General features: G+C 50.0%; 39 protein-coding genes and 3 tRNA genes. 32 read left to right on the top strand and 10 right to left on the bottom strand.

The window, feature by feature from the left end; translation table 11 throughout:
- Positions 1 to 169 precede the first annotated feature (169 nt).
- Positions 170 to 4228 (top strand): pilus assembly protein, encoded by a 4059-nt coding sequence (locus VK958_RS09840; RefSeq protein WP_325241009.1) that lies wholly within the window; start codon positions 170 to 172, stop codon positions 4226 to 4228.
- A 366-nt stretch (positions 4229 to 4594) separates the two neighbouring features.
- On the opposite strand, the gene VK958_RS09835 is transcribed toward VK958_RS09840, so the two are convergent.
- On the bottom strand, positions 4595 to 4750 hold the full coding sequence (locus tag VK958_RS09835) for a hypothetical protein (RefSeq protein WP_200934447.1): 156 nt from the start codon (positions 4748 to 4750) through the stop codon (positions 4595 to 4597).
- A 259-nt stretch (positions 4751 to 5009) separates the two neighbouring features.
- On the opposite strand from VK958_RS09835, the gene VK958_RS09830 reads away from it, so the two are divergent.
- Positions 5010 to 5423: a hypothetical protein gene (locus tag VK958_RS09830; RefSeq protein ID WP_325241008.1), complete on the top strand. Its 414-nt coding sequence runs from the start codon at positions 5010 to 5012 to the stop codon at positions 5421 to 5423.
- On the opposite strand, the gene VK958_RS09825 is transcribed toward VK958_RS09830, so the two are convergent.
- From VK958_RS09825 to VK958_RS09815, 3 genes are read right to left on the bottom strand one after another with little or no spacing between them, the layout of a single operon-like run.
- Positions 5424 to 5927 (bottom strand): DUF1993 domain-containing protein, encoded by a 504-nt coding sequence (locus VK958_RS09825; protein WP_325241007.1) that lies wholly within the window; start codon positions 5925 to 5927, stop codon positions 5424 to 5426.
- Between the two features lie 11 nt (positions 5928 to 5938).
- Positions 5939 to 7438 (bottom strand): YifB family Mg chelatase-like AAA ATPase, encoded by a 1500-nt coding sequence (locus VK958_RS09820; protein WP_325241006.1) that lies wholly within the window; start codon positions 7436 to 7438, stop codon positions 5939 to 5941.
- A 37-nt stretch (positions 7439 to 7475) separates the two neighbouring features.
- On the bottom strand, positions 7476 to 7730 hold the full coding sequence (locus VK958_RS09815) for an accessory factor UbiK family protein (RefSeq protein WP_325241005.1): 255 nt from the start codon (positions 7728 to 7730) through the stop codon (positions 7476 to 7478).
- Between the two features lie 256 nt (positions 7731 to 7986).
- Here VK958_RS09815 and VK958_RS09810 point away from each other — a divergent pair, with 256 nt between their 5' ends.
- From VK958_RS09810 to VK958_RS09785, 6 genes are all read left to right on the top strand, one after another.
- Positions 7987 to 8955, top strand: coding sequence for a TorF family putative porin (locus VK958_RS09810; RefSeq protein ID WP_325241004.1), 969 nt, complete (start codon positions 7987 to 7989; stop codon positions 8953 to 8955).
- A gap of 75 nt (positions 8956 to 9030) precedes the next feature.
- Positions 9031 to 9369, top strand: a complete 339-nt coding sequence (glnK, locus tag VK958_RS09805) for a P-II family nitrogen regulator (protein ID WP_018986930.1) — start codon at positions 9031 to 9033, stop codon at positions 9367 to 9369.
- Between the two features lie 15 nt (positions 9370 to 9384).
- Positions 9385 to 10791: an ammonium transporter gene (locus VK958_RS09800; protein ID WP_325241003.1), complete on the top strand. Its 1407-nt coding sequence runs from the start codon at positions 9385 to 9387 to the stop codon at positions 10789 to 10791.
- Between the two features lie 128 nt (positions 10792 to 10919).
- Complete coding sequence (locus VK958_RS09795; protein WP_325241002.1) at positions 10920 to 12596, top strand: peptidase domain-containing ABC transporter; 1677 nt, start codon at positions 10920 to 10922, stop codon at positions 12594 to 12596.
- Positions 12586 to 13896 carry an HlyD family secretion protein gene (locus tag VK958_RS09790; RefSeq protein WP_325241001.1) on the top strand — a complete coding sequence of 437 codons (1311 nt, stop codon included), beginning with the start codon at positions 12586 to 12588 and terminating at the stop codon, positions 13894 to 13896. The genes VK958_RS09795 and VK958_RS09790 overlap by 11 nt, the downstream gene beginning before the upstream one ends.
- Positions 13893 to 15617 (top strand): TolC family protein, encoded by a 1725-nt coding sequence (locus tag VK958_RS09785; protein ID WP_325241000.1) that lies wholly within the window; start codon positions 13893 to 13895, stop codon positions 15615 to 15617. Before VK958_RS09790 ends, VK958_RS09785 begins: the two co-directional genes overlap by 4 nt.
- A gap of 1 nt (position 15618) precedes the next feature.
- On the opposite strand, the gene VK958_RS09780 is transcribed toward VK958_RS09785, so the two are convergent.
- Positions 15619 to 16275 carry a hypothetical protein gene (locus VK958_RS09780; RefSeq protein WP_325240999.1) on the bottom strand — a complete coding sequence of 219 codons (657 nt, stop codon included), beginning with the start codon at positions 16273 to 16275 and terminating at the stop codon, positions 15619 to 15621.
- Positions 16276 to 16292: 17 nt separating this feature from the next.
- A complete protein-coding gene (locus VK958_RS09775; protein ID WP_325240998.1) occupies positions 16293 to 18716 on the bottom strand; it encodes a penicillin-binding protein 1A in 2424 nt (807 codons plus the stop codon).
- Between the two features lie 207 nt (positions 18717 to 18923).
- Here VK958_RS09775 and VK958_RS09770 point away from each other — a divergent pair, with 207 nt between their 5' ends.
- From VK958_RS09770 to VK958_RS09735, 8 genes are all read left to right on the top strand, one after another.
- Complete coding sequence (locus tag VK958_RS09770) at positions 18924 to 19997, top strand: pilus assembly protein PilM (protein ID WP_325240997.1); 1074 nt, start codon at positions 18924 to 18926, stop codon at positions 19995 to 19997.
- Positions 19994 to 20587: a PilN domain-containing protein gene (locus VK958_RS09765; RefSeq protein ID WP_325240996.1), complete on the top strand. Its 594-nt coding sequence runs from the start codon at positions 19994 to 19996 to the stop codon at positions 20585 to 20587. Before VK958_RS09770 ends, VK958_RS09765 begins: the two co-directional genes overlap by 4 nt.
- Before the next feature lie 8 nt (positions 20588 to 20595).
- Positions 20596 to 21243: a type IV pilus inner membrane component PilO gene (locus tag VK958_RS09760; RefSeq protein WP_325240995.1), complete on the top strand. Its 648-nt coding sequence runs from the start codon at positions 20596 to 20598 to the stop codon at positions 21241 to 21243.
- Positions 21240 to 21770, top strand: a complete 531-nt coding sequence (locus VK958_RS09755; RefSeq protein ID WP_325240994.1) for a pilus assembly protein PilP — start codon at positions 21240 to 21242, stop codon at positions 21768 to 21770. The genes VK958_RS09760 and VK958_RS09755 overlap by 4 nt, the downstream gene beginning before the upstream one ends.
- On the top strand, positions 21770 to 23995 hold the full coding sequence (locus tag VK958_RS09750; RefSeq protein WP_414683876.1) for a type IV pilus secretin PilQ: 2226 nt from the start codon (positions 21770 to 21772) through the stop codon (positions 23993 to 23995). Before VK958_RS09755 ends, VK958_RS09750 begins: the two co-directional genes overlap by 1 nt.
- 242 nt (positions 23996 to 24237) lie before the next feature.
- Positions 24238 to 24780 (top strand): shikimate kinase, encoded by a 543-nt coding sequence (locus VK958_RS09745; RefSeq protein ID WP_325240993.1) that lies wholly within the window; start codon positions 24238 to 24240, stop codon positions 24778 to 24780.
- Complete coding sequence (gene aroB / locus VK958_RS09740; protein WP_325240992.1) at positions 24768 to 25847, top strand: 3-dehydroquinate synthase; 1080 nt, start codon at positions 24768 to 24770, stop codon at positions 25845 to 25847. Before VK958_RS09745 ends, aroB begins: the two co-directional genes overlap by 13 nt.
- Positions 25848 to 25868: 21 nt before the next feature.
- Positions 25869 to 26990, top strand: coding sequence for a deoxyguanosinetriphosphate triphosphohydrolase (locus VK958_RS09735; protein WP_325240991.1), 1122 nt, complete (start codon positions 25869 to 25871; stop codon positions 26988 to 26990).
- Positions 26991 to 27142: 152 nt separating this feature from the next.
- Here the strand turns inward: VK958_RS09735 and dksA are convergent, their stop codons facing one another.
- Both dksA and folD read right to left on the bottom strand, forming a co-directional pair.
- A complete protein-coding gene (dksA, locus tag VK958_RS09730; RefSeq protein WP_055830414.1) occupies positions 27143 to 27565 on the bottom strand; it encodes an RNA polymerase-binding protein DksA in 423 nt (140 codons plus the stop codon).
- Positions 27566 to 27706: 141 nt separating this feature from the next.
- The gene (gene folD, locus VK958_RS09725; protein WP_325240990.1) at positions 27707 to 28564 is read right to left on the bottom strand and encodes a bifunctional methylenetetrahydrofolate dehydrogenase/methenyltetrahydrofolate cyclohydrolase FolD; all 858 of its coding nucleotides are present in this window, start codon (positions 28562 to 28564) and stop codon (positions 27707 to 27709) included.
- 82 nt (positions 28565 to 28646) lie between these two features.
- On the opposite strand from folD, the gene VK958_RS09720 reads away from it, so the two are divergent.
- The 13 genes from VK958_RS09720 (at position 28647) to VK958_RS09660 (ending at position 40511) form a co-directional block, all read left to right on the top strand.
- Positions 28647 to 28723: transfer RNA gene (locus VK958_RS09720), tRNA-Pro, on the top strand.
- 37 nt (positions 28724 to 28760) lie between these two features.
- Positions 28761 to 28837, top strand: a tRNA-Arg gene (locus VK958_RS09715).
- A 16-nt stretch (positions 28838 to 28853) separates the two neighbouring features.
- A tRNA-His gene (locus VK958_RS09710) sits at positions 28854 to 28929 on the top strand.
- 111 nt (positions 28930 to 29040) lie between these two features.
- Positions 29041 to 30051, top strand: a complete 1011-nt coding sequence (locus VK958_RS09705; protein WP_325240989.1) for a GGDEF domain-containing protein — start codon at positions 29041 to 29043, stop codon at positions 30049 to 30051.
- A gap of 219 nt (positions 30052 to 30270) precedes the next feature.
- Positions 30271 to 32100: a type II secretion system protein GspD gene (locus VK958_RS09700; protein WP_325240988.1), complete on the top strand. Its 1830-nt coding sequence runs from the start codon at positions 30271 to 30273 to the stop codon at positions 32098 to 32100.
- A gap of 167 nt (positions 32101 to 32267) precedes the next feature.
- Positions 32268 to 32783: a hypothetical protein gene (locus tag VK958_RS09695; RefSeq protein WP_325240987.1), complete on the top strand. Its 516-nt coding sequence runs from the start codon at positions 32268 to 32270 to the stop codon at positions 32781 to 32783.
- 2 nt (positions 32784 to 32785) lie between these two features.
- Positions 32786 to 34504, top strand: a complete 1719-nt coding sequence (locus VK958_RS09690; protein ID WP_325240986.1) for a GspE/PulE family protein — start codon at positions 32786 to 32788, stop codon at positions 34502 to 34504.
- The gene (locus VK958_RS09685; protein WP_325240985.1) at positions 34501 to 35700 is read left to right on the top strand and encodes a type II secretion system F family protein; all 1200 of its coding nucleotides are present in this window, start codon (positions 34501 to 34503) and stop codon (positions 35698 to 35700) included. The genes VK958_RS09690 and VK958_RS09685 overlap by 4 nt, the downstream gene beginning before the upstream one ends.
- Before the next feature lie 54 nt (positions 35701 to 35754).
- Positions 35755 to 37203, top strand: coding sequence for a hypothetical protein (locus VK958_RS09680; protein WP_325240984.1), 1449 nt, complete (start codon positions 35755 to 35757; stop codon positions 37201 to 37203).
- Positions 37200 to 37817 (top strand): hypothetical protein, encoded by a 618-nt coding sequence (locus VK958_RS09675; RefSeq protein ID WP_325240983.1) that lies wholly within the window; start codon positions 37200 to 37202, stop codon positions 37815 to 37817. Before VK958_RS09680 ends, VK958_RS09675 begins: the two co-directional genes overlap by 4 nt.
- Positions 37814 to 38986, top strand: a complete 1173-nt coding sequence (locus VK958_RS09670) for a hypothetical protein (RefSeq protein ID WP_325240982.1) — start codon at positions 37814 to 37816, stop codon at positions 38984 to 38986. Before VK958_RS09675 ends, VK958_RS09670 begins: the two co-directional genes overlap by 4 nt.
- Before the next feature lie 8 nt (positions 38987 to 38994).
- Positions 38995 to 39729, top strand: a complete 735-nt coding sequence (locus VK958_RS09665) for a type II secretion system protein (protein WP_325240981.1) — start codon at positions 38995 to 38997, stop codon at positions 39727 to 39729.
- A gap of 23 nt (positions 39730 to 39752) precedes the next feature.
- A complete protein-coding gene (locus VK958_RS09660) occupies positions 39753 to 40511 on the top strand; it encodes a HesA/MoeB/ThiF family protein (protein ID WP_325240980.1) in 759 nt (252 codons plus the stop codon).
- Here the strand turns inward: VK958_RS09660 and VK958_RS09655 are convergent.
- Positions 40493 to 40735 carry a (2Fe-2S)-binding protein gene (locus VK958_RS09655; RefSeq protein ID WP_325240979.1) on the bottom strand — a complete coding sequence of 81 codons (243 nt, stop codon included), beginning with the start codon at positions 40733 to 40735 and terminating at the stop codon, positions 40493 to 40495. The two genes, VK958_RS09660 and VK958_RS09655, sit on opposite strands and share 19 nt — an antisense overlap.
- Positions 40736 to 40866: 131 nt before the next feature.
- Between VK958_RS09655 and VK958_RS09650 the strand changes: the two genes are divergently transcribed.
- The gene (locus tag VK958_RS09650; RefSeq protein ID WP_325240978.1) at positions 40867 to 41889 is read left to right on the top strand and encodes a serine endopeptidase; all 1023 of its coding nucleotides are present in this window, start codon (positions 40867 to 40869) and stop codon (positions 41887 to 41889) included.
- A gap of 93 nt (positions 41890 to 41982) precedes the next feature.
- Here the strand turns inward: VK958_RS09650 and VK958_RS09645 are convergent, their stop codons facing one another.
- Complete coding sequence (locus VK958_RS09645) at positions 41983 to 44880, bottom strand: valine--tRNA ligase (RefSeq protein ID WP_325240977.1); 2898 nt, start codon at positions 44878 to 44880, stop codon at positions 41983 to 41985.
- A gap of 175 nt (positions 44881 to 45055) precedes the next feature.
- Here VK958_RS09645 and VK958_RS09640 point away from each other — a divergent pair, with 175 nt between their 5' ends.
- Positions 45056 to 45493 carry an NfeD family protein gene (locus VK958_RS09640; RefSeq protein ID WP_325240976.1) on the top strand — a complete coding sequence of 146 codons (438 nt, stop codon included), beginning with the start codon at positions 45056 to 45058 and terminating at the stop codon, positions 45491 to 45493.
- Positions 45494 to 45565: 72 nt separating this feature from the next.
- Positions 45566 to 46293, top strand: a 728-nt coding sequence (locus VK958_RS09635; RefSeq protein ID WP_325240975.1) for an SPFH domain-containing protein, incomplete at its 3' end; no start/stop codon positions are given.

Genomic DNA, 46293 nt, shown 5'->3' with positions numbered 1-46293 from the left:
AATTCAACATCTTGTAAAGATCCACCTGATGGCCAATCCTTTGGGGACCAACCACCATGTCCGAATCAAGCGACATCACCGATTTACCGTCTCACATTGCGTATCAGCGGACCAAAAAACACATTGACGTTTATGCAATCATTTATCTCGAACTAACGCGGGTGGCATGATGAAAAATAATTCCTGGATAACAAAACTGGTTTGGTTGGGCGCGATAATTCCCTGTATGGTACACGCAGAATTTCTGGATCTGGCGACTATGCCATTGCAGACTTCCGGTAGTTCGGATGTGAAACCTAATCTGATGTTTGTACTGGATAACTCAGGCAGTATGGGGTGGGATTATTCACCGGACTGGGCAAATTCTTCTTCAGACTGGTTAAGGGAGAATTCCGATTACAACACCCAGTATTACGATCCTGAGGTGCTATACAGCCCACCTTTAAATTATCAGGGTGTGAGTATTGCGAATCAAACGAGCTTCAATACAGTTTCAAATGAAGTAAATGATCAAGGCGGTACCAAAAATGGAACTTCCGACTTGAGGAATAGCGCATTTTATTATGCGTTTACACCCGGCGAATATTGCACTACGCCCAATTTAACCAGTTGTGTCATTTCCAAAGTACCGACCGGTATTTACACTTATCCGGCTGATATCCGCTGGTGTAACAGTAGCACCGCTGCGGCCAGGCGTACATTGTCAGGCTCCCAGCGTTGCCAGAAAATCCGTAATGCCAGCGCTACTGTCAATGACAGCAACACCTATACCTTTTTACGCAGACCCATTGCTACATATCGGTTGACACTCACCAAGAGCAGCAATAACGCGAGCGTACAAAGTATCAAAATAAATAATATCGAAATTTTATCCCAGACTGTATCTGCCAACTCGTCAGATAACAGTAGTGATTTGGCAGCATCCGTACTCAGTGCTATTTGTAGGGGTAGTTTCTCAGGCAATTGTAATCTAAGCGGTAATACGGTTACCCGTAGTAGCAATGTGTTGACTATAGACACACCGGCGGGTGAACCTGTCAATACGGCATCACTTATTCAAGTCACAATGAGTGGGGGGAGTTTTTCGGCGCAACTGACTACGGATACGACCAACGATATTCCGGGCAGTATGGTGTATGTAAAGATCAGCAGTAATATCAGCAGCTATTCTGCACCAGGGCAGGTAACTAAAGGGATCGACCGGACAGACTGTGCCGGCGCTACCTGTACCTATAACGAGGAAATGACCAATTTCTCGAATTGGTGGGCGTATTATCGTACGCGTATGCAGTCGATGAAAACAGCGGCCAGCCAGGCATTCAAATCATTGGACTCTCGCTATCGCGTGGGCTTGGTGACCATTAATAATCCATCGTCAAATTACCTGGCGATTGCACCATTCAATACGAGCCAAAAGCAGTCGTGGTATGAAAAGCTATTTGCTGTTTCGCCGAATGGCGGTACTCCCCTTAGAACTGCCTTGTCCAGCGTCGGCCGGCATTTTGCAGGGAAGAAAACACTTGGTAACGATGATCCTATCCAGTATGCATGCCAGTCAAATTTTGCATTATTGACGACCGATGGGTACTGGAATGACACCTCCAATCCGGTAAAAGTGAATGGTTCGGCGATTGGCAACCAAGATGGCGGGAGTACCCTGAGGCCTCAACTGGATAGCAGTAATAAATCCAATACACTTGCCGATGTCTCTAAATATTTTTACGACACAGATCTGCGGGATGGCAGCTTATCCAATTGCAATGGTGCGTTGGGCTCCTCGGTATGTGGTACAGCGAATGATTACCCCAAGCAGAATATAGTCACTATGACGCTAGGTTTAGGGATTGATGGTACGTTGGTTTACACCGAGGACTACAAGAATCAGATCATTGGGGATTTCAGGGATGTGACCACCGGTAGCAAAAACTGGCCAGACCCTACCGCTAGCGAAGACGGCACCCGTATCGACGATCTATGGCATGCAGCAGTCAATTCAAACAGTACTTATTACAGTGCGAGTAACCCGAAATTATTAAGAGAGTCGCTGGCGAAGGGTCTTTCTGAAATCAAGGCGGTTCAGGGCGCAGCCGCGGCGGCGGCGGCCAGCACGCTGGCACCTACAGATGGGGACAACTTTCAATATGTTGCCAGTTATCAGACGGTGAAATGGACAGGCAATCTTGAGGCGCGCACTGTCGATGTGAAGTCATTAGAGACTTCGGAAAATGCGGTTTGGTGTGTGGAGAACGTCTCTGCTACCTCATGTACATCCCCTGCCATAGAAACCAGGCTTACTGGCAATGGTAGTACATCTATCTATTGTAAAAGTACTAATTCAAATCAATCCAACTGTGATGGCTTAGGCGGTAAATTAGGTTCGGATCCGCAACTGAATACGAGCGAAACCTCGTCCTGCTATGTGCAGATTGCAGGTAGTTGTACCGGCAGGTTGCAGACTCAAGTGGCTAATAATAGCCGGAAAATCTACTTCAACGCCAATAATGCCCTGGTCCCCTTTACTGGGGACAATTTACCGGCCTTACAAAAAACTGCATTAACCAACGGTTATTTGGCATTAAGCCAGATGCAGGGATTGCCGGCTTCTGATCCTAGAATTTCAGATGCCAATAAAGTCAACAAGCTAGTGGATTATCTGCGAGGTAACAAAACTTACGAAGATACCAGCCTGAATACGGTCGCTGCTAACCGCCTGTTCCGAGAACGCCAGGCGACCCTGGGTGATATCTCTCAGTCGCGTCCCGCTTATTTCAAGGCTTCAATTGCCACCTATCTCGATGCTGGTTATAAAGCGTATCGGGATGCAGCAGTCGCCAATCGAACACCGGCAGTATTCGTCGGCGCTAACGATGGCATGTTGCATGCTTTTAATGCCACTACCGGCGATGAGCTGTGGGCGTTTATTCCTACGCCGGTCATCAGCAACCTGGCGAATCTGGCAGACAAGGAGTATGGGGCCAATTTCCATACTAACTATGTCAATGGCAATCCAACAGTCGCAGATGTCTGTGTTTCAGGTTGTAGCGGCAGTGGTGCTGTATGGCGAACCATTCTTGTGTCGGGATTGAATGGCGGCGGTCGAGGCTATTTTGCACTGGATGTGACTAACCCGGCTGCCCCCACCTTGCTCTGGGAATTTAACGCGCAAAACCTTGGTGTAGGTGTTAACCTGGGCTACACATTTGGTAATCCGCTGATCACGAAAATGCTTGATGGACGCTGGGTCGTTTTATTGACCTCCGGCTACAACAATGGCACTTACGCGCGAAAACTCAATGATGGCACTTTTGTCAATAATAGCCCGATGGGAGATGGCCGAGGTTATGTTTATGTCGTGGATGCAGCTAGTGGAACTGTATTGAAAGTGCTTTCCACTGGAGAAGGTGATGCCGCCAACCCCAGCGGATTATCAAAGATTACTACATTTGTGGAGCAGATATTTGAAAACAATACTGCAGTAAATGCGTATGCCGGGGACTTGAATGGCAATATCTGGCGTTTTGATATTAATACCAATGCCGTTACCAAGATTGCTACCTTGCGTGATGCCAATGGCAATGTACAAAAGCTGACAACCGCACCTGTCATGGTCAGGGTTGGCAAAAATACCGCAACTATCGTTGGCACCGGCAAATTCCTTGAGGTGGCGGACTTGACCAATACACCACAGAACTCCATCTATACCTTTAAAGATGGGGGTCAGACAACGGCAATCGGGCGCAGTCAGCTGGTATCACTTGCGTTGAGTGGTGATCGCATAGTTGCCGCAAGCACAGCGGTCAACTTCAACACCGGGTATGGCTGGTATCTGGATTTTCCGGCAGGGGAGCGTGTGAATCTGGATCCGAAAGCTGTGGATGGAGTCATGCTGTTGTCGACCATAGTGCCTAATAGTGAAGCCTGCAGCGGTGCTGGCTACGGATTCTTGAATTATTTTAATTATGAAAAAGGTGGCAGCATGCTACCTAGCGGACTTGTGTCAGAACGGCTGACCACACCTGCCGTCGGTTTTAATCTGGTCTATGATCAAAATAATGTGCCACACATAATGGTGACAGGCAGTGATGACCCTACCCCAAGGCAGGTCAACATGGATGAACAGATATTCGGCAAAGGGAATGGCGGACCGGGAGAAATTGATAATATTTTTAAACGTAGAGAAAACGGTAGCTACGGCACCAAGCAAAGCTGGCATGAGCTGATTCAATAAACAATAAAAAGCCCCGGTCAGGGGCTTTTTTATATCTAATGCGTTACTTCACATTTTTCGCGAATACATACAAAATCGCACAAATCACTACAACAATACCAATCAGTGCATAGATGCCAATAGCGCCTTGAAACATACCTGCCTCCTGTCGTGATAGTTGAGGGAAGGTTTATTCTAGAGACACATCTGGTGACTGTCTATGCGTGTGAGTCCTACAACAAGACGACTTTATTTGGTGACTTTATGTGAGCGAGTGATGGCAGTTTGGCAGGCCAAGCTGCATCGGCAACCAGTAATGTGGTGAGGGCTTATGCCTTTATGCCAGAGACCGCATGGTAAGCACTCTGTGACAGATGAGAGGATTGATTAAACGACTTCTAGTGACAGTTCTGCTGGCTTGTATATAGCCAGTATATTGTTGTCAGCGACGATGTCTTCCGCCAGGTACATAATATCCTGTGCGGTCATCAGTTCAGGCATGCTAGCGGTATAGGTCAGTGGTTCTTCCTGCCAGTTGTTCATGGTATTTCCTTTCGATGCTCAGCTGTATAAGTTAATAACGTCATGTCGAATTAAATCTTGATAGCAATCACATGCAACACTGATTTCCATCACTATGATTTATTCTTATCGATGACTAGCTTACTGGCCTTGTATGAAAATTTAATGAAGCAAATATGCAATGTTTGTGTCACAACATTCTTTTCCAGCAGGTGGTATAAAGTATTGAATGCGCGCAAACTAGAGGATCTACACGGCATACAATGAGAGCGCTCACATAATGAAAACCCTTAAAGTGGCAGGCATGCTGGCGGTGATGGTGGTCATAGGTGCAGGTGTGCTTTACTGGCAAAATCTGCATGAAGACGGGCCAGAAGCAGTGCGCAGCAGTGCACTTGCGCAGATGATCAATCAATGTGATTTAATTGCCACAAAAGCAGCGGCAGCATTGCCTGAGAGTTTGCCATTCCAGAAGCAGGAGAAGTTTGCCAGGCAATCGCGCGTGTTGGATCGGTGCATGCAGGATAGAGGTTATCAGCAAAACCCGGCCTGGGTTGCCCAAGCAACCGCGCGTGCCAGCGAGATGGCACATACGCAAGCTATTTCGCAGGATGAGGCTTACGAAACCCTGCGCAGGCAAGCGATGTTGAAGGGTGAGGCGACTGGCGCTAACTACTGGCGCAAGCGTCCTTAGTTAGCGTTTTTGTCCCAGGTAATCGGTTTTACCCAGTGGCACGCCAATGTGGCGCAATATGTTATAAGCCGTGGTGATGTGGAAGTAAACGTTAGGCATCGCCCATTTTTCCAGGTAATCAAGCCCGGTGAAAGTCAGGTCTGCTTTTCGTATTGTCAGCACCACTTCTTTACTCTCTGCGCCTTCTAATTGCGCTGGCTGGATTTGCAATAAAAAATCGATGGTTTTATCGATTCTGGCATACAGCATCTCAAAACTGGTTTCATCATCTGCATATTGCGGTACTTCCAGTCCAGCCAGCCTGGCGCCTGCACCTTTGCTGAGGTCGCTCACTAATTGTATTTGCCTGGTCAGCGGATACATATCGACAGACAAGCGGCTGTTCAGGATCACTTCGGGGGCTACTTTTTTCTGCTCAGCGTATAGTTCGCCTTGTTGCAAAATGTGTTTCAGGTTTTGCAGGTTGCGCACCAGCGGCGCAATACTAAAATCATATAGATGCATGGAGATAACCTTCAATATTCATAACGGCGATATTGTAACGCTTCCGCGATATGTGTATCACTAATGCTTTGGCATTCTGCCAGGTCTGCAATCGTGCGCGCCAGTTTCAGGATACGGTAATAACTACGCGCAGATAACGAAAATTTTTTCATTGCCGCCTGCAGCAGCGAATGGCTTTTATCGTCCAGCTGGCAGTGTTTCTCTATTTCAAGTGGGCCCAGGGCTGAATTGGGCTTGTTTTGGCGCTGCATCTGCCGCTGCCTGGCCAGCACCACACGTTCGCGGATAGTCGTGCTGGCTTCCCCTGCCTGGGTATGGCTGAGCTCTTCTGGTTTGAGCGCAGGCACCTCGATATTCATATCAATGCGATCCAGCAACGGGCCGGAAAGCTTGTTTTTATAGCGTGCAATCTGCTCCGGCGTACAGCGGCAGCGCTGGTTATAGTGTCCATAATAGCCACACGGGCAGGGATTCATCGCGGCAAGTAATTGAAACTGTGCCGGGAAGGTCGCTTGCCTGGCAGCACGGGAAATGGTAATGATGCCGCTTTCCAGCGGTTCACGTAGTACTTCCAGCACTTTTCGGTCAAATTCGGGCAATTCATCAAGAAACAACACGCCATGGTGTGCGAGGCTGATTTCACCGGGTCGCGGAACGCTACCGCCGCCAACCAGCGCGACCGCCGAAGCGGTATGGTGCGGCGCGCGGAACGAACGCTGTTTCCAGCTGGATGCCGGAAATTGGCTATTGAGCGAAAGTATTGCCGCACTTTCCAGCGCTTCTTGTGTAGACATCGCGGGCAGAATACTCATAAAGCGATGTGCCAGCATACTTTTTCCGGTGCCGGGAGGCCCGCTCATCAATACGCTGTGTTGCCCGGCGGCGGCGAGCTCTAAAGCACGTTTGGCGCGTAATTGTCCTTTGACTTCCCGATAATCTGAACCAATTTGTGGCTCACTACAATCTATAGCCGGTTGTTGCGGCAGCGCCTGTTTTTCAGACAAATGCGCGCAAACGGCAAGCAGGCTATCTGCCGCGTAAATGGTGGAACCTTCGACCAAGCTGGCTTCGTATGCACTTTCTTGGGGCAGGATGGCGGCGCGGATGCCTTGAGTGTCTTTACTTAATTGATAGGTCATGGCGAGGGCGCCGCGAATTGGTCTTAGAGCGCCGGTGAGTGCCAGTTCGCCGGCAATCACATAACTGGCAAGATGCTTTTTCGGGAGCTGGCCGGAAGCCGCCAGAATGCCCAGCGCAATCGGCAGATCATAGCGGCCACCTTCTTTTGGTAAATCCGCAGGAGCCAGGTTAACCGTGATACGTCTGGCAGGGAATTCAAATTGAGCGGTCTGGATAGCGGCGCGCACACGGTCCTTGCTCTCTTTTACTTCGGTTTCTGGTAAGCCAACAATGGTGAAACTCGGCAGGCCATTGGCCAAGTGTACCTCTACGACGACTTCTGGTGCTTCCATCCCGCTTAAAGCGCGACTATACAAAACGGCCAAACTCATGCTGCACCCCTCTTAACGGAATGCTAACAATTGTAAATTATTTTTTACTTTCTGATGCGTGTGCTTGTTCCAGTGCATCGATTTTTTGTTCAAGGTCGCGCAATTGTTGCTGAGTGCGAGCCAATAGCGCGGACTGGATATCAAATTCTTCGCGCGAAACAAGTTCCATTTTGGTGAGCACGCCCTGAATTAGTGCATGCATATTAGACTCTAGCTCTGAAATTGGGCTTGAATCAATTAATTGTTTGATTTTAAAAGATAATTCTTTAATTCTTTCGTTTGAAAATAGCATGGTTCAGGGCTCCTTTTTCTGGAATTTTAGCATGCAAAGCGGCTAAAAATATACGTTTATTCAATGGTTTATTTGTATAAAACAATAAAAATCAACAACTTATAAAAGTATTTTTATTTATATTTTATTTTAAATAATATAACTATATGATTTTAAACGGTTATGTATATTGGCACATGCTTTGCTTAGTCGTCAATGTTGTTTCATTCTCGTTTACAACAATTCGATCAAGACTTTATAGAGAGAGGACTCATAAATGCGTCAATCTATTTTACTTACAGCAGTATTAGGCACCTTGTCACTGGCACAAGTTTCTTATGCAGCTGAAGCTGAAGAAAAAGCGCCAGCGGCTGTAGAAGCGAAATCTCCTTGGGCAGCGACAGCCAACATTGGCTTCGTGTCTGATTACTACGCACGCGGTATTTCACAAAACTGGCACAAGCCATCTGTACAGGGTGGTCTGGACATTACCCATGACAGCGGTTTCTATGTGGGTGCCTGGGGTTCTAACGTAACACCTAATACATTTCCTGATGCAACCGCTGAAGTGGATATCTACGGTGGTTATAATGGTGCCGTGCCTGGTATCGAAGGGTTAGGCTACAGCGTCGGTTTGATCGGTTACTTGTATCCAGGTGGTTCATGGAAAAAATACAGAGGCTCTGCTTCTGTTGGGCCAAATGGTGCTAACACGGTATTAACCCCACGTGGTGGTCGCTGGGATACAGCTGAAGTAAACTTTGGTCTGGCCTATGGTTGGTTAAGTACAAAACTTTCTGTGACATTGACTGACTGGTTTGGCGCTGAACGCTCTACTGGCTGGGATGGCAGTACAAAAGGCAGTACCTACTTTGAAGTGAACGCGAACTATCCATTGCCATGGTGGGACTTGACACTGGTAGGTCACGTAGGCCAATTGAACGTCAATGGTAAACTGGATACAACCTTTACGACTGACGGTTTAAACTTGCCAAGTTCTAGTTTTTCAGGCGCTTCCAGCCCTGATTACACTGACTACAAAATCGGTTTGAGCAAAGCATTTAAAATCGGCGCTTCTGAAGGCTGGAACGGTGGTATCTACTACGTAGGCGCCAGCAATAAACAGTATTGGGGTGAAAACGGTTACGGCGGTACAAGCTTTAACGGTAAAGGCGATAGCGTTCGTGCGCAAAGTAAAGATTTGAACGAAGGTCGCTTGGTATTGACACTGACTCGTACTTTCTAAGTGTTGTAAAACATAAGTGCTGTAAATACATCTGGCAGGCGTGGTGCCTGCCGGAGTTAACAACAGGAGAAGCAAATGAAATTTGTGTCCGCAATAATCAAGCCATTCAAGCTTGATGAAGTGCGTGAAGCTTTGTCCAACATCGGGGTACAAGGCATCACCGTCACTGAAGTTAAGGGGTTTGGACGCCAAAAGGGGCATACCGAGTTGTATCGTGGCGCCGAATATGTGGTCGATTTTTTGCCAAAAGTAAAACTCGAAGTAGCCATTAAAGACGACATGCTGGACCAGGTGGTGGATGCCATCGAGAAAGCTGCGGCGACAGGTAAGATTGGCGATGGCAAAGTATTTGTCTTCGATTTGGAACAAGTTTATCGTATCCGCACCGGTGAAACCGGTCCGGATGCGTTATAGGAGAGGGCTTCAGCTATGAAGAAAATTCTTTCTGTGTTATCGCTGGTCGCCTTGATGGGTCTGGCAGCAACTCCAGTGGCTTATGCTGAAGAGACCGTGACTGAAACAGTCACGATTGAAGAAACCGTAACGCCAGATGCTGCGCCTGCAGCCGAAGCGCCAGCAGCAGAAGCTGCACCTGCCGAAGCGGAAGCCGCAGCTGCGCCGGCAACCCTAGATGTGGGTAACACTGCATTTATGATCATTGCGACAGTACTGGTTATTTTGATGACTATCCCAGGCCTGGCACTGTTCTACGGTGGCCTGGTACGCCAGAAAAACATGCTTTCAGTATTGATGCAGGTTTTTGTGGTGTTCTCGCTGATCTCAGTCTTGTGGGCTGCTTACGGCTACAGTCTGACCTTCACTGAAGGCAATATGATCATCGGCGGATTGAGCAAGGCATTCCTGTCTGGCATCACCACTGATAGCTTGTCCGGCACCATTCCCGAGTATGTGTTCCTGACCTTCCAGATGATTTTTGCTGCGTTAACACCTGGCCTGATTGTCGGTGGTTTTGCTGAGCGTATCAAGTTCTCCGCCGTACTGTTATTTACCGCATTGTGGGTGACATTCGCTTACATTCCAATCGCACACATGGTGTGGGGTGGCGGCTACCTGGCTGAGTTGGGTGCTAAAGACTTCGCCGGTGGTACTGTTGTACATATCAATGCGGGTGTTGCGGCACTGGTTGGTGCGATGATGCTGGGTAAACGTATCGGTTACGGTAAAGAAGCGATGCCTCCGCATAACCTGGTGATGACCATGATTGGTGCTTCGTTACTGTGGGTGGGTTGGTTCGGCTTTAACGTCGGTAGCGAACTGGCTGCTGATGCGACTGCCGGTATGGTGCTGATCAATACGCAATTGGCAACAGCTGCAGCGGTCATCGGCTGGATATTTGCTGAATGGTTGTTCAGAGGCAAACCAAGCATGCTGGGTGCTGCTTCAGGTGCGGTTGCTGGTCTGGTAGCGATTACACCGGCATGTGGATTCATCGGCCCTATGGGTTCTATCATCCTCGGTTTCACTGCCAGCTTCGTAAGCTTGTGGGGCGTGACCAAGCTGAAAGGCGCTTTGGGTTACGATGATTCACTGGATGTATTCGGTGTGCACGGCCTGGCTGGTATCTGGGGCGCGGTTGGCACTGGGGTACTGATGGCGCCTGGTCTGGGTGGTGTTGGCTACGCTGAAGGCGTGACCATGGGTGGTCAAGTGACTACCCAGATCATCGCCGTAGTCGTGACGTTGATCTGGACGGGTGTTGTGAGCGTGATTCTGTACAAAGTCGTTGATGTCGTGGTTGGTCTGCGTGTCAGCGAAGAGTATGAACGCGAAGGCCTGGATACAACAGAGCATGGTGAACGTGCTTATAGTCTGTAACACTCTGTATTAGCCGCCTGTGACCACAGGTGCGCTAGAAAAAAACGGCTCTTTCAGGGCCGTTTTTTTTGAACTAAATTCAGCGCACGCGTATCAATCCACTGGGCCTGAATTACAATAACTCTATTATGGCGAATGAACAGTCCGAATTAACTCCTATACAACGTGTTTCCCAGCTAGTCAGTTTTGAGAAGCAGGATATCCTGTTATTGATTTACCTCACCATGGGCTACGGTCTATTGGGCATTGCGACGCCGGTGGCGGTGCAAACGATGGTCAATATCGTGACCATGGGCGGTGTGTTGCAACCCCTGTATGTGGTCGGTTTTATCCTTTTCTGCCTGCTCGGTCTTGCCGGCGCCATCTATGCCATTGAAAGTTTTCTGGTGGAGTTGATCCAGCGCCGCATTTTTGTTCGCAGCAGTTTACTGATTGCCCAGAACACGCAGCAAATCCATATTTCTGTTTACGATAAAAATAACCCGGTAGAACTGGTCAATCGCTACTTTGATATCCAGACCGTACAAAAATCTGTAGCGACCTTGCTCACCATTGGCCTGACCGCCTTGTTGCAGGGCCTCATAGGCAGCGTCGTCCTGCTTTTTTACAGCCTGTATTTCGGTATCCTGGTGGTCATCATGCTGGTTGTACTATGGGCCATCATATTCTGGCTGGGCAAACAGGCTGAACAAACAGCGATCCAGGAATCCAAAACCAAATACACCATGGCAGCCTGGCTGGAAAATATCGCCAGGAACAAATGGCTGTCGAAATTTTATGGCGCCAGGCAAAGGACATTAAAAAATACAGAGCACCTTGCGCAATATTACCTGAATGCAAGGATGAGTCACTTCAAGGTGCTGATGACACAGTTGATCGGCGCCGTCAGCATGTATGCCATCATCGGCACCGGCATGCTGGTATTGGGGGGCACGCTGGTGATTCAGGGTCAGATAAATCTGGGACAGTTCGTCGCTGCCGAACTGATTATTTTTGGTGTACTTTCGGCATTTGTGCGATTTGTCACCAAGCTGGAATATTTTTATGACCTGCTGGCGGCGGTAGATAAACTGGGTGTGCTGGAAACATTGCCTGTCGAGGTTTCAGGTGAGCACCGATCCGATGACGATGGCTATCACGCATTGGAGGTGGTGGATTTAAGCTACCATCACCAGCACCAGACAGCACTGGTCAAGCACCTCAGCTTTAAATTGCAGCGCGGGCAAGGTCTGGCGATTCTCGGAGCGTTGGGCACTGGCAAGAGTACCTTGCTGGAACTGATCACCGGTTTGCGGCAACCGGCGCAAGGCCATTTGAGCTATAACGGGATCGATGTGCGCCAGCTGGATCTGGATCACTTGCGTGACCGGATCGGGGTGGCCAGCAAGGTCGAATGGCAGCAGGGTACTATCCTTGATAATCTGCGTTTAACCAGAACTGATATTGACATTGACGGCATCATTGAGGTGTTACAGGTGCTTGGTTTGTGGGAGGACATCAGTAAACTTGAGCACGGTATCGATACCGAACTGACCGATTATGGGGCGCCAATGTCTTACATCCAGCTGCAACGCTTGATGCTCGCCAGGGCGATTATCGGTGCCCCGGATTTATTGATTATTGATGGCTTGTTAGATGGATTGGGCCAGCATGAGCTGGATCAGGTACTTTCAATGCTCCAGCGCTATGAGGCAAAGTGGATGCTGATAGTGACCACCCGCTTCAAGCATATAGCGCAACAGTTCCAGCAAGTCATCACCCTGGAATCTACCAATGGCAAGGCAGGGGATGACTATGCAAAATAAGGCGCATACTCTGCTGATGCGGGGCGTTGAGACCCCGCGGCGTGTGCGAGTATGGATCAAGCGCATGGCCTGGCTATTGCTGGCGCTGCCGACTTTTTTTATGTTTTTACCCTGGCAGCAGAACGTCACTGCGCTTGGTAAAGTCACCGCTTACTCTCCTTCCGAACGTGTACAGACGATCGACGCGCCGGTGAGTGGCCTGATCAACCGCTGGCATGTACAGGAAGGGTCACTGGTTAAAGAAGGTGATTTGTTGCTGGAGATCAGCGATACCGACCCTAACTTCAAGCAGCGTCTGGAAGCCCAGCGCGATAATCTGCAAAGCAAGTTCATGTCAAAGCAGGAGGAATTGAATGCTTATGAACTACAGAAGCAGAGCCTGACCTCCGCCCGCGATGCCAAGATATCAGCTGCGCAATATAAACTCGATGTGGCCAACCAGAAAATCCGTAGTAGCCAGGAAGCGGTGAATTCGGCACAGGCCACACTGGATGCAGCCAGCTTGCAAGTCACGCGTCTACAACGTTTATTTGCCGATGGCCTGGTTTCAAAGCGTGACCTCGAAGTGGCTGAGCGTGATCATATCATCGCCGGTCGCAATTTGAGTGCAGCCCAGGCGCAATTACAGTCAGCGAAAGCAGAGGCCAGCTCTTCAGGCGCTGATATACAGCAGATCCGTTCCGATACCCAGGCCTATCTGGATTCGACAGAGGCGACCATCAATAAAATCAAAGGTGAAATGGCCGACAGTGAAAATAGCCTGCACAACTCCGAAATTGCGCTGGCACGGCAAAACATGCAAAAAGTGGTGGCACCGCGGGACGGTACCATTTTCCGCTTACCGGTGAATTCACAATCGCAAATGATCAAGCAAGGCGATCCATTGTTGGTGATTGTGCCGGACACTTCGCAGCGAGCAGTCGAGCTGTGGGTAGATGGACGCGATGCGCCGTTGATCACGAAAAAAAGTGTAGTGAGACTGGAGTTTGAAGGCTGGCCGGCGATTCAGGTGCCGGGCTGGGCACAAGTAGGGGTAGGTACTTTCGAAGGCGAGATTTCGTTTGTTGATCCTACGGATAACGGCACTGGCCATTTCCGTATCATGGTGGTGCATAAAGACGGTTCGCCAGATTGGCCTTCGCCCAGGTTCTTGCGGCAAGGTATCAGCGCCAAAGGCTGGGTATTATTGGAACGGGTGACTATCGGTTACGAGCTCTGGCGCTTGCTAAACGGGTTCCCGCCACGCATTCCGGCTGAACCGACACCGCTAAATACGGGTGTTGGGGGCAAGCCGGCATGAGTCGCTGGTTTACCGTTGCTTGTTTGAGCGCCTTGATCTGCTGTGTAAATCATGCATACGCAGACGAGGTCAGTGATACACGTACCCGGCAGCGTCTGGAAAAACCTGAGGGAAGAGCGCTGGAGAAATATAGCCAGCAACCACCGCAACCTTTGCACGATGCCGTTAAGCAACAGCAACGCAGGCCTTCAGTCGCGGTAGACCTGAAGCGGGCTTTGCTGCCATTTGATAATCCAGAAGACGATAGCATGTTGTTAGAGGCGCAAGGTCAGCAAGTGACGATTGCAGATATCCGCCAGCGAGCATTGCAAAATAATCTGCAGGTGAAAGTTGCCCGGCTGGACCCTGAGCTGGCGCGCCAGTCCTTGCGTGAAGAGCAGGCGAAATTTGACCAGGTGATTTTCGCTTACGCCAAATATGCCGAGAAAGACACGCCACCGATGTCGGGCGACAAAGTAATTTTTAAATCCGACAATCCATTACTGGATGGTGAATTGGCAAAACTGAATATCGATGCCCAGAAAAAGGAATACTGGGATGTTGAAGCGGGCATTAAGGTCCCCTTGCGCACCGGGGGTACAGTGACTTTAAGTGCACCACTGGAAAACAGGCAAAGCCTGGGTAAGTTTGCCAGTGACCAATACCGCAGCGCATTGCGTTTTTCATTTAGCCAGCCTTTGTTGCGCAATGCAGGGCGGGATGTGAATGAGGCCAGCATCCGCATTGCCGAGCTGGACCGGGATGGTGTGCAATTGCGCACCCGGTTGCAGACGATCCGCATTGTGGCGATGGTGGATAAGGCTTATTGGGAGTTGTACGAAGCCTGGGCGGCGCTCGATGTCAGGAAAAACCAGTTTGAATATGCAAGCCAGAATATGTCTATGGTCAAGCGCCGGGTGCAGGAAGGCCTGACTGCTGCGGTGGAAATCAACCGCGCCGAAATTGGCGTGGCTGACCGCATGGAGGCGCTAATCATTGCTGAAACCAATCTCAAGCTTGCCCATAGACAATTACAGTTTTTATTAAATGACTTGCCTGATGACCAGGACAAACAATCTCCCTGGGTACCGGCCAGCCCGCCCAAGCTGGTGAAATTTGAATTTGACCGCGCGCACCTGATTCGTGATGCGCTGGATAGCCGCATTGAGTTGCTGGATCAGGAACTCAAATTAAGTGCTGACCTGATTCAAATCGATTACCTGCAAAACCAGACTTTGCCGATGTTTTCCCTCGATTACCAATATGGCGCATTATCCGGCACGGGTGAGCGCTTCAGTGATATCGGCCAGGATGTGTTCGATGGGCGTTACCGTGACTGGTCGCTAGGCTTGAAGTTCGAGATGCCGGTGAGCAACGAGGCGCGCAAAGCCAAGCTGGACAGGGCGATTGCGCAGCGCATGCAGCGTTTAACTACCAAGACTCTGCAGACATTAACGGTCAAGCGTGAGATTCATGATGCGCTGGATAAGATAGACCAGAACTGGCAGCGGATTATCGCAGCCCGCCAGCAGGTGTTGGTCGCGGGAATTAACTACGAAGCGGAGCTAAAGCAGTTCAATGAGGGGTTGCGGACCATGACAGAAGTGCTGGAAACACTGACCCGTCTGGGCGAGGCACAGATGAAGGAGATTCGTGCCATCAGTGATTACCAGATATCACTGGTGGATGTGGCGTATGCGACCGGTACGGTGTTAGGCCACGGGCAGATCAGCTTGCAATAAGCTATTGATTTGGCGATGGCGTATTTAATGGTGGTTGTGAACGCACCATCTCGCTAAACTGCGATAAATTCATCCGGTGGATACCGGATCTTTCCCCATTTTTACGTGGTGCCGAGCGGATATCATCCGCCTCGAAAATACTGATGCGCTGCGTACCGAACCGGGTTTCTACCAGCACCACCGGCACGCGTTTACGTACCAGGTCATGTTTCTGCTTGCCGGGGCGGTCTGACATGCGGTATTGCTGTTCATCGCCGTGATAAGGGATATTCTGGTTCAGCAAATATATTTCCAGCTCCTTGGCGCTTTCGGCAAACACATGAATATCTGTGTCAGCATAGGGTCCGGCGGTGCCATCCAGTACCGGCCCGGTCAGGTGCGGATTGAATTTTTGCAATAATTGCATGGTCAGCAGTGCGGCCTGCCTGAGATCATGCAGGTGTGCGGCATCGGCCTCATCGGCATAAAGCGCATGATATTCGCGCAAGGCCATATCTATCTCAGCATTAGTCGGTAATGGTGCATCCTGCTGAATACCCAGCAGTTTTACTGCCTTGCGCTTGGCGCGCGCATAGTCGCTAATGCCTTCTTCAAACATCAGCCTGGCCGCCGATTGCGCTATTTCCTGGCGCAGATCACTTGGAAAGTCGTCAAACATAAGCACTTTTACAGTATCTAGTTGGGGCTCAATAATTTTGCAGCAGGATTCACCGGCACTTTCCTGTCTTCATCGCCGCCGGAATGTTCACCGATCAAGCGTTCCAAAAACGATGGCTCATCCTGTTCTGGAGATTGTTCGCTTTCAGGATCAAATAATCCCGGCAGGTTTTCCGGTTGCGATTGCGGTAAGTGTTCTTCATAGAAGTACTCATAAACGCCCTGGTCATCTTCGCCGACTTGTGCGCCAGTGTAGGTGTCCACTTTCAGTTGCAGTATGCCCTCAGGCACTTTGTACTGATAAATCGGTGCACCTTTCAGCGTTGCCTGCATGTATTTGATCCAGATCGGTAAAGCGGCACGACCACCGGTTTCACCTCTTCCCAGGTTATGCGGGTTATCGTAACCGACCCAGGCTACTGCAACTTCTTTCGGGTGATACCCGGCAAACCAGGCATCAAACTGGTCATTGGTGGTGCCGGTTTTACCAGCAATATCCGGGCGACGCAATGAGAGGGCGGCACGCGCCGTACCGTCACGCACCACATCTTGCAACATGGATGTCATGATGAAAGCATTGCGCTGGTCAATCACACGTTCTTGCGAAATATGTTTGCCAGGCTGCACTGCCATCACCACCTTGTCACGACTGTCAGTGATTTTCTCAATCAGGTAAGGGTGTACCTGGTATCCGCTGTTAGCAAAAGTGGCGTAAGCAGCGGCGAGCTGCCAGGAAGTGGTTGAGCCTGCGCCCAATGCCGTTGACAAATACGGTGGATGATCTTTGGGGTTAAAGCCAAACTTACGCAGGTAATTCTGCGCATAACGCGCACCGATGGCATTCATCAGGCGGATAGAAATCGTATTCTTTGATTGCGCCAACGCTTCACGCAAGCGCATCGGGCCTGCGTATTTTTCATCGTAGTTACGTGGCTCCCAGCTGCTGTTGCTGCCGGTTTCAGTGGAAGTAAAGCTGATAGGGGCATCCTCAAATACGCTGGCTGGCGAATACCCTTTTTCCAGCGCGGCAGAGTAAATGAATGGTTTAAAACTGGAGCCCGGCTGGCGACGCCCCTGCGTCACGTGGTTATATTTATTGCGCTGGAAACTGAACCCACCGATCAACGCATTCACCTGACCTGTTTCCGGGTTGAGGGCGATAAAACCGCTTTCAACTTCTGGAAGCTGTACCACCATCCAGTTGTCTTTTTGCTGATAGACGCGAATGACCGCCCCTGCGGTGAGTGAAATCGGCGTCCGTTTGGCAGGCGGCATATGGTTTTTAACCAGTAAAATGGCTTTGTCCTGCAATTTAAGCACTGTGCCGCGCTGAGTGACCAAAGTGAGCAAGTTAGGTTCCACCTTAGTGACCAAGGCGGGCACAAACTGGTTGTAAGTGACAAAATCACGCAGTAACTCGCTGGCTTCAGAGGCTTTCATTTTGCCAGATGGCAGAGGAATTACTTTTTCGGCTCCGCGGAAACCGTGGCGTAACTCAAAGTTGATGATGCCTTGTATCACAGCTTCATTCGCCGCTTCCTGATGCTGTTTACGGATGGTGGTATACACCTTGAATCCACTGCTATAAACCTTTTCGCCATAGCGTTTGTATAGGCTGTTCCTGACGATTTCGGCCACGTATTCCGCGCCCAGTGCGGGCACCATGCGTTTGGAAGACTGGAACTTGAGAGGGGCCTGCATGGCTTCATCGAACTCTTGCTGTGAAATCATTTTGTAGCGACGCATGTCACGCAGGACTTCATGCTGGCGCCTGATGGCAAAATCCGGGTGAATGTAGGGATCATATTTGCTTGGTGCTTTGGGCAAGCCAGCCAGCAGCGCGGCTTCCGCTAGATTAAGCTGCCGCAAATCCTTGTCAAAATAAGTCCGGGAGGCAGCAGCAAACCCATAGGCGCGCTCGCCAAGATATATCTGGTTAAGGTAAAGCTCGAGGATTTTGTCTTTGCTGATGGCGTTTTCAATTTTAATTGCCAGCAGGGCTTCCTTGATTTTTGTCCACATATTACGGGGCGTGGTCGGGCTGCTGAAGAAGTTCTTGGCCACCTGCATGGTGATCGTGCTGGCGCCTTCATGGCCACGCCCGGTCATATTGTTGCGGATCGCCCGCAGAATGCCGGTGGTATCGATGCCATTGTGCTGGTAAAAACGGCGGTCTTCAATCGCCAGGATCGCATCTTTCATGACCTTGGGCGTTTGCTCAATCGGCACGAAGGCGCGTCTTTCCTGGCCGAACTCCCCGATCAGGTTGCTTTCAGCATCGTAAATCCGCAGTGGTAGTTTGGGGTGGTAATCGGTCAGCGCTTCCAGTGACGGCAGCGAAGGGTAAAGGATGCTAATCATCAATACCAATAGCGCTGCGACGATCAAACTGCCGATGATGGAGATAAAAAGAAAAGACTGTAACCAGCGTTTTGAATTCATGCCTAGTGTTGCCATCGTGAGAATTACCCCTGAATTGTAATCTTTTTTTGCTGATTCATCGGCAGTTAATTATGGAATCATGCAAATAGTCAGGACCCGTCTCGCGATGGGCGATAGCAGTGTTTCGGTTATACATTAATAGGTGGAGCGGTTGGCACGGTTGATGCATAGCCCTCTAGGAATTTAATACTTTTAAGGGCGAGTCAGTTGAGTCTGGGCTTTTTACAACGCAAAAAAACCAGTTTTATTGGTGTGGATGTCAGCGCAACCGCCATCAAGATGGTCGAATTGTCGGCGATTGGCAAGCATCAGTTCCGGCTGGATGGTTACGCCAATATTGCTTTGCCTAAAGGCGTGATCAGCGATGGCAATATCAATGATTTAACCCAGGTGGCTGACACGATACGTTCGGCCTGGCGATTGCTGGGTTCGCGTTCACGCCAGGTGGTCATGGCTTTGCCTGCATCTGCCGTGATTTCAAAACGTGTGATTATGCCTGCCGGTCTGAGTGAAGAAGACCTTGAATTGCAAGTTGAAGCTGAAGCGAATCAGTACATTCCATTTCCGCTAGAGGAAATGAACCTCGATTTTCAGGTCCTGGGACCTATTGGTAAAAATACAGATGAAGTTGAAGTGCTGATAGCCGCCGCCAAAAAAGAAAAGATCGATGACCGCGTGGCCGTGGCAGAAGAGGCTGGCCTGAAAGTCAGCATTATGGATGTGGATGCCTACGCCACCGAAACGGCATACCGCCAGATTTTTAAACAATTGCCTGAACACAATAAAAAAACCGTCACCATGATCCTCGATATCGGTGCCCATGTCACCCATATCAGTGTCATGGTCGGTTTGCATTCGGTGTATGCGCGTGAGCAGGCATTTGGTGGTGCTTTGCTGTCACAGGAAATCCAGCGCCGGTTTGGCCTCTCTCCTGAAGAGAGTGAAATCGCCAAACGCCAGGGCGGCTTGCCGGACTCGTATGACCAGGAAGTGTTGCAGCCATTTCTGCAAACGCTGGCCGGGGAGGCTGCACGTGCGGTTTCTTTCTTTACCAACTCGACCCAATACAACAAGGTAGATCATTTGCTGCTGGCGGGTGGTGTAGCGGCTACTGCAGGCCTGGCTGCATTGATTGCGCAAAAAACCGAGATACATACATTAGTGGCTAATCCGTTTCATGGCATGACGCTAGTGAATAAAGTGAAACCTTCCCAACTGGAAACCGATGCGCCTGCGTTGATGATTGCCTGTGGCTTGGCATTGCGGGGAGTTGACGCATGATTAAAGTCAACCTGCTACCGCACAGGCAGATACGCCGTGCTGAACGTCAACGCGAGTTCGGCCTGATGGCGTCGCTGGTCGCCATTGCGGCTGCGGCAATAGTGTTTGTCAGCTGGAGCTATATCAGCGCCCAGATCCGTACTCAACAGGAAAGAAACCAGCGCCTGCAGGACGAAATGATGCGGCTGGATAAAGAGATTGCCATCATCAGCACCCTGAAAGATCAGATTAAGCATGTGCTGGAACGCAAGCAGATTGTTGAAGGGCTGCAAAGTGACCGTAACCAGGCGGTGCAGATACTGGATGAATTGGCCAGATTGTTGCCCGAAGGTGTTTCGCTGAAAAGTATCAAGCAGGTCGAGAGTGAGATAGAGCTGAAAGGGATTGCTGACACCAATAGCCGGGTGGCTTCGTTAGTGCATAACTTGAGCGGGTCTTCCGTTATCCATAACCCTAATCTGGTGGAGATACAGGCGAGTAATTCTGGGCAGGATATCAAAATATATGAGTTTGTTATCAGGGTCACGCTCATTCAAGAGCCACCAGCGGATAACCAGGCCGAGCAAAAAACTGCATCGCCAAAAGGATAACACCCACCATGCAACTTTCGGATTTCAATAATATAGATTTAAAAAATGCCGGCAACCTGCCGCTACCTATGAAGGTGGTGCTGTTAAGCATGCTCGCAGCCGTGTTGCTGGTGTTGGGTTACATGTTTTTACTGAACCCTAACCTTAAAGAGCTACGTGCGGAAAAAGAAAAAGAGCAGGGCTTACGGGATGAGTACCTTGCGAAAAATGTCCAGGCCATCAAGATTAAAGCCTATGAGCAACAAGTTCTGGAAATTCAGCGCACCTTTGGGGTTTTACTGAAACAACTACCTGATAAATCGGAAATGGACGGGTTGCTGACTGATGTCAACCAGGCAGGATTAAGCCAGGGATTATCTTTTGAAGCTTTTGTCCCGCAGCCAGAGGTTTTTGCCGAGTTTTATGCGGAAAAGCCTATCAATATCAAAGTGTTGGGCAGGTATCACGAACTGGGTGCATTTGTGACTGAAGTAGCCAAATTGTCGCGTATTGTGACACTGCATAATTTACAGATACAACCGATGGCGAAAGACGATAGGCATCCTCACAAAGAGGTGCTGGTAATGGAAGCTGTCGCAAAAACTTACCGCTATCTTGATGCGGAAGAAGTGGCGGCACGCAAGGCAAAAGAAGATGCCAAGGCGGTTAAGAAATGATACGCAATAAGTATTTGTTAACAGTGATGTTGACCATGTTGCTGGGGGCATGCGGTAAAGCCCAGGAAGATGACCTGACACAGTTTATGAATGAGGCGAGCCAGTCTGCTTCAGCACCGATTGAGCCATTGCCGCAAGTGCAAGGGTTTTCGCCCAAACAATATAACGCTGACGCGGCTTTACATGACCCGTTCGTGCCACGCAAAGCCGCAGTAAAAAGCGCTTTACAGCCTGATCTCAACAGGCATAAAGAGCCCCTGGAAGCTTACCCGCTCGAAGGCCTCAAGTTTGTCGGTGTATTGAGCAAGAAAAACAGGATATTTGCCGCCATACAAACGCCTGACAACATGGTGTACCAGGTAAAGCCCGGGCAATACATGGGGGAAAATCTGGGGCGGATCACCGCGTTGGCAGAGAACAGCCAAACCTTGAAGTATGAATTAAAGATAAAAGAGACCATTCAGGATCAGGTAACTGGTGAATGGACAGAGCAAATGACGACATTGGAATTGCAGGAACATCAATGATGAAAACACATATTTCTTTTGCTACAAAGCTATTACTACTTTTCGTTGTGATGACAGCGCAACCGGTGATGGCTGCAGAGATGCCAGCAGTTAACAATCAACTGCAAGCCGTTGAAGTGACAACACTACCGGGCGGCAGGCTGAACGTGCAATTGCAAATGTCACAGCCGTTGACTAAAGCGCCGGCGAGCTTTACTTTATCAAATCCGCCTAGAGTCGTATTCGATATTCCTCGCACCAGTAATGCTACCGGCAAGAATGTCGTCTCCGTTAACCAGGGAGCACTGAAGTCCGTACAAATAGTGCAGGCGAATGACCGTAGCCGTATCGTACTCAATTTATCCCAGCCGGTACAACATCAGTTGCAAGTACAGCAAAATGCGCTGTTGATTGCGCTCGCGCAAGAAAGCGGCGAGTTGGCGCCTGCGACGGCGGCTGCCAAACGCTTCTCAGAGCCTGTAGCAATTGCTCAGCATCGTATCCAGAATATTGATTTTGTACGTGGCAAAAATGGCGAAGGACGTATTGTGGTAGACCTGTCCGACAGTCATGTGGGCGTGAATGTGCGCAATGCCGGTAAAACAGTGGTCATCGATTTCACCAATACTGAGCTGCCAGCGTCGCTGCAACGCCGCCTGAATGTGATTAATTTCAACACACCAGTGCTATATGTAGATGCCTTGCGCCGCAATAACCAGGCACAGATTGTGATTGAGCCTCAAGGTGATTGGGAGCAGTCTGCTTACCAGGCTGACCGCAAGCTGGTGGTGGATATCCGGCCATTGGTAAAAGATCCGAACAAATTGATCCAGGGCTCAAAACAGGGCTATGCCGGTGAAAAACTGTCGCTTAACTTCCAGCGTGTGGACGTCAGGGATGTGTTGAAAGTGATTGCTGACTTCACGGGTAAGAATATTGTGGTGAGTGACTCGGTTTCTGGCAGCGTGACCATAGGTTTGAAGGATGTACCCTGGGACCAGGCCTTGGATGTCATCATGCAAAGCAAGGGCCTGGATATGCGTGTGAATGGCAGTGTGATTTCTATCGCCCCGGCTGAAGAGTTTGCGGCCAAGGAAAAAGCGCAATTGACCGCAGATGCTGAACGGGAAACGCTGGAGACATTGCGTACTGAAGTGTTCTCGCTCAGGTACCAGAAAGCGGCTGATTTCAGGAGTATGTTACTTGGAGGTGGGCCTGGTATGGCGGCTGGCGCTTCTGGCGGTGCCTCAATCGGAGGTAGTACCGGATCTGCCGGGCGTATGAACCGCATCCTTTCACAGCGGGGCAGTGTCACTTTTGATGCGCGTACCAATACGATTTTTGTCCAGGATACACCGAAAAAACTGGAAGAGATCCAGGCCATCATCAACAAGGTCGACGTGCCTGTCAAACAGGTGATGATTGAATCGCGTATGGTCATTGCTTCCAATACTTTCTCGAAAGCCTTAGGTGCACGTTTTGGTATTACCCAAACCGGAACGCCAGGCAGCAACACCAATATGACGGTAAGCGGCTCTTTAGGTAACCGCTTCACGGAAGTTTCCGCCACAGGGGTAGCAACTCAAGGTACACATAACGGCAGTATTCAAACTGCCAGCAGTAACGGCAGCACTTTGACCAGCTCTGACGGCTTGCCGGATTTGATGTCCAACCTGCCGGTGACCAATGCATATGGTGGTATTGCCTTAAGCCTGCTTAAATTGTCAGCCAACTTGCTGTTGAATCTTGAGTTGTCAGCGCTGGAGGCGGATGCACGCGGTAAAGTGATCTCCAGCCCGCGTGTGACGACTGCCAATCAGCAAAAAGCACGTATTGCACAAGGCGTGGAAATCCCTTATCAAACGGCTACCAGCAGTGGGGCAACGGCGGTGAGTTTTAAAAAGGCTGAACTGAGCCTGGAAGTCACGCCACAGATCACGCCAGACCAGAAAATCATTATGGATCTGGATGTACGTAAAGACAGCAGAGGCGAAACATTACCTGGCGGCGTCGCTATCAATACCCAGAACGTGCAAACGCAAGTATTGGTAGGCAATGGCGAAACGGTGGTTCTTGGTGGTATCTACGAGCAGGTGTCGCGCAAGGCTACTGACAAGGTACCGTTCTTTGGTGACTTGCCAGTGGTGGGTTACGCGTTCAAGCGCAATACCAAGCAGGAAGACAAAACTGAACTGCTGATTTTCATCACCCCTAAAGTAATGGATGAAACGCTGGCCTTGAACTAGGCAAATTCGTAATAAGTGTCTGCGCGAGCGATTACCTCGGCGCGCAGACTTTTTCAAATACTACTTCACAACCTCGTCGTATATCTCATGCTATTTCAGCGCTTGTGTGCCGTGCGCCTTGCACCTCATCTCGCTGTATCGCTTCTTCCGTGTCTCCGTCATTACTAATTCTAAGCCCCGCTGTTACTGACAGCGGGCGCGCTTTGCCTTAAAATGCCCAACTGTATCGGTTAGGCATTTTTATGGGTGAGCGTATACCAAATAATATTTTTTTGATCGGTTTGATGGGCGCAGGCAAAACCACAGTCGGCAGATTGATTGCCAAAAATCTGGGTAAAACCTTCTTTGATACCGACCATGTGATCGAGCAGCGCACTGGCGTCAAAATTCCTACCATCTTTGAGTTGGAAGGGGAGGCTGGTTTTCGCAAGCGCGAAACCTCTACACTGGAAGAATTCGGCCAGCAGGATAATATTGTGCTGGCCACGGGCGGCGGCGCCATTATCGCTCCTGAAAATCGCGCCATACTCAAAAAATATGGCTATGTGATTTACCTGCGTGCCAACGTCAACGAGCTGTATCTGCGTACCCGGAATGATAAAAATCGCCCCTTGTTACAAAACGTAGATGTCAAAGCCAAGCTGGAGCAATTGTTTCACGCGCGCAATCCCCTTTACACAGAAACTGCCGATTTAATCGTCGATACCGGGCATCAACCCGTGACTGTCATTATTCATAAAATAGAAACTGCATTGCACGCGCTGGAGTCATCATGCAAACCTTAACTGTCAGCCTTGCTGACCGTAGCTACCCTATTCATATCGGCAACGGCCTTTTAGGGCAGGTCGATCTGATTCTGCCGCATCTCAAACGCAAGCAAGTGGCGATTGTCAGCAATACCACCGTAGCACCTTTGTACATGCATGCGCTTGCCCAGCCTTTAAGAGATGCTGGCGTGAGTGTGATTGAAATTATTCTGCCGGATGGCGAGGCTTATAAAAATAACGATACCCTGCAGATTATTTATGATCATTTGCTGCAAAACCGCTGTGAGCGTAATACCACGCTGATCGCATTGGGCGGCGGCGTGATTGGTGATTTAACCGGCTATGCGGCAGCAACCTATTTGCGCGGGGTACCGTTTATCCAGGTGCCAACGACTTTGCTGTCACAGGTAGATTCCAGTGTAGGTGGTAAAACCGGCATCAATCACCCATTGGGTAAAAACATGATAGGCGCTTTTTATCAACCGAAACTGGTATTGGCTGATATTGATACGCTAAAAACGCTGCCACAGCGTGAGTTATCAGCGGGCGTTGCTGAAGTGATCAAGTATGGCCTGATCCGCGATGCCGACTTTTTTGACTGGCTGGAAACCAATATGTCTGCGCTGATGGCATTAGATACTGCTGTAGCCAGCTATGCGATTTACCGCTCCTGCCAGAACAAGGCCGAGGTGGTGGCAGCGGATGAGCATGAGCAAGGGGAGCGTGCGCTGCTAAATCTGGGCCATACGTTCGGCCATGCCATTGAAAATGCCATGGGTTACGGCGTGTGGCTGCACGGTGAAGCGGTTGCGACCGGAACTGTGATGGCGGCGGACTTGTCCCAACGCATGGGCTGGCTGAATGCTGCAGAAATGCAAAGGATCAAAGCGATCTTGCAGGCGGCTAAACTGCCGATTGAAGCGCCAGACTTTGGTCCTGAAGAGTATTTGCGACTGATGCAATTGGATAAAAAAGTCGCCGATGGCCGCATTCGCCTAATCCTGCAACAAGGCATTGGTAAGGCGGTGATCACTGCCGATTACGATGCCGATAAGTTAAAGCAGACCCTGTCACCGGCTGCCTGATTTACACAATAGAGACCAATAATGACCTTAGCACGCTTTGCAGCTCATCCCGAACAGACGCGTGGCCGCAAGGTCGTTGAGCAAGAATCACCCACGCGCAATGTATTCCAGCGAGACCGCGACCGCATCATCCACTCCACGGCTTTTCGCCGCCTGGAATATAAAACCCAGGTGTTTGTGAACCATGAAGGCGATTTATTCCGCACTCGTCTGACACATAGTATTGAAGTGGCACAGTTAACGCGTGGGATTGCGCGTACTTTGGGCTTGCATGAAGATCTGGCCGAAGCGATTGCACTGGCGCATGATCTAGGACATACACCATTCGGCCATGCCGGGCAGGATGCACTCAATGAATGCATGCGTGACTTTGGTGGTTTTGAGCATAACCTGCAGTCTTTGCGCGTAGTCGATTTACTTGAAAACCGTTATGCCAGCTTTGATGGCTTAAACCTGACCTTTGAAGTGCGTGAAGGTATCCTCAAGCATTGTTCCAAAAAAAATGCCGAGCAGTTGGGCGATGTCGGTGAGCGTTTTTTACGCAAAGAATCCCCCAGTCTTGAAGCCCAGGTCACCAATTTTGCCGATGAAATTGCCTACAACAACCATGATGTAGATGACGGTCTGCGTTCAGGTCTGATTACGATGCAGCAACTATCCGGTATCCAGCTGTTTGCCGAAAATATGGCAGAAGTGAAGCGCCTGTATGGCGAAATAGAAGAGAAGCGGCTGATCCATGAAACCGTACGCCGCATGATCAATGTTCTAGTGGTGGATTTGTGTGAGCAAAGCCAGCAAGCAATTGCAAAACTTAATCCTGCAACAATTGGCGAGGTTCGCAAGGCGCCGTATCTGGTAGGGTTCAGCCAAGCGATTGCTGATAAAAATCTGGAACTTAAGCAGTTTTTGCGCAAGCATTTGTACCAGCATTATAAAGTTAACCGCATGAGTGCCAAAGCAAGCCGGATTATTGAAGAGTTATTTTCCGCCTTTATGCAATCACCCAAATTAATGCCGGATGAGCATCAACTGGCTGCCAAACAGGATCAGGCGAGGGCGGTGGCTGACTATATAGCCGGCATGACGGACCGCTATGCCATTCGCGAGCATAAGCGACTTTTTTCTGTTGAGGAAAATTGGTAATACGGGTTTGAAGTTGCAGTCCAGCGCGGGTAACTCATTAGAGATATCAGTTACCGCCATGACGTCATCTGCAATGGCTTAAATTTAAAAGCTAAGGTGAAAATAAAAAAAGCGAGTGGGCAATGGCCACTCGCTTTTTTGCTAATCACTCATTATTTAGCGACTTGCCTTTCACGCATTTCATCCAGCGTTTTGCAATCAATACAAAGTGTTGCAGTCGGGCGGGCTTCCAGGCGTTTGAGGCCAATCTCTATCCCACAGCCCTCGCAATAACCGTAGTCGCCGCCTTCAATATTGCGTAATGTCTCATCAATTTTCTTGATGAGCTTACGCTCGCGGTCACGGTTACGTAACTCTAAGGCCATATCCGATTCCTGGCTGGCACGGTCATTAGGGTCGGCGAAACTGGTGACTTCATCTTGCATGGTATGTACCGTGCGGTCGATATCGTGACTGAGTTCTGCTTTCCAGTTGTTCAGGATTTTCTTGAAATGTTCCTGCTGTTTCTTGTTCATATACTCCTCACCGGCCGCTGGCTGGTAAGGGGTAAAAGATTTGTTAACGGTGTCTGCCATGATGGTTCCAAAGGACGAAACTACTTGATATTACTTGCCTCAAAGGCGCTTTTTAATGCATTACGTTAATCAATAATCGCGCGAGTTTACACCGATTTTATGGCCTTGCAAAGCATCTTTGTCAATGCATGCTACCGCCATTTATTTCAGTTCTCTCAGTTCCAGAGCCTTGAGTGTGTTTTCCATCAGCGTCGCTACCGTCATTGGGCCCACGCCACCAGGCACTGGCGTAATGTATGCTGCACGTTGCCTGGCAACCTCAAACTCAACATCGCCGGCAAGTTTGCCATCAGGCAAACGGTTGATGCCGATATCCACCACAATCGCGCCAGGTTTAATCCATTCGCCTTTAATCAAGCCGGCTTTTCCGGCCGCAGCGACCACGATATCGGCCCGCAGGAGGTGTGCGGCTAAGTCTTTGGTGTGACGATGGCAGCTGGTCACCGTACAGCCTGCCAATAACAGTTCAAGCCCCATCGGGCGTCCCACATGGTTGGAAACGCCAACAACCACAGCATCCAACCCTTTGAGGTTAATGCCGCTGGCTTGCAACATTTTGATAACACCATAAGGCGTGCAGGAACGTAATTGAGGCTGACGTACCGCCAGTAACCCGATGTTATAAGGGTGAAAGCCGTCCACATCTTTGGCGGGGTCTATCATTGCCAGAATGGCGGTCTCATCGATCTGATGGGGTAGCGGCGATTGCACGAGGATGCCGTCTGTATCGGGGTCTTGATTCAATTTTCTGATCAAGTCAAACAGTTCGTCCTGGCTGAGGCTGGAAGGGTATTTATAAGCTTTTGAAACAATGCCTACCTTTTCGCAGGCAATCTGTTTGTTTCGTACATATATGGCAGAAGCAGGGTCGTCGCCTACCAGCACTACGGCCAGACATGGTGCGCGTTTAGCAGATTGCAGGCGCTGGTCGATTTTATTCTTGATTTCATCTAAAAGTTGATTGGCAATTTGCTTACCATCAATAATGTGGGCGCTCATGAGCAAAAGTTCATCGTAAAAAAGATAATTTTATCACATCGACATTGACACGATTTCAGGAAATCGGTTATATTTCCGTTTTCGGCGTGTAGCGTAGTCTGGTAGCGCGCCTGCTTTGGGAGCAGGATGTCGGGAGTTCGAATCTCTCCACGCCGACCAGTTTCTCTGGATTGCCCAATCGTCATGTAACACCTATCTGCTCGTAGCTCAACTGGATAGAGCACCAGCCTTCTAAGCTGGGGGTTACAGGTTCGATTCCTGTCGGGCAGGCCAATTAAAAGTCTCTATGGTGGCTGTAGCTCAGTTGGTAGAGTCCAGGATTGTGATTCCTGTTGTCGTGGGTTCGAGCCCCATCAGCCACCCCATTTATTTTCCTCAAATCTAAACTTCAAATTAATTGAAAAAATTGGCTCTTTTTGCCAATAAGTCTGCGCTTTGCTGCTGATAAAGTGTTCGTAAATCCTTACGCCGAACACATGACTACCCATCTAAATCTGAGCCATTTTATGCAGAGTCTTACTGATCTTACCAAGGTCAGGGAGAGTCTTGCGCTGGATCCAGCCTTGCTGACGCTCATGCAACACTGGTTAAATATTTTCGTCCTCCAACGTGAACCAGTCAGGATGCAGGTGTTATCCCGGCGTCAATTAATGTCTGTTATCGATTCCCTGGAGAGCGAGGATAAGCCTTCTGCGTTTGAGGGTTGGGAGCCTGAAAATTATGCATTGCTGCTGGCGTGTATGGATAAAGGTGCCCAGCAATATGAATGCATACAAACGCATAACGGCAAGCTGCATATTTTTCCGCTGCAGCAAAGCATTGCGCACAAGCATGCCATCTTGCTCATACAGCATGAAACGTTAGATAACGATGCGGTTAACCTGGTCAAACAATGCCTGGATATGTTTCACCACTATGCCAGCCTGATTATTGAAAATGAACGCGACGCACTCACCGGGTTGCTTAACCGCAAAACATTTGATCATTGCGTGAGCAAAATCCTGTTTAATGATTACAAGCCTGAATACAAGTTTCCCTTGCATCATTTCCTGGCAATCTTCGATATCGATTTTTTCAAGAAAATTAACGATAACTATGGTCACTTGATCGGTGACGAAGTCTTGCTGCTACTTTCCAGGCTGATGCAGGAAACCTTCCGGGAAGGCGACTTGCTGTTCCGCTTTGGCGGCGAAGAGTTTGTCGGTGTGTTTTCTTGCGCTGAAGAGGATGATATTGTTGGCTTAATGGAGCGCTTCAGGGAAACGTTGAATACGCATGTTTTCCCGCAGGTGGGCCAGGTCACCATGAGTGTAGGCTGTTCAAAAATGGCGCTTAACATACTTCCCAACACCGTGCTCGAACGCGCAGATGAGGCATTGTATTACGCCAAAGAGCATGGCCGCGACCAGATTTGCTTTTACGAGAAACTGGTTGAAAGTGGCAAACTCCAGGACAGCACCATTGAAGGCGAAATAGAACTATTTTAATGCGGTTTCCATAAGTTTTACCCTCTTGATCAATCCCTTTTCCCGATAAATCCACCAGAAAGTTGACTTTTGTTATTAACTATATTTAATATATGTTAATAATAATCAATTTTTAAAGGGGAGAGCATGCGCTTTGCTGCCATGCTATTGATGTGTTTTTGCCTAACATCCTGTGTTTCGCGTGGGATGGAGGATGTTAAACATCGCTCTGAGCTGCACTTGCCAGAACTCAGTCCAGACCTGCCTGGATCAACACAGCCTCCTGTTTATCCTGAAGTTGAAACCACAGATGTGGAAGCGCCAACCATTGCCAGGCCGCCCTTAAAATCTGCTTCGCCCACCCTGCTGGTGAATCTTGTGGTGCAAGAGGCGCCTGTGCAGGAGGTCCTCCAGGCGCTTGCCAGAGAGAGCCACCTCAATATGGATATTCACCCGGGTTTGAGGGGCAAGGTTTCATTACATGCGATACAGCAATCGATTCCAGCGATTTTGTCGCGTATCGCCAGGCAGGTCGATATGTATTATGAGTGGGGGAATGGCGTCTGGCTGATTGCACCAGATATGCCGGTTTTACGTAGTTATCGTTTGAATTACGTGAATATGACGCGTGACACAACGGGTTTTATTGGGGTAGCCAGTGAAATTAACAGTACAGGTAGGCCAGCAACAGGGTCTGCGCAAACTGGTAACAGTGCATCAGCACAATCCCAGGCATCTCCGGCAGGCAACAGCAATAGTTCGAGAACGGCAGTGGCGACACAGTCCCGCTACCATCTTTGGGAAAGTGTCGTACAAAATTTACAGGTATTGCTGGAAGAGACAGACAAAGCCACCATTGCCAGGGATGAAGTGTTAGAAAGTGCCGCATCCATATTGAATAGCGTTCCCCCAGAGGCGGCTGATGCCGGTGATACAGTCCGCCAACGTGACAGCCTCAATACGCAGTTACCTCAGGCATCAGCGAAATCCGAAAAAACCCAGCAAGCCCATGTCCGTTGGCGCGCTTCGAGATTGATCGCCAATCCTGAGACCGGCATCTTGACAGTACGCGCATCGCATATCCAGCAGGCACAGGTCAAATCTTATCTGGAATCCGTCATGCAAGTGGCGGCAAGGCAAGTATTAATCGAAGCGACCATCGTCGAAGTGGAATTAAGCAAAAGCTTTCAGATGGGCATAGACTGGAGTCGATTATCTTCAGCGGCTCAGCAACGGGGCGTTGTATTTTCGCAATCGTTAGGCAGTGAAGCGGCCCAATTCAACTCCACCACGCGTAGTTTCGAAAGCAATAATAGTAAAAACGCACTTGGCCAGAATAATGGCAGCGTGGCCTTTATGTTTGGCTACTTCAACCCGTTTAGCCGGTTTGGGAATTTGAGCGCCAGTGTCACTTTACTTGAGCAGTTCGGCAAAACCCGTGTGCTTTCGAGCCCTAAGTTAATGGTATTGAACAACCAGACCGCTATTTTGAAGGTAGTGGATAACCTGGTTTATTTCACTATTCAATCGCAAATCTCACAAAGCAGCAGCAATAACGGTGCGAATTTGCAGGCAGTGACTACCACGGCCAATACCGTACCGGTCGGGCTGGTGATGGCGGTCACGGCACAAATCAATAGTCAAAAACGGGTCAATTTGAATGTACGGCCCACTGTCTCTAAAGTGCTGCGATATATCGAAGATCCCAATCCGCAGTTGGGCAACGGCAGTAACCGCATAGTCAGCAGTATTCCGGAGATACAAGTGCGCGAAATGGAATCTGTACTCAATATTCCCAGCGGTAATGTTGCGATCCTGGGAGGGTTGATGCAGGAAGACCAAAGAGATTTCACCGACCGTGTGCCAGGGCTAGCGAGTATTCCAATCATCGGCTACGCATTTCAAGGTAAGAACCAGGCGGCGAAGAAGACTGAGCTGGTGGTGTTCTTGAGGCCGACTGTGATTGGCTTGGCGGATGTCAAGTCTGGTGACCTGAAAGCTTTCGAACTGTTGTTACCTGAGTCATTGCCCACGGATGACATTGATTTTGGAGTGGGAGAGCCATCTTGAGCAGGGTCTCGACGATATCGAAATTTTTCAGCCGCCTGTCAATTTACCCCTTCTTCAGTAGTGCATATGGCGGTGCATTGATCTCATCATCATGTAAAGCAGAAAGGGCATTGGCCGTATTGCTATGGGCAGGTATCGGATTGATTGTATTGATGACATGCATGCACATGGACACACTGTTTCCCGATGAGGATTTGCATACCCTTCAACAACTGCCACCACGTATCGCAATAACTATTGCGGCTGTACAGGCAGCACCAGAGATGGCTTTGAAAAGAAAGGATAATGACAGCTTGTTTCAACTCGTGGAAAAGGACATGCCTGTTCACCCACTACTACCTGAGTCAGTTGAGCGAGATCGCAGACCACAGGCTCCTGTGCGTCATATACGGCAGTGGCAATTACATATCCAACGTCCGGCGATCCCGGAAACACTGGTTGCCGATGGTGTAGCCAACGCGGCGAGGCAACTGCAATCCGGACAGTTGAGTTTAGCCAGGCAAGCTTTGCAGGCGGTATTAACGCAGGACCCTCATAGCGTACAAGCCATGGAAGGCATGCGTCTGGCCTCCAGGCAACTTGGCGATGTCGAAAGCGAGCAAAAGTACCTGGAAATGCTACGGCTGGAAATTCCAGGCTATGACATTGATCACAATGAAACTTTAATCAGCGGACTGGATTAGGCATGTTGATGACTACAGACAAAGCGCGATTAGGTGACTGGATGCTGGCCAAAGGCATGATCACGGTCGACCAACTGGAAATCGCATTAATCGAACAGCGGGAAAGTCGCTTGATGCTAGGACAACAACTAGTGCGGCTACATTTTGTGACAGATGCCGTCATCCGCGATGTACTAGCCCAGCATCATGCACAGGAAAGTATCGATTTACAGCAAGTGATTCCTGATCACGAAGTGCTGGCTATGGTGCCCGAGGCATTTGCCAAACAGCATCGGGTGCTGCCACTGGATATTTCCACAGACAAAAAGGTCTTGCGCGTGGCGATGGCGGAAATGAATCGCGTCATGGTACTGGATCAATTACGTTATCTGCTGGGTGGGGAAGTACAGCTTAAATCAGTATTGGCGACCGAGGCACACATTGAACAAGCCCTGGATAAATTCTATGGGCATAGTTTATCGCTGGATGCCATTTTGCATGAGATAGAGCAGGAAGCCACCCACACTCAACCCCTTTCGCAACAAGATGCTCGGCCAGTCATCCGCTTAGTCAATGCAGTGTTGGTGGATGCAGTTAAGCAGGGCGCTTCGGATATCCATTTTGAACCCGAGCAGGCGTTTCTCAGGATTCGTTACAGGATTGATGGTGTGTTGTGGCAAATCCGCAGTGTGCATGACCGTTATTGGCCTGCCATGTGCGTGCGCCTCAAAATACTGGCTGGCATGGATATCGCTGAGCAGCGTAGCCCACAAGATGGACGCGTCAACTTGTTTTTATGTGGCAGCCAGATAGATTTCAGAGTCTCAAGCCACCCCACGCTACATGGCGAAAACATCGTGCTGCGCGTGCTTGATAGAGACAAATCTATTATTCCCCTAGATGCCATGGGCTTGCGGTTGCCGCAATTGCAACTGCTCAAAAACATGCTGGAAAAGCCCGAAGGGTTATTGATACTGACTGGCCCTACCGGGAGCGGTAAAACTACCACACTGTATTCAATGCTCGGGCACCTCAACCATCCGCAAGTCAATATCATGACGCTGGAAGACCCGGTGGAATATCCACATATGCTGATGCGGCAGACATCGATCAATGAAGCCAACAAAGTGGATTTTGTGAGTGGGATCAGGGCCATATTGAGGCAGGATCCAGATATTATCCTGGTGGGCGAAGTGCGTGATGAGCCAACGGCTGCAATGGCCATCCGTGCTGCTATGACCGGCCACCTGGTCATGACGACCTTGCATACGAATAATGCGATTGCAGCCTTTGCGCGCTTGACCGACTTTGGCATTAGCCCACAAATGGCGGCAGGTAGTGTGGTGGGTGTCATTGCACAACGCTTGTTGAGGCGCTTATGCAGCGATTGCAAAGTGCAAACTTTGGCCGATGCAAAGACACAGTCATTGTTACAGTCCTTACTCCCATCTGATGGGGCTGAGCGCATGACCATTTTTGAGGCGGCTGGCTGCGAGCACTGCCGCATGAGCGGTTACCGTGGCCGGCTTGCCATTATGGAAATACTCACCATGCATCCCACGTTAGATGCCTTGCTTGCAGGACACGCCGCTACTCAACAATTACAACAACAGGCGAGACGGTATGGCTATACCACACTGGCTGAAGAGGGGATGCAACTGGTGTTGTCAGGGGAAACCAGCTTGCTGGAGTTGCGCCGGGTAGTCGATATCAGTGCCTGTTTTGAAGAGGCAGATGCATGACTGCCTATCGCTACACTGCGATTGATCATGATGGACGCCAGCAGCGCGGAGTCATGCAAGCCCCAAGTGAGCAGGCGCTAGAAGCTAGCTTAAAAGCGCAAGGACTGGAATTGCTCACTGTGAAGATCGGGCAACCGGTCAACTGGCTTCAACCGCGTATCAAGTCTCAGCATTTGATTCAGTTCTGTATTCAGATACAGCAGTTGTTGCAAGCGGGTGTCCCGTTATTGCAATCACTGGAAGAGTTGGCCGGGCAAAGTCAGCACCCCTCGTTGTCTAAAGCATTGAGGGCGTTACAGCATGAGTTGGAAGCCGGAAAGTTACTGTCACAAGCTTTGCAAGCGCAGCCAAATGTGTTTCCCGCATTTATTGGTAACCTGGTCGCTGCGGGCGAACACACTGGGCAACTGCCCGAGATCTTCGGGCATCTCGCACAGACCTTGCAATGGCAAGCGGATTTGATATCGCAAACGCGGCGTGGCCTTACTTATCCAGCGTTGTTATGCGTGATGGTGTGCATAGCCGCCACCGTCATGCTGACATTTTTGGTGCCACAGATGGTGGGCTTCCTACAGAGCTTAGGTCAAGAATTACCATGGTCTACACGCCTGTTGCTTGGCTTGTCTGATTGGGCAATCGCTTATGGTGGAGTTAGCTTGATTTTGTTGACACTGCTGGCGTTCTGCCTGCGATTCGCTGTGAAACGCTCACCGGCATTTGCATTCTATTGCGGCCAAAAAATCTTAAAACTGCCAGTGCTGGGACGGTTGTTACATCAGCTGGTGCTGACCAGATTATGCCGTTTTCTGGGGTTGATGTACCAAACGGGAATCCCGCTGCTGCAGGCGCTTGAGTGGTGCCAGCCACTTTTGCAAAATCGGGTGATGGCACAGGCTTTGAGTCAGGTGCATCAGCGTGTTCAAAGCGGTGAGAGCTTAGCTGCCAGTTTTGCTGCGGCAGGCTGGTTTCCTCCACTGCTGGTACGCATGATACGTGTTGGGGAAACCACGGGTGCCTTGGATCGCATGTTGTCCCAGCAGGCGACCTTTTACGATAGAGAGGTGCAGGCACACATGCAATCTCTTTTGCAACTGCTGGAACCTGTATTGACCATGTTACTTGGGCTGATGCTGCTATTTTTAATGGCGGCCGTCATGCTTCCTGTGTATGACAGCTTTTCAACATTGCGGTACTAACACATGGCACAACAGCAGCTTGTTGTCTTGATAAGGCATGATCAATGGCGAGTAATGCATTTTAGAGGGTCGCGATATCTCTCTCTGAATGTGTTCGCGGCAAATGCGGAAAATCAGTTATTGCTGCTGGATTTGCTTAAGCAGTATGCGGAAGCGATAGTGTATTTTTTAACCGATGTTACTGATGAACAGTATCACGTTGAAGTGTTGCCGCACGTCAGCGGGGCTGCCCGTAAACAATTGCTGGCACGCAGATTAGCTGCCTGGCCGTTCGCACAAGGATTGCATGCTGTACATAAATTAGACAGCGTAAAAAATGTGCGTAAAGAAGAGCGCTACCTGTTTTCAGCTATCCATTACCCGCCATTGCGCGATTGGCTGCAGGCACTGCAACAGCAAACTATCCGTGTGCGCGGGGTGTATACCCAGGCATTATGTTTTCCTTGTGTGATCTCAAGTCTGAAAACGGCGGATACACACTGCTTGTATGTTTATTTTGAAAAGCAGCAACTCCGCATGCATTACCTGTATAAGGCAAAACTTGTTTTCAGCCGCCTGATGACACTATCGTTTAATGGGCCCTCGTACTCGCGTATCAGCAATGAGGTCGCCCAGACACGCTTGTATTTGATCAACCAGCAGTGGCTGCATGAAAATGAGCCACTGCATTTGGTTTGGTTGAGTGAAGATGTAGATGCCATTGGATTATCCACTGGGCAATTGCCGGCTTCTATCAAACAAACGAGCAAGACCTTTGCGGATGTGATTCTTCGACCTCACCAAGCGCGCGTTCCCGACCAGATAAGTGTAGTTGACTGGGCCACCGTGCAAGTCGTGTTGCGTGACCGGCACCTGCCAAATTTTGCACCAGAAGCTAATCTGCTGGGTGATCGTATCCAGCGCGCCAAACGCAATATCAGTGTGGCGGGCGGGGTGATGATCAGTGCATGCCTGGTGATAGGCTTGCTCAGTCAGCAAGCCATAAAAAATACCCAATTCCGCATCCAGCAAACTAACACAAAAATTAGCCAGTGGCAGTCAGCCAAGCCCGCATGGGGATTTGCTGACGCAGATTTGCCCCGCCTACAAACATTATCTTTAGGCATACAGCGGATTGAGTCTGCGGCACGTCTGCCGGACAGGGCTTTGGCGATGCTGCAAGAGGTAATCACCAATCAAAAATCCTGGAGGGTTAAGAAGATTGAATGGCATTATGCACCCGAGCTTGATCAAGCTGCGCAGCCAGATAATCTGTGGTATGAACATGTGTCGGTCACATTTTCCAAAAAGGAAACTGCCACCGCTGTAAATGCCCATCAGGAATGGCAATTATTACTTGATCAATTTCGTCAGCACCCTGACCTGTTCGAGTTAAAAGAAATACATTCTTCGCCCATCTCTGACCGACCTGAACAACAAGGAGATACTCGCCAATTATCGCTGCCTGATGACCAGCCAACTATCCATATACGCTTACGTACACTCGAAAAGGCAGCGGCATGATAAGCAACCCTTATTGGCTGGGGCTGCGCTGGTTTTTATTTTACTGGATGCTAGTCAGTATTCTGGGGGCAATATCCATCGGTATGATGTTTTCAAAACAAGCTGAAGTAAGTGACATATTCCTTCATCTTCAGCAGAAATTGCATGTTTTAGAGCAACAGGTTATGCAGCAGTCGACTTATCAGAGGGAAGCTAATTTTTATTTCTCAAACAAAGCACGATGGGACGAGCAGGGGATGTCTAAAACTGCCAATCCCGCTTTGTGGGTCAGTTCCTGGATGACAATGCAACAGCAAGCACATCTGTCACATATGCAATTCGACATCCAGCCTGCAAAATCTTGTGAAAGTGCAGCCTGCAATCAATTTTTGCCAGGCTATACCATTGCAGGTTTATCAATGACACTGACACCAGTCAATATGCACTGGTCAGTCAACAATGAAGCAGAGGTTCTCGCTTGGTTGCAGCAGTTACAACATCAATATGCCGATATGCTGTTGGTACATGGCTGTACATGGTCTGTTGCTGAATCCACGGATTCAATTGCAGCACAATGTGAATTACGCTGGTTTAACTTTCCCGATTTATTTCCGCGTTTGTTAAGCGACACATGAAGCAAACAATAAAGCTTCAGCGTGGCGTTACCGCCTGGGTCATCCTCTTGATATTGGCGGGACTGGCCGGCTATGCGTTACAAGCCTCGTTGAAATATCCGCTTAACCAGTCAGTCATGCAAAAAACGCTGGCATCACTGGCGTTAGCTCAGCAGGCATTGCTCGCTTATGCCAACCAGCCGCTGGGCGTGACCCAGTGTGAAATGAACTGCCAGCGGCCCGGTGATTTGCCTTGCCCAGACCGCAACAATGACGGCCTGGCAGAAACCAGTTGCAGTAACACGGCACGTTTGGGACGACTTCCATGGAAAACGCTCGGCCTGGGCGATATCAGGGATGGTAGTGGTGAGCGCTTGTGGTATGCCGTCTCCGAGCGATATAAGAATAATCCGCGCATGCTGCCATTGAATACGGAGACAGCAGGGAGTTGGAGTGTCATTTCTACAAGTGGAATAGGTTGGGATGCGACACTAGGAAACGGAGTCGTGGCCGTCATTATTGCACCTATGCAACCGCTTGCCCGGAAAGATGGTTGGGTGCAACAACGCAATGACACGAGTGCTGATGGTATCAAGAATTATCTTGATATGGCCGACCTTGGAGACAATGCCAGCCCTGTAGAAACCTCGGTGAATGGTTTTGTGCAGGCGCCAGCTTCAATAAATTTTAATGATGTTGTATGGCCGGTGACCACATCGACCATGCATAGACAAATGCAGCAGCAGGTACTTTCGGAGGTCAAGCGCGCCTTGCGATGCAGCTCCAGCCCATGTACCGCTTTGCCGACGGCTGCAGCAGTGGAAGATAGTAGCTGCCTAGGCGCACAATCATTAACTGCCGGGCAATGTTCGCCAGCATCATCAGGGTTGGGAAGACTGCCACTGGATAATGCCACACAGTGGCCTTTGGCATTGCAGCATATGCTGAATGGTGATGCACGACACCATTGGTTTCAGCAAAATGGTTGGCGTGAGCAGGTCTTTTATCAGCCGGGGTCACCCAGGGCTACAGTGATAATGGCAGGCGAAAAGTTACCTTCACAAATGCGGAATACCAGCTTAGAAAAAACTAATCTAGCCGCTTATCTTGAGGCAAGTACCTTGCAAAAGTTGCAAATACCTAGTGCGGCGGCAGTGGAGTTGGTCAGCAATGACAGCTTTGAACGGTGAATGTAGCCATGATTGATCAGGGTTTAATCAAGCAGATGAATCGGGTGTCTAAACCTTATGCAACGGGTTTCAGTTTGCTGGAACTGGCGATTGCGCTGGTGATACTCAGCTTGATGATGGGCTGGTTAATGACGCCATTGCGGGTGCAACACAGCCTGCAAAACTATCAGCAAACTGAGCAGAGATTACAAATGGCGCAGCAGTCATTGCTGGGGCATGCAGTCATTCACCGCTACCTGCCATGCCCAGATACCGATAACCCACCGGATGGCTGGGAGAATGTATTGCCTAACCAAAGTTGTGCCAGTGATGAGGGGATGCTGCCGTGGATGCAACTCGGCTTGGTCGCAACAGATGCCTGGGGGCGTTATTTCCGCTATCGGGCAGACAGCACATTTACGCACCATGCGCAGTGGTTTTCAATCACGGCGGCGGAAAATGCCAGTAATGTCCAAGTGGTGGGAGAGGCGGGTGTGGTGACCAGTTTACCCAGTCGACCCGCTGCCATTGTGCTTTCGCATGGCGAAAATGGCTTGGGTGGCATACAATCCGTTTCTGGTGGGCAGAGTCACGCCATGGGTGCTGCTGTTCATCCGGACGAACAGGAAAACACCGATGGCGATCTCACATTTGTTGATAAAGCCTATCAGCAAACCGCTAACGCTGTATTCGATGACAGGCTGATCATGCTTTCCCCCAAAGTACTGATCCAGCAAATGGTGCTGGCGCAACGACTGCCCTGAATAACGGAATATATCTAACAGGTATGCAAGACAATTTATTGCTACGCTATAGCCGGCACATCATGCTGCCGCAGATCGAATATGCCGGTCAGGAAACACTGACCCAAAGTCATGCACTGATCATAGGCGCGGGCGGGTTGGGCGCACCGGTAGCCATGTATCTGGCAGCGGCTGGTGTGGGTACATTGACTATCTGTGACTTTGACCAGGTGGATATAACCAATTTGCAGCGGCAGATTATTCATACCACTAATGCAGTCGGGCAGAACAAAGCGCTATCCGCGCAGGCTGCCATTGCGCAATTGAACCCGGAGATCACCGTCAATACGGTACTTACGCGAATGACTGAACAGGAGGCTGCTGTACGTGTGTCTGCCGCCGATGTGGTGATTGATTGCTCGGATAATTTTGCTACCCGTTATCTGCTGAATCAGTTATGTTTTAACACTAAAACGCCACTGGTTTCTGGCGCTGCTATCCGTTTTGAAGGTCAATTGAGCGTGTTCGATTTCCGGCATGCAGAGTCGCCTTGTTATCACTGCCTGTACCCGGATGTGGGTGATGACCAGGAACTGAGGTGTGCTGATAATGGTGTATTTGCACCTTTAGTAGGCATGATAGGCTCCACGCAGGCGGCTGAAGCCATTAAGGTGTTACTGGACATGGGCCAGACCATGCAAGGCCGCTTGTTATTGCTGGATGCTTTAAGCGCAGAATGGCGCACGATCAAATTATCCAGAGATCCTGGCTGCAAGGTATGCGGTCATTCAGGTTTAGCTTGATCAGGGTTTGCTTGATCAGCTGCTGCTGGCAAATTTTCCATTAACTCTTTCACCAGTTCACCAATATCCCACTCACAGCCACCACAACCGCTGAGTGCACCGGAATATCGCGAAATAGCATCCAGGTCCTTGCCTTGTTTGACCAGGTCCTGGATCAAGCCGCGTGTCGTGCCACTGCAACTGCACATCACTTCATCGGGCGAGTCGTCTTTTAGTTCAGCCATTGCCGGTCGTTGAGGTAAAACTGCATTTTACCGCCAGCGTATCTCACATGCCAGCGCCGGATTGTCACTATTGCTTGCCGCAAACGTAAAAGCCCGTTAGCATCGTTGGCAATATCATTTGGGGGCATGTCATGAGCAAAGGCGTCCGCTTATCAGAAAAATGGTTTAACCGGGCCTTGTGGATGGTGGCGATTGTATTTGCCCTGTTTCTCACCGGGCTGGGCAAGAATGTCATCGGAGATTTGCCGCGTGTAGAAACCAGCTACACCACCGAAAATTTCGTCAATCACAGAGAAATAGATCCACTTCGGGCAGAGCTCAAAGTACTTTCCAGGCAGCATCAAACGCTTGCCGATGAACTGGAACAAGTCAATTTGCAGCTGATCATCCGGCAAAAAGATTACCAGGCAGCCCGCATGACTTTTGATAACTGGGTCTCGGCCAGGGATGTCACCGATGAGGTGGATGACCTGGTTGGCCGCACACGTACACTGGACGCGCTAAAGAAGCTGGAACGCGATGCTGAAAGGGCGATTGAGGATATCCAGCAAAAGCAGACGAATATCTCCCAGCGGGAGACGCAACTGCTGGCACAGGAAAATGCCCTTGAGGAGATTGCTCGGCAGCAATTTGTTGATGCTCACGAGGATCAGGAGTTGCGCGTATTTTTATACCGCTTGTTGCTGACCTTGCCGCTACTGATATTGGCTGCGTGGCTGTTTGCCAATAAAAGAAAATCCCAGTACTGGCCTTTTGTCTGGGGGTTTATCATCTTTGCCTTGATGGCTTTCTTCGTCGAGCTGGTACCCTACCTGCCGGATTATGGCGGCTATGTGCGGTACACCGTCGGTATCCTGCTGACGGTGGTGGGGGGTAAGTATGCGATTGCAGCATTGCAACAGTATCTGCAACAACAGAAGCTGGCCGAATCGCAGCCTGAGTTTCTACGCCGTGAAGAGTTGGGATACGACACGGCCCTGGCCAGACTTGCCAAGAGTGTGTGCCCGGGTTGCGAGCGCAATGTGGACCTGAAAAATGAAAGCAATGACTTTTGTACGCATTGCGGTATTTGCCTGCATAACTATTGCAGTGCCTGCCACGCACGCAAAAACGCATTCGCTAAATTTTGCCACAAGTGTGGTGCCGTTGCCTGAGGCATCCTGACCAGGAAGGCTGTGATCCGGAACACCGTGACCTAAGTCCAGGCCACGGTATTGCAAACTAATAGAGATCTTGTAATCTGAAAATTACTTCAGTTTTGCCAGTTGTGCCTGTAGCTTTTCCAGATTGGCACTAAACTCGGCCAGACGCGCTTTTTCCTGCTCCACCACGGCAGCCGGGGCGCGGGCTACAAAACTCTCATTCCCCAGTTTGCTGCTGGCTTTGGTGATTTCACCTTGCAGGCGGGCGATTTCCTTGCCCAAACGCTCTTTCTCGGCGGCCACATCAATTTCTACTTTTAACATTAGCCTGAAGTCGGCCGCCAGCATCACTGGTGCATCCGCTTCTGGTAATTCAGCCACGATATCCACATTTTCCAGCTTGGCCAGTGACTTGAGATAAGGCGCAAAAGCGGCCAATTGCGTGGCATCACCCGCCGCGATCAATGGTACTTTCGCCGCAGGTGAGATGCTCATTTCGCCACGCAGGCTACGACAGGCTTCCACCGCGGTTTTCAGCGTTGCTACCCATACTTCGGCTTCTTCATCTATTTTTTCCAGATCGGCTTTGGGGTAAGCCTGCAGCATAATGCTTTCTGTGCCACGTGACTTGTCTTTCAATTGAGTCATTGGCGCTACGGTCTGCCAGATTTCCTCGGTCACAAACGGAATGATCGGGTGGGCGAGGCGCAAGATGGTTTCCAGTACACGCAACAAAGTTCGGCGTGTGGCGCGTTGTTCGGCTTCGCTGCCACCCTGAATTTGCACTTTGGCGATTTCCAGGTACCAGTCGCAATACTGGTCCCAGACGAACTCGTAGATGGCCTTGGCGGCCAGGTCAAAACGGTAATCGTTAAATGCGCGTTCAACTTCTGCTTCGGTGCGCTGCAACAGGCTCACGATCCAGCGGTCAGCCTGGCTGAATTTACGGCCGCCGTCTTCACAACTATCCACGCCAAAGCCGTTATCCTGGCCTTCAGTATTCATCAACACAAACCGGGTGGCGTTCCACAGTTTGTTGCAGAAGTTGCGGTAACCTTCGCAGCGTTGCAGGTCAAACTTGATGTCGCGTCCCGGTGAAGCCAGGCTGGCAAAGGTGAAGCGGAGTGCATCCGTACCATACGCGGCAATACCCTCGGGGAACTCCTTGCGCGTGCGCTTCTCGATTTTTTCCGCATCTTTCGGGTTCATCAGGCCGGTGGTGCGTTTGCCCACCAGAGATTCCAGGTCAATGCCATCGATCAGGTCTATCGGGTCCAGCACATTGCCTTTGGACTTGGACATCTTCTGGCCTTCAGCGTCGCGGATCAGGCCGTGCACGTATACATGCTTGAACGGAATCTTGCCTGTGATGTGCTTGGTCATCATCACCATGCGCGCCACCCAGAAGAAAATAATATCAAAACCGGTCACCAGCACTGAGGAGGGCAGGAACTGCTGTAAAGCCTGATTCTGTGCATCAATCGCTTCGTCGCCGGTCCAGTCCAGGGTCGAGAATGGCCATAAAGCAGACGAGTACCAGGTATCCAGTACATCGTTGTCGCGAGTCAGTGCGCCAGTGTAACCATCCTTGGCCGCCAGCGCTTTGGCTTCAGCTTCATCATGCGCCACATACACTTTACCGTCATCGCTATACCAGGCAGGAATCTGATGACCCCACCACAGCTGGCGTGAAATACACCAGTCCTGGATATTGTTCAGCCACTGGTTATAGGTATTCACCCAGTTCTCCGGGTAGAACTTGATCTCGCCACTAGCGACCACTTCCAGTGCTTTCTCGGTAATGCTTTTGCCATCTTCGCCGGGCTTGCTCATCCCCACAAACCACTGGTCGGTCAGCATGGGTTCGATCACCACATTGGTACGGTCACCACGTGGCACTTTCAATTTGTGTTTTTCAACTTTTACCAGGAAGCCGCCAGCCTCCAGGTCGGCAACCACTTGCTTGCGGGCAGCAAAACGCTCCAGGCCTACCAGGTTGGCTGGTAAAGTAATCGCGGTTTTGGCGCTGCCATCAGCGGCATGCACTTCAGCTTGCTCTGGTACAAAGCCTTGCAGGTTCAGGATGATAATCTTGTCCAGACCTTGCCGCTGACCGACCATATTGTCGTTAAAGTCATGCGCTGGCGTCACTTTCACTACACCGGTACCAAACTCTTTATCCACGTACTCATCGGCAATCACCGGAATTTCACGGTCGCACAAAGGCAGGGAAACCCTCTTGCCAATCAAATGTGTATAACGCGCATCTTCCGGGTTCACCATCACCGCCACGTCACCCAGCATCGTTTCCGGACGCGTGGTTGCGACAGTCAGCTTGCCAGAACCATCCGCCAGCGGATAGGTGATATGCCACATGGAGCCGTCTTCTTCTTCCTGCACCACTTCCAGGTCAGATACTGCCGTGCCCAGTTTCACATCCCAGTTCACCAGGCGTTTGCCGCGGTAAATCAGGCCTTCATTGAACAGGCGGACAAAGGTTTCGGTGACCACTTTATTGAGGCCAGCATCCATGGTGAAACGCTCACGGCTCCAGTCAGGCGAGGTGCCTAAACGGCGCATTTGCTGGGTGATGGTGCCACCGGAATATTCTTTCCACTCCCAGACTTTTTCCAGGAATTTTTCGCGACCTAAGTCATGGCGACTCACACCTTGCGCATCCAACTGGCGCTCCACTACTATCTGTGTGGCAATACCGGCGTGATCTGTCCCTGGTTGCCACAAGGTATTGTCGCCGCGCATGCGGTGATAACGGGTCAGGGCATCCATAATGGTCTGGTTGAAACCATGGCCCATATGCAAGGTGCCGGTGACGTTAGGTGGCGGTAGCAGGATGCAGAAGTTATCTTTTACTTCTTGGTTCATGCCGGCGGCATAAAAGCCTTTGCTTTCCCAGAAGGCATACCATTGGCTTTCTATGCTTTTAGGGTCAAACGATTTGGCAAGTTCGCGTGCAGGAGTGGAATTTTGTGTAGGGGTAATCATGCGCCTGATTTTACCATAGGCCGGCCTTTGCTTTGATGCCTGAGCTTGCCTTTGCTACAGATTCTGCTGCTCAGTTAACCCAAAGCATTCTGGAGTGTCATATCTGCAATCGGCAGACAATGCTAATATGCAAAGCTAACTCTTTAATTTGGTAAATGCAGTGGGGATATTTGATATGGATATCATGTGGATCTGGTGCGGGCTAGGCCTGATTTTGCTGTGCCTGGAAATGATGACCGGCACAATGTATCTGCTGTGGCCCGGCATGGCGGCGTTGGCAATGGCCTTGCTGGCCTGGTTGTTACCTGCATTTAGCACGCCGTGGCAGATAGTTATCTATGCGATCTTCTCGGTGTTGGCGGTGGCGATCTGGCGCAAGCGCGAGAAAACACACCCCACCCCGCGCGTCGGGCAAGCACAGGGTGAGGAGATCGGCCGCGAAGGCGTCATCATCCATGCAGTCACCCCAGCCCAATCCGGGCTTATCCGTTTCAGCCAGGGCGTGATGGGAAGCAAGGAGTGGTCAGCGGTAGCGGATGTTGAAATCGCAGCCAATCAACCCGCCAGGATTGTGGCTGTCGAAGGCAATAGCGTGCGTGTTGTGCCGATTTAATCAGTAGCAGGTAAAGTCATCACGAGTTGCTAAGACATAAGCAACTCAAACATTGTTAATTAAGGAGTCCACATGGAAATCAGCATTATCGTATTGATACTGGCGATCATCGCCATCGTCAAAGGCGTTCGTATCGTCCCGCAGGGTGAGGAATGGGTGGTTGAGCGCTTAGGTAAATTTGCCGGCATCATCAGCCCGGGTTTGCACGTGATCAATCCGATACTGAGCAGAGTCAGCTATAAGGTCACCACCAAAGACATTATTCTGGATATTCCGGAGCAGGAAGTGATCACCCGTGACAATGCGGTGATCCTTGCTAACGCAGTGGCCTTTATCAAAGTATCGAATATCGAACGTGCCGTGTATGGCATTGAAAATTTCAGGGAAGCGATGCGCAATATGGTGCAGACCAATTTGCGCTCTATCATCGGTGGCATGGATTTAAACCATGCATTGACTTCACGCGACCGGATCAAAGCCGAATTGAAGATGGCGATTGCTGATGAAGCCCTCGACTGGGGCCTGACCGTTAAAAGTGTGGAAATCCAGGATATCAAGCCATCCTCAAACATGCAGGATGCAATGGAACGCCAGGCAGCTGCAGAGCGTGAACGCGTAGCGGTAGTCACTGAAGCGGAAGGCGCCAAGCAGTCACTTATTTTAAATGCTGAAGCTCGCCTGGAAGGTGCCCGTAAAGATGCCGAGGCGCAACTGGTTGCCGCCAACGCGTCCGCTGAAGCGATTAAACTGATTGCGCAGGCCGTGAAAGAAAACGATACATCAGCGACTTTCTTGCTGGG

Origin of the sequence: Methylophilus sp., assembly GCF_035460085.1 — a bacterium.
Taxonomy (GTDB): domain Bacteria; phylum Pseudomonadota; class Gammaproteobacteria; order Burkholderiales; family Methylophilaceae; genus Methylophilus.
The sequence above is the reverse complement of the archived record's forward strand: the minus strand, read 5'-3'. Positions and strand labels throughout refer to the sequence as shown.

Coding starts and splice junctions, on each gene's coding strand:
- VK958_RS09840 (WP_325241009.1), top strand. CDS start 170: ATGAAAAATAATTCCTGGATAACAAAACTGGTTTGGTTGGGCGCGATA.
- VK958_RS09835 (WP_200934447.1), bottom strand. CDS start 4,750: ATGAACAACTGGCAGGAAGAACCACTGACCTATACCGCTAGCATGCCT.
- VK958_RS09830 (WP_325241008.1), top strand. CDS start 5,010: ATGAAAACCCTTAAAGTGGCAGGCATGCTGGCGGTGATGGTGGTCATA.
- VK958_RS09825 (WP_325241007.1), bottom strand. CDS start 5,927: ATGCATCTATATGATTTTAGTATTGCGCCGCTGGTGCGCAACCTGCAA.
- VK958_RS09820 (WP_325241006.1), bottom strand. CDS start 7,438: ATGAGTTTGGCCGTTTTGTATAGTCGCGCTTTAAGCGGGATGGAAGCA.
- VK958_RS09815 (WP_325241005.1), bottom strand. CDS start 7,730: ATGCTATTTTCAAACGAAAGAATTAAAGAATTATCTTTTAAAATCAAA.
- VK958_RS09810 (WP_325241004.1), top strand. CDS start 7,987: ATGCGTCAATCTATTTTACTTACAGCAGTATTAGGCACCTTGTCACTG.
- glnK (WP_018986930.1), top strand. CDS start 9,031: ATGAAATTTGTGTCCGCAATAATCAAGCCATTCAAGCTTGATGAAGTG.
- VK958_RS09800 (WP_325241003.1), top strand. CDS start 9,385: ATGAAGAAAATTCTTTCTGTGTTATCGCTGGTCGCCTTGATGGGTCTG.
- VK958_RS09795 (WP_325241002.1), top strand. CDS start 10,920: ATGGCGAATGAACAGTCCGAATTAACTCCTATACAACGTGTTTCCCAG.
- VK958_RS09790 (WP_325241001.1), top strand. CDS start 12,586: ATGCAAAATAAGGCGCATACTCTGCTGATGCGGGGCGTTGAGACCCCG.
- VK958_RS09785 (WP_325241000.1), top strand. CDS start 13,893: ATGAGTCGCTGGTTTACCGTTGCTTGTTTGAGCGCCTTGATCTGCTGT.
- VK958_RS09780 (WP_325240999.1), bottom strand. CDS start 16,275: ATGTTTGACGACTTTCCAAGTGATCTGCGCCAGGAAATAGCGCAATCG.
- VK958_RS09775 (WP_325240998.1), bottom strand. CDS start 18,716: ATGAATTCAAAACGCTGGTTACAGTCTTTTCTTTTTATCTCCATCATC.
- VK958_RS09765 (WP_325240996.1), top strand. CDS start 19,994: ATGATTAAAGTCAACCTGCTACCGCACAGGCAGATACGCCGTGCTGAA.
- VK958_RS09760 (WP_325240995.1), top strand. CDS start 20,596: ATGCAACTTTCGGATTTCAATAATATAGATTTAAAAAATGCCGGCAAC.
- VK958_RS09755 (WP_325240994.1), top strand. CDS start 21,240: ATGATACGCAATAAGTATTTGTTAACAGTGATGTTGACCATGTTGCTG.
- VK958_RS09750 (WP_414683876.1), top strand. CDS start 21,770: ATGAAAACACATATTTCTTTTGCTACAAAGCTATTACTACTTTTCGTT.
- VK958_RS09745 (WP_325240993.1), top strand. CDS start 24,238: ATGGGTGAGCGTATACCAAATAATATTTTTTTGATCGGTTTGATGGGC.
- aroB (WP_325240992.1), top strand. CDS start 24,768: ATGCAAACCTTAACTGTCAGCCTTGCTGACCGTAGCTACCCTATTCAT.
- VK958_RS09735 (WP_325240991.1), top strand. CDS start 25,869: ATGACCTTAGCACGCTTTGCAGCTCATCCCGAACAGACGCGTGGCCGC.
- dksA (WP_055830414.1), bottom strand. CDS start 27,565: ATGGCAGACACCGTTAACAAATCTTTTACCCCTTACCAGCCAGCGGCC.
- folD (WP_325240990.1), bottom strand. CDS start 28,564: ATGAGCGCCCACATTATTGATGGTAAGCAAATTGCCAATCAACTTTTA.
- VK958_RS09705 (WP_325240989.1), top strand. CDS start 29,041: ATGACTACCCATCTAAATCTGAGCCATTTTATGCAGAGTCTTACTGAT.
- VK958_RS09695 (WP_325240987.1), top strand. CDS start 32,268: ATGGACACACTGTTTCCCGATGAGGATTTGCATACCCTTCAACAACTG.
- VK958_RS09690 (WP_325240986.1), top strand. CDS start 32,786: ATGTTGATGACTACAGACAAAGCGCGATTAGGTGACTGGATGCTGGCC.
- VK958_RS09685 (WP_325240985.1), top strand. CDS start 34,501: ATGACTGCCTATCGCTACACTGCGATTGATCATGATGGACGCCAGCAG.
- VK958_RS09680 (WP_325240984.1), top strand. CDS start 35,755: ATGCATTTTAGAGGGTCGCGATATCTCTCTCTGAATGTGTTCGCGGCA.
- VK958_RS09675 (WP_325240983.1), top strand. CDS start 37,200: ATGATAAGCAACCCTTATTGGCTGGGGCTGCGCTGGTTTTTATTTTAC.
- VK958_RS09670 (WP_325240982.1), top strand. CDS start 37,814: ATGAAGCAAACAATAAAGCTTCAGCGTGGCGTTACCGCCTGGGTCATC.
- VK958_RS09665 (WP_325240981.1), top strand. CDS start 38,995: ATGATTGATCAGGGTTTAATCAAGCAGATGAATCGGGTGTCTAAACCT.
- VK958_RS09660 (WP_325240980.1), top strand. CDS start 39,753: ATGCAAGACAATTTATTGCTACGCTATAGCCGGCACATCATGCTGCCG.
- VK958_RS09655 (WP_325240979.1), bottom strand. CDS start 40,735: ATGGCTGAACTAAAAGACGACTCGCCCGATGAAGTGATGTGCAGTTGC.
- VK958_RS09650 (WP_325240978.1), top strand. CDS start 40,867: ATGAGCAAAGGCGTCCGCTTATCAGAAAAATGGTTTAACCGGGCCTTG.
- VK958_RS09645 (WP_325240977.1), bottom strand. CDS start 44,880: ATGATTACCCCTACACAAAATTCCACTCCTGCACGCGAACTTGCCAAA.
- VK958_RS09640 (WP_325240976.1), top strand. CDS start 45,056: ATGGATATCATGTGGATCTGGTGCGGGCTAGGCCTGATTTTGCTGTGC.